The organism is Streptomyces sp. NPDC104309, assembly GCF_055584025.1.
Genome location: NZ_JBVJMV010000028.1, coordinates 57,672 through 107,587 on the forward strand (window position 1 = coordinate 57,672; position 49,916 = coordinate 107,587).

General features: G+C 70.4%; 43 protein-coding genes. 8 read left to right on the forward strand and 35 right to left on the reverse strand.

What is annotated here, in order from left to right; translation table 11 throughout:
- Positions 1 to 38: 38 nt before the first annotated feature.
- The 19 genes from ACZ68L_RS31795 to ACZ68L_RS31885 form a co-directional block, all read right to left on the reverse strand.
- Positions 39 to 2,333 (reverse strand): M20/M25/M40 family metallo-hydrolase, encoded by a 2,295-nt coding sequence (locus ACZ68L_RS31795; RefSeq protein WP_469583764.1) that lies wholly within the window; start codon positions 2,331 to 2,333, stop codon positions 39 to 41.
- Positions 2,330 to 2,497: a hypothetical protein gene (locus ACZ68L_RS31800; protein ID WP_469583768.1), complete on the reverse strand. Its 168-nt coding sequence runs from the start codon at positions 2,495 to 2,497 to the stop codon at positions 2,330 to 2,332. The genes ACZ68L_RS31795 and ACZ68L_RS31800 overlap by 4 nt, the downstream gene beginning before the upstream one ends.
- A gap of 89 nt (positions 2,498 to 2,586) precedes the next feature.
- The gene (locus ACZ68L_RS31805; RefSeq protein WP_469583770.1) at positions 2,587 to 3,813 is read right to left on the reverse strand and encodes an MFS transporter; all 1,227 of its coding nucleotides are present in this window, start codon (positions 3,811 to 3,813) and stop codon (positions 2,587 to 2,589) included.
- Between the two features lie 55 nt (positions 3,814 to 3,868).
- The gene (locus ACZ68L_RS31810; protein WP_469583773.1) at positions 3,869 to 4,336 is read right to left on the reverse strand and encodes a pyridoxal-phosphate dependent enzyme; all 468 of its coding nucleotides are present in this window, start codon (positions 4,334 to 4,336) and stop codon (positions 3,869 to 3,871) included.
- 480 nt (positions 4,337 to 4,816) lie between these two features.
- A complete protein-coding gene (gene hypE / locus ACZ68L_RS31815) occupies positions 4,817 to 5,926 on the reverse strand; it encodes a hydrogenase expression/formation protein HypE (RefSeq protein ID WP_469583879.1) in 1,110 nt (369 codons plus the stop codon).
- Positions 5,927 to 5,930: 4 nt separating this feature from the next.
- Positions 5,931 to 7,058 carry a hydrogenase formation protein HypD gene (gene hypD, locus ACZ68L_RS31820; protein WP_469583777.1) on the reverse strand — a complete coding sequence of 376 codons (1,128 nt, stop codon included), beginning with the start codon at positions 7,056 to 7,058 and terminating at the stop codon, positions 5,931 to 5,933.
- Positions 7,055 to 7,375, reverse strand: a complete 321-nt coding sequence (locus ACZ68L_RS31825; protein ID WP_469583780.1) for a HypC/HybG/HupF family hydrogenase formation chaperone — start codon at positions 7,373 to 7,375, stop codon at positions 7,055 to 7,057. Before ACZ68L_RS31825 ends, hypD begins: the two co-directional genes overlap by 4 nt.
- A 52-nt stretch (positions 7,376 to 7,427) precedes the next feature.
- On the reverse strand, positions 7,428 to 9,866 hold the full coding sequence (gene hypF, locus ACZ68L_RS31830; RefSeq protein WP_469583782.1) for a carbamoyltransferase HypF: 2,439 nt from the start codon (positions 9,864 to 9,866) through the stop codon (positions 7,428 to 7,430).
- Positions 9,863 to 10,696, reverse strand: coding sequence for a hydrogenase nickel incorporation protein HypB (gene hypB / locus ACZ68L_RS31835; protein WP_469583785.1), 834 nt, complete (start codon positions 10,694 to 10,696; stop codon positions 9,863 to 9,865). Before hypB ends, hypF begins: the two co-directional genes overlap by 4 nt.
- A gap of 3 nt (positions 10,697 to 10,699) precedes the next feature.
- A complete protein-coding gene (hypA, locus tag ACZ68L_RS31840; protein ID WP_469583788.1) occupies positions 10,700 to 11,092 on the reverse strand; it encodes a hydrogenase maturation nickel metallochaperone HypA in 393 nt (130 codons plus the stop codon).
- A gap of 123 nt (positions 11,093 to 11,215) precedes the next feature.
- Positions 11,216 to 11,320, reverse strand: coding sequence for a DUF6893 family small protein (locus ACZ68L_RS31845; protein WP_389637029.1), 105 nt, complete (start codon positions 11,318 to 11,320; stop codon positions 11,216 to 11,218).
- Between the two features lie 15 nt (positions 11,321 to 11,335).
- Positions 11,336 to 11,884: a hydrogenase maturation protease gene (locus tag ACZ68L_RS31850; RefSeq protein ID WP_469583792.1), complete on the reverse strand. Its 549-nt coding sequence runs from the start codon at positions 11,882 to 11,884 to the stop codon at positions 11,336 to 11,338.
- Positions 11,881 to 13,329: a hypothetical protein gene (locus ACZ68L_RS31855; RefSeq protein ID WP_469583797.1), complete on the reverse strand. Its 1,449-nt coding sequence runs from the start codon at positions 13,327 to 13,329 to the stop codon at positions 11,881 to 11,883. The genes ACZ68L_RS31850 and ACZ68L_RS31855 overlap by 4 nt, the downstream gene beginning before the upstream one ends.
- Positions 13,326 to 14,024, reverse strand: coding sequence for a DUF6084 family protein (locus ACZ68L_RS31860; RefSeq protein ID WP_469583799.1), 699 nt, complete (start codon positions 14,022 to 14,024; stop codon positions 13,326 to 13,328). The genes ACZ68L_RS31855 and ACZ68L_RS31860 overlap by 4 nt, the downstream gene beginning before the upstream one ends.
- Positions 14,021 to 14,686, reverse strand: coding sequence for a DUF5947 family protein (locus ACZ68L_RS31865; RefSeq protein WP_469583801.1), 666 nt, complete (start codon positions 14,684 to 14,686; stop codon positions 14,021 to 14,023). The genes ACZ68L_RS31860 and ACZ68L_RS31865 overlap by 4 nt, the downstream gene beginning before the upstream one ends.
- Positions 14,683 to 15,258, reverse strand: a complete 576-nt coding sequence (locus tag ACZ68L_RS31870; RefSeq protein ID WP_469583804.1) for a hypothetical protein — start codon at positions 15,256 to 15,258, stop codon at positions 14,683 to 14,685. The genes ACZ68L_RS31865 and ACZ68L_RS31870 overlap by 4 nt, the downstream gene beginning before the upstream one ends.
- Entirely contained in the window at positions 15,255 to 17,039 is a 1,785-nt protein-coding gene (locus ACZ68L_RS31875; RefSeq protein WP_469583807.1) for a nickel-dependent hydrogenase large subunit, read from the reverse strand. The genes ACZ68L_RS31870 and ACZ68L_RS31875 overlap by 4 nt, the downstream gene beginning before the upstream one ends.
- A gap of 85 nt (positions 17,040 to 17,124) precedes the next feature.
- Positions 17,125 to 18,204 (reverse strand): NADH-quinone oxidoreductase subunit B family protein, encoded by a 1,080-nt coding sequence (locus ACZ68L_RS31880; RefSeq protein WP_469583810.1) that lies wholly within the window; start codon positions 18,202 to 18,204, stop codon positions 17,125 to 17,127.
- A gap of 48 nt (positions 18,205 to 18,252) precedes the next feature.
- Complete coding sequence (locus ACZ68L_RS31885) at positions 18,253 to 20,052, reverse strand: hydrogenase maturation protein (protein WP_469583813.1); 1,800 nt, start codon at positions 20,050 to 20,052, stop codon at positions 18,253 to 18,255.
- A gap of 564 nt (positions 20,053 to 20,616) precedes the next feature.
- Here ACZ68L_RS31885 and ACZ68L_RS31890 point away from each other — a divergent pair.
- Positions 20,617 to 22,650 (forward strand): transglycosylase domain-containing protein, encoded by a 2,034-nt coding sequence (locus tag ACZ68L_RS31890; RefSeq protein WP_469583815.1) that lies wholly within the window; start codon positions 20,617 to 20,619, stop codon positions 22,648 to 22,650.
- The gene (locus ACZ68L_RS31895) at positions 22,647 to 23,948 is read left to right on the forward strand and encodes a polysaccharide deacetylase family protein (RefSeq protein WP_469583818.1); all 1,302 of its coding nucleotides are present in this window, start codon (positions 22,647 to 22,649) and stop codon (positions 23,946 to 23,948) included. Before ACZ68L_RS31890 ends, ACZ68L_RS31895 begins: the two co-directional genes overlap by 4 nt.
- Before the next feature lie 107 nt (positions 23,949 to 24,055).
- Here ACZ68L_RS31895 and ACZ68L_RS31900 read toward each other — a convergent pair whose 3' ends face one another.
- Genes ACZ68L_RS31900 through ACZ68L_RS31910 form a run of 3 tightly spaced genes read right to left on the reverse strand, consistent with a single transcriptional unit; the run spans position 24,056 to position 26,814 of the window.
- A complete protein-coding gene (locus tag ACZ68L_RS31900) occupies positions 24,056 to 25,093 on the reverse strand; it encodes an ABC transporter substrate-binding protein (protein WP_469583821.1) in 1,038 nt (345 codons plus the stop codon).
- A gap of 52 nt (positions 25,094 to 25,145) precedes the next feature.
- On the reverse strand, positions 25,146 to 26,009 hold the full coding sequence (locus tag ACZ68L_RS31905; protein ID WP_469583823.1) for an ABC transporter permease: 864 nt from the start codon (positions 26,007 to 26,009) through the stop codon (positions 25,146 to 25,148).
- A complete protein-coding gene (locus ACZ68L_RS31910; RefSeq protein WP_404252757.1) occupies positions 25,999 to 26,814 on the reverse strand; it encodes an ABC transporter ATP-binding protein in 816 nt (271 codons plus the stop codon). The genes ACZ68L_RS31905 and ACZ68L_RS31910 overlap by 11 nt, the downstream gene beginning before the upstream one ends.
- Before the next feature lie 218 nt (positions 26,815 to 27,032).
- On the opposite strand from ACZ68L_RS31910, the gene ACZ68L_RS31915 reads away from it, so the two are divergent.
- The 4 genes from ACZ68L_RS31915 (at position 27,033) to ACZ68L_RS31930 (ending at position 31,367) form a co-directional block, all read left to right on the forward strand.
- Positions 27,033 to 28,631, forward strand: coding sequence for an ATP-binding protein (locus ACZ68L_RS31915; RefSeq protein WP_469583827.1), 1,599 nt, complete (start codon positions 27,033 to 27,035; stop codon positions 28,629 to 28,631).
- The gene (locus ACZ68L_RS31920; RefSeq protein ID WP_469583830.1) at positions 28,628 to 29,326 is read left to right on the forward strand and encodes a response regulator; all 699 of its coding nucleotides are present in this window, start codon (positions 28,628 to 28,630) and stop codon (positions 29,324 to 29,326) included. The genes ACZ68L_RS31915 and ACZ68L_RS31920 overlap by 4 nt, the downstream gene beginning before the upstream one ends.
- 417 nt (positions 29,327 to 29,743) lie before the next feature.
- Entirely contained in the window at positions 29,744 to 30,181 is a 438-nt protein-coding gene (locus tag ACZ68L_RS31925) for a DUF779 domain-containing protein (protein ID WP_469583834.1), read from the forward strand.
- Positions 30,182 to 30,356: 175 nt separating this feature from the next.
- Positions 30,357 to 31,367, forward strand: a complete 1,011-nt coding sequence (locus tag ACZ68L_RS31930; RefSeq protein WP_469583836.1) for an alpha/beta fold hydrolase — start codon at positions 30,357 to 30,359, stop codon at positions 31,365 to 31,367.
- Positions 31,368 to 31,385: 18 nt separating this feature from the next.
- Here the strand turns inward: ACZ68L_RS31930 and ACZ68L_RS31935 are convergent, their stop codons facing one another.
- Positions 31,386 to 32,975 (reverse strand): hypothetical protein, encoded by a 1,590-nt coding sequence (locus ACZ68L_RS31935; RefSeq protein WP_469583838.1) that lies wholly within the window; start codon positions 32,973 to 32,975, stop codon positions 31,386 to 31,388.
- Positions 32,976 to 33,782: 807 nt separating this feature from the next.
- Between ACZ68L_RS31935 and ACZ68L_RS31940 the strand changes: the two genes are divergently transcribed.
- Entirely contained in the window at positions 33,783 to 33,962 is a 180-nt protein-coding gene (locus tag ACZ68L_RS31940; RefSeq protein WP_469583841.1) for a hypothetical protein, read from the forward strand.
- On the opposite strand, the gene ACZ68L_RS31945 is transcribed toward ACZ68L_RS31940, so the two are convergent.
- From ACZ68L_RS31945 to ACZ68L_RS32000, 12 genes are all read right to left on the reverse strand, one after another.
- Positions 33,952 to 34,146 carry a hypothetical protein gene (locus tag ACZ68L_RS31945; protein ID WP_361453495.1) on the reverse strand — a complete coding sequence of 65 codons (195 nt, stop codon included), beginning with the start codon at positions 34,144 to 34,146 and terminating at the stop codon, positions 33,952 to 33,954. The two genes, ACZ68L_RS31940 and ACZ68L_RS31945, sit on opposite strands and share 11 nt — an antisense overlap.
- Before the next feature lie 134 nt (positions 34,147 to 34,280).
- Positions 34,281 to 35,189, reverse strand: a complete 909-nt coding sequence (locus tag ACZ68L_RS31950; protein ID WP_469583844.1) for a phosphatidylinositol-specific phospholipase C/glycerophosphodiester phosphodiesterase family protein — start codon at positions 35,187 to 35,189, stop codon at positions 34,281 to 34,283.
- Positions 35,190 to 35,323: 134 nt separating this feature from the next.
- Positions 35,324 to 36,439, reverse strand: a complete 1,116-nt coding sequence (locus ACZ68L_RS31955; protein ID WP_469583846.1) for a ricin-type beta-trefoil lectin domain protein — start codon at positions 36,437 to 36,439, stop codon at positions 35,324 to 35,326.
- Between the two features lie 91 nt (positions 36,440 to 36,530).
- On the reverse strand, positions 36,531 to 37,223 hold the full coding sequence (locus ACZ68L_RS31960) for an ABC transporter ATP-binding protein (RefSeq protein WP_469583849.1): 693 nt from the start codon (positions 37,221 to 37,223) through the stop codon (positions 36,531 to 36,533).
- Positions 37,216 to 38,133 (reverse strand): ABC transporter ATP-binding protein, encoded by a 918-nt coding sequence (locus ACZ68L_RS31965; RefSeq protein WP_469583883.1) that lies wholly within the window; start codon positions 38,131 to 38,133, stop codon positions 37,216 to 37,218. The genes ACZ68L_RS31960 and ACZ68L_RS31965 overlap by 8 nt, the downstream gene beginning before the upstream one ends.
- A 92-nt stretch (positions 38,134 to 38,225) precedes the next feature.
- Positions 38,226 to 39,083 carry an ABC transporter permease gene (locus tag ACZ68L_RS31970; RefSeq protein ID WP_469583853.1) on the reverse strand — a complete coding sequence of 286 codons (858 nt, stop codon included), beginning with the start codon at positions 39,081 to 39,083 and terminating at the stop codon, positions 38,226 to 38,228.
- Positions 39,076 to 40,041 (reverse strand): ABC transporter permease, encoded by a 966-nt coding sequence (locus ACZ68L_RS31975; protein ID WP_469583886.1) that lies wholly within the window; start codon positions 40,039 to 40,041, stop codon positions 39,076 to 39,078. Before ACZ68L_RS31975 ends, ACZ68L_RS31970 begins: the two co-directional genes overlap by 8 nt.
- Positions 40,042 to 40,064: 23 nt before the next feature.
- Positions 40,065 to 41,669 carry an ABC transporter substrate-binding protein gene (locus ACZ68L_RS31980; RefSeq protein WP_469583855.1) on the reverse strand — a complete coding sequence of 535 codons (1,605 nt, stop codon included), beginning with the start codon at positions 41,667 to 41,669 and terminating at the stop codon, positions 40,065 to 40,067.
- 174 nt (positions 41,670 to 41,843) lie between these two features.
- On the reverse strand, positions 41,844 to 42,974 hold the full coding sequence (locus tag ACZ68L_RS31985; RefSeq protein WP_469583858.1) for an acyl-CoA dehydrogenase family protein: 1,131 nt from the start codon (positions 42,972 to 42,974) through the stop codon (positions 41,844 to 41,846).
- Positions 42,971 to 44,158, reverse strand: coding sequence for an acyl-CoA dehydrogenase family protein (locus tag ACZ68L_RS31990; protein WP_469583861.1), 1,188 nt, complete (start codon positions 44,156 to 44,158; stop codon positions 42,971 to 42,973). Before ACZ68L_RS31990 ends, ACZ68L_RS31985 begins: the two co-directional genes overlap by 4 nt.
- Positions 44,155 to 45,123 carry an NADPH:quinone oxidoreductase family protein gene (locus tag ACZ68L_RS31995; RefSeq protein ID WP_469583863.1) on the reverse strand — a complete coding sequence of 323 codons (969 nt, stop codon included), beginning with the start codon at positions 45,121 to 45,123 and terminating at the stop codon, positions 44,155 to 44,157. Before ACZ68L_RS31995 ends, ACZ68L_RS31990 begins: the two co-directional genes overlap by 4 nt.
- A gap of 231 nt (positions 45,124 to 45,354) precedes the next feature.
- A complete protein-coding gene (locus ACZ68L_RS32000; RefSeq protein WP_469583865.1) occupies positions 45,355 to 48,039 on the reverse strand; it encodes a beta-N-acetylglucosaminidase domain-containing protein in 2,685 nt (894 codons plus the stop codon).
- Positions 48,040 to 48,281: 242 nt separating this feature from the next.
- Between ACZ68L_RS32000 and argG the strand changes: the two genes are divergently transcribed.
- Positions 48,282 to 49,727, forward strand: coding sequence for an argininosuccinate synthase (argG, locus tag ACZ68L_RS32005; RefSeq protein ID WP_469583868.1), 1,446 nt, complete (start codon positions 48,282 to 48,284; stop codon positions 49,725 to 49,727).
- Positions 49,728 to 49,916: the final 189 nt, after the last annotated feature.

Below are 49,916 nucleotides of genomic sequence, written 5' to 3' on the forward strand. Positions count from 1 at the left end.
ACGGGCATGCCCGGAGCGCGCCCGTACGGTCGGGCCGGTCAGGCGCCGGTACGCAGTCCTGCCAGCAGCTGGTAGACGGTTTCGGTGCCCCGGCGCAGGGCTTCGACGCCGATGTGTTCGTCGGTGCCGTGCATGCGCTTGAGCATGTCCCGGTTCACGGTGAACGGGTACATGCCGTAAACGGGTATGTTCTGCTCCCGGAACGGCACCGCGCTGGTGACTGCCTCGAACTGGCAGGCGGTGGCCCGTACTCCGGGATGCGTCCGGCGTACGGCGCCCTGCCAGGCGCGGAAGACGTCCGTGTCGTAGCTGGAGTCGGGCACCGCGAGATAGCCGCGCAGCCGGTCCAGAGCCTGCTGCTCGCTCTCGCCGGGGTTGCCGACCACGGTCAGCGTCGCCCGGTTGCCGATCACCGAACGCAGTTCGGCGACGACCCGGCCGGGGTCGTCGGCCCCGGGCAGGAACGCCGCCCGGAATTCCGCCGTCGCCGTGCCCGGCACGATGCTCGGGTAGTAGCCGGACTGCGCGGAGGTGAAGGCGAGCGTGGTCCGCAGCATGGCGTTGTGCAGTTCCGGGGTCTCGCTCAGCCGAACCACCGCCTCGCCGGCCCGGTCCCGTCGCTGTTCCGTACGGGCGTCGAGCATCTCGCGCACCGCTTCGGCGAGCGGCCGGTCGGTGGTGGCCTCGGCGAGCTCGGCGAAGTACTGCCGGGACAGTGCGTTGGGACGGATGTGGGCGCGCCAGTCCCCGAGCTGCTCCAACACCTCGCCGAGCCGGATCACCGCCTGCCCGGTGAACGGTTTGGACGTGTGGGTGGCGTACGAGGAGGTCTCCAGGCGCAGCGGCAGGGAGCGTTTGTCGTTGCAGGTGAGCGAGGCGATCATGGGGGTCCGGCCGTCGCGTTGGTTGAGCACCCAGCCGCCCTCGGTGACGACCGCGCCCGCCTCGACCTTGCCGGGGTGTTCCGTGAGGAACCAGCGCACCCCGTAGGGTCCCTGTTCCTCGTCGCAGTCGGACCAGAAGACGATGTCGCGGTCGAAGGCCGCGCCCTCGCGGACATGACGCAGCAGAGCGGCGACGAAAGCGGCGTTGACGCCCTTCATGTCGAGGGAGCCGCGTCCGTACAGCTTGCCGTCCTGGATGTCTCCGGCGAAGGGGTCCGTCGTCCACTTGTCGCCGATGGCGGGGACGACGTCGGAGTGACCGAGGAGGACCAGCGGCTTCTTCCGGGCCGGTCCGCCGGCCGGTCCGCCGGCCGGTACGCGGGCGAAGAAGTGGACATTGCCCTCCTTCGGGGTGGGCACGATCTCGGAACCGACCCCGGCCGCACGGAAGATGTCCTGGAGCATCCGGGCGAACGGGAGGGTGAGTGCGCCGTCTCCGGGGTTGCTGGTGTTCTGCCGGATCATGGCCACCGCGAGGCCCACGGCGTCGGTGGGATCCCCGTCGAAGGAGACGCCACCCCCCGCGGCCGGCGCGGCGGCCGATGCCCTGGGCGACCCCGACGCCATCGCGCCGAGCCCCAGCATCGTGCCCGCGACGGCCGTCGCACCGGCGCCGAGCACGGAGCGGCGTGACGGCCGGGTCGCGGGAAGGCCGTCCAGACAGGCGGATATGACCGCCGCCGGGTTCTCCTGGTGGGCGTAGTGACCGCCCTCGACGGACCGCGTGGTGCACTCGGCACGCGTCCAGTCGGCCCAGCGCCGTACGGTGACTTCGGGCACGTGCGGGTCGTCGGTGGCCCACACCGCGCGCAACTCGACGTGCGGTACGGGAGTCCGGCCGCCGTCGTAGCGCGCTGCCAGCCGCAGATCGGCGATGACGGGCGGCAGCAGCACCTCTTCGAAGTCGGGATCGGCCGGCAACCCCGGGTCGGTCAGCCCGGTCCCGGTGACGAAGGCACGGGCGTCATCCACCGTCACGTCGCCGACGTCACCGTGGAAGTCGCCGGGACACTGTCCTGCCACCGCGCACAACCGCGCGACCGGCACTCCGGCGTCGAGCAGCCGGCAGCACGTCTCGTACGCCGGCAGCGCGCCGAGGCTCACACCGATCAGCACCAGCCGCCGCCCGCGACGCGACGCACGTACCTCGGCCGCCACCGCATCCGCGTAGGCGGCCATGTCGGTGACGGGTTCCTCGTCGACCCGGGTGCCGCGGCCCGGCGGTGTGATCAGCGCGAGTGCGGTGTCCTCGGGCAGCCGGCCCCGCCAGCTCGCGAACGTCGAACCGTGGGCGCCGGTGGGCGCGAAGCAGACGACGAGGGTGCCGTCCCGGCCCGACGGGCTCGACGGCGGCTCTTCGACCGGCATGCTCAGCCATGGGACGTTCATGCCTGTTCCTCCTGTTGGATCTCGCGGCACAGTGCGGCGATCGCGGTGACGGTGGGTGCGCCGAGGATGCGGCGCAGGGGGACGCGTCGGCCCGCCGTGCTCGCCGGCCGGTCGTCCGCGGTGAGCCCGAGGTCGTCGGCCTCGGCCCACAGATGGTTGAGCATCCCCTGGTGTTCGAAAGTCGCGGCCTTGGGGCGGCCGGGGCTCCTTGACGAGGGGATCGATGGTGGTGGGGCGGTCCGGGCGGGGTGCTTCAGCCACCGGTGTCACGCGGTCCGCGCAGCATCACGAGGGGGACGAGCGCGCCGAGCAGCAGTACGCAGGCGAGCGCGATCCAGCCGGCCGTGCCGAGGGCGAGCACGACGCCGGTCATCAGCACCGGGCCGGCGACCCGATTGGCGACCGTCCGGCTGGTGTTGAACAGCACCAGGTAGGCGCTGCGCGCCCCCTCAGGTGCCAGGTCGAAGGAGAGCGTCCACGAGGCGCCGACCTGGAGCAGTTCGGCGAACGTCAGGAGGACGACGGCGGCGCCGAGCACCAGCAGCGCCTCCCGCGTCCCGAAGCCCGGCGCGGCGGCGAAGGCCAGGGCACCGAGGGAGAGCAGCAGCGCGGCGGCGGTGTACGAGCACCACGCCCGGCGCGTCGTGCTCCAGCAGCGGTTGAGCGGGTACTGGAAGGCGATGCACAGCACGGTGTTGACGGCGTACAGAATGCCGACGTAACGCTCCGGAACGTCGGTCTCGGTGACGAGCCACAGCGGGAAGGCCACGTTGAGTACCGGCATCCACAGCGACACCAGCGCGTTGTACGCGGTGAAGCCCAGCAGTCGGCGGTCCTTGAGCAGATCCGCGACACGGGCGCTGTCGACGGCGGTCGCGACCTCCTCGCTCCGCGCGGTGGCGTACACCGCGGACACCACCACATAGGCGAGTGCGCCGCCGATCAGCAGCGGCCGGAAGGCTCCGGGCGCTCCGGAACCGAGAGCGACTCCGGCGATCAATCCGCCCAGACTGATGCCGAGGTTGACGACGGTGCGCTGTACGGCCATCACCTTGGCGCGCAGGCTCTCGGGGGCCCGCGCACCGACGTACGACTGCACAAGTGGGGGCGAGGACTGCTCGGTGACGGCGACCACGGCGACCACGAGGAGAAAGCTCCACCAGCCGTCCACCCACAGATAGCCGACGGTGGCCAGCGCGCGGAGCAGCATCACGGCGATCAGCACGGGCTTCGGCCCGAAGCGTCCGGCCAGTCGCGCGATGGGCACGGCTGCGGCGACGGCGACGGCTCCGCCGATCGTCAGGCCGGTTCCGACGGACGAGGTGCTGAGATGAGCGACCTTGACGAAGTAGATGGTCGAGACGGCGAGGAACAGTCCCGTACCGGTCCACTCGATCAGCGTGGCACCCTGGACCAGTGGCAGGAACTGCCGGTAGCCGGTTCCCGTCCGACTCCGGTCGAGGGCGGTGCTCGTGCCCATGCTCAGTGCTCCTGGTGCTCTCGGTCGAAGAAGAGTCCCTCGCTGCGCAGTTGGTTCACGGTGGCGGTGATCTCCTTGCATGCACGACGCGGTCGTAGCTGTGCGGCCCCTGGAGGAAGGCCGACGGCCGGCCGGTCCCTGCGCCCGGTATCAGGCGGCGCCCGGCACTGCCGGCGACGGCGAGCGAGCCGCGTACGTCCACCGCGACCGCGGCGACGTCGGGCCGGTGCTGGCGCAGATGCGCGCTGATGCCGGCCAGGGTGCCGCCGGTGGAGACCGGTACGAGGGCAGTAGCCAGGCCGAGGCTGCCGGAGGTGGATTCCACGGTCCCCGGGGCGAACGGCCGTTCGTCGTGCAGCGCCCGTAACAGCCCCACAGCGCTGCGGTCCTTCACCGATCCGGTGGGGCCGCACTCCTCCAGTTTCAGTCCCAGACGCCGCGTCCGGCCCCGGTGGGCGACGTCCAGGTGAAGTAAAGGGGTCCTGCGCAGGGCCCGTGCGAGAACGGGTTCGACACGCGGCACTGCTTCCCCCTGGGCCGTGCGTCGTTGACCTTTTCCGGCGTTCGACCGGACTGCTCCGCTGCGCGCACTCAGACCTTAGGCATGCACCCCCCGGTGTCACCACGCCCTTGTTCCGGGCCTCTGTCGCGCTTGGCCAGAAGAGCGCTTGACGCCTCCCACGCCGCTTCGCGCCCGCACTGCTCATGCCGGCGCTGAGGGAGGTACGCCTCGGGTCTTTCGTTTGGATCAGGCCGGATCAGCGAGCGGGGTCCGGTGCCGTGGATCGCGAGGCGGAGGAGGGAGTCGTGGCAGCGCCACGGCGACCGACGACAACGCGGCGAGGCGCGGTGCCGGGGCACGCGGGCCCGGCCTGATCCAAACGAGAGGCCCGAGTGGCCGGCCGCGCGCGGGGCGCGACCGGTCACTCGAAATGGCCGGTTCGATTCCGCGGCTGACGGTACGGCGGCAAGGGCGTCGGCCCCGCACGCCGTGACACGGCCGTCAGCAGATCCGCGGCAGCTGCTCCCCGACCGGCAGGTCGACCACTCGGGTGCCGCCCAGCCCGGTGCGGGCCACCACCATGCCGGGGTGGGCCGCCACCGCCTCCCCGATCACGGCCGCGTCGCGTCCCAGCGGGTGCGCGCGCATCGCCTCCAGGACCGCGTCGGCGCTTTCGCGCGGGACGAACGCCACCAGCTTTCCCTCGTTGGCGACGTACATCGGGTCGAGCCCCAGAACGGCGCAGGCATTGGCCACCGGCGGAGGGACGGGGACAGCCCGCTCCTGGATCACGACTCCGGTGCCCGAGGCCGTCGCGATCTCGTTGAGCGAGGCGGCGAGCCCTCCACGCGTGGGGTCGCGCAGTACGTGCAGCTCGGGGGTGACCGCCAGCATGACCTCCACGAGCCCGCCCAGGGCGGCGCAGTCGCTCTCGATCTCGACCTCGAACTCCAGACCCTCGCGCACGCTCATGATGGCCACGCCGTGGACGCCGACCGCCCCGCTGACGATCACGACGTCGCCCGGTTCGACCCGCTGGGGACGCAGATCGACGCCGGGCGGGATGAGGCCGATACCGGCGGTGTTGATGAAGATGCCGTCTCCGTGACCGGCCTCCACCACCTTGGTGTCCCCCGTCGCCACCTCGACACCCGCGTGGCGCGCGGCGGCACCGAAGGCGTCGGCCACGCGCGCCACGACGGAGAGCTCGACGCCCTCCTCCAGGATGTATCCGCAGGACAGATAGGCGGCGCGCGCACCGCTCATGGCCAGGTCGTTGACGGTGCCGTTGACCGCAAGGTCGCCGATGCTGCCGCCGGGGAAGAACAGCGGCCGCACCACGAAGGTGTCGGTGGAGAAGGCCAGGCGGGCGCCGCCCAGCCGCACGGACGCCGCATCGCCCATCTGCGCGAGCGTCTCGCCTCCGAAGGCGGGGGCGAAGATGTGCTGGACGAGTTCTGCGGAGAGGGCGCCGCCACCGCCGTGCCCCATCACGATGCGCGGGTGGTCGCGGAGCGGGGCCGGACACGTCCATGCCGTGGGATCGAGCGGCGGGGCGCCGGAGGCGGATTCCGCCTCAGCGGTCGCGGCGCCGCGCGTGGATGTCTCGATGGTCTCAGGCAACGGGGATCGCCTCCACGGGCACCGTCGTGTCGATGTCCAGTCGCCGGTAGAGGTAGTACGCGGCGCAGGCGCCCTCGCTGGAGACCATGGTGGCCCCGAGTGGGGTGCGAGGGGTGCAGGTGGTGCCGAACGCCTCGCATTCATGGGGCTTCAGCAGGCCCTGCAGCACCTCTCCGCTGCGGCACTGCGCGGGTTCGCGGGTGTTGATGCCGGTCACCGAGAAGCGGTATTCCGCGTCGTAGTCCCGATAGCGCGGGGCGAGCCGCCAGCCGCTGTCGGGGATGACGCCGATGCCGCGCCAGGCCCGGTCCGTGACCTCGAAGACGTCCTCCAGCATGCTCAGTGCGGCCGGGTTGCCCTCGGGGCGCACCGCGCGCGGGTAGGCGTTGTCCACGGTGTGTTCGCCGCGTTCCAGCTGGACCACGGTCCGGCGCACCCCTTCCAGGATGTCCAGGGGTTCGAATCCGGTCACCACGATCGGGACGCGGAAGCGTTCGGCCAGTGCGGGATACTCGCCCACGCCCATGACGCTGCACACGTGCCCCGCGGCCAGAAAGGCCTGCACCCGGCAGTCCGGCGACCTCATGATCGCCTCGATCGCCGGGGGCACCCGGACGTGGGACACCAGCAGGCTGAAGTTGCGAATGCCGAGCCTGCGCGCTTGGTAGACCGTCATCGCGTTGGGAGGGGCGGTGGTTTCGAAGCCGATTCCGAAGAACACGACCTCCCGGTCCGGGTTCTGCTGGGCGATCTTCAGTGCGTCGAGCGGGGAGTAGACGACGCGCACGTCGCCGCCCTCACCGCGGACCCGGAAGAGGTCACGGCCGGTTCCGGGGACGCGGAGCATGTCGCCGAAGGAACAGAAGATGACCTCCGGGCGGGAGGCGATCTCCAGCGCCTTGTCGATCACCTCCAGCGGGGTCACACATACCGGGCAGCCCGGCCCATGGATCAATTCCACCTGATCGGGAAGAAGTTGATCGATGCCGTGCCGGATGATGGTGTGGGTCTGACCGCCGCAGACCTCCATCAGGGCCCACGGCCTGGTCACGGTGGAGCGGATCTCGTCGAGCAGCCGTCGGGCCAGTTCGGGGTTCTGGAATTCGTCGATGTACTTCACTGCCGCGCCTCCTGCGATGCCTCACCGATGCCGGGCATCGGGGCTCCGCCCGCCTCGGCCGCCACTTCCCACGGGTCGCCGAACTCTTCCTGCAGCAATCCGAGTTGCGTGAACAGCTCCAGGGTCTGCCGGGCCGACTCCTCGTCCAGTTTCTGCAGGGCGAACCCCACGTGGACGATGGCGTACTCGCCGACTTCGAGGTCCGGCAGATACTCCAGACACGCTTCCTTGACCACTCCGCCGAAATCGACGGTGGCCATGCGGGTACCGTCCCGTTCCTCGATCTCCAGCACTCTGCCGGGCACCGCCAGGCACATGGCTTCTCCTCGCTGTGGTTGGTCACCTGCCCGGCCCTGCCGGGACACGCCGTCAGTGGGTGGCTTCGGTCTCCCGCGCCGTGGTGGAACGGCCGTCGGGTGTTCGGGTGGCCCGGCTCCGGGCAGCGATCACCGCCTGCCCCAACGCCAGTCCCCCGTCGTTCGGAGGGACCCGGTGGTGGCGCAGAACGGTGAAGCCATGTCCGCGAAGCGTCCGGGCACATTCCGAGGAGAGCAGGGTGTTGGCGAACACTCCGCCGGTGAGGGCCACGGTGTCCAGGCCGTACTGCTCACGCGCGAGGACACAGGTTCTGCGGACGAGTGCGGCGACCGCCATGTGGAAGCGCGCCGCGACGACTCCCGGTTCGATGCCCGCGCGCACGTCGTCGACCACGGCCGACACCACGGGCGCGGGATCGGCGATCAGCGCCTTCCCGCTGCCCGGATCGGGGGCCCGCAGAGCGAAGCCGTATCCCTCGCAGTGGTCCTCGGCCGCCTGGAGCGCGGCCGTTTCGAGTTCGATGGCGGCCTGGGCTTCGTATCCGGCCCGGTGGCAGATACCCGCGAGGGAGGAGACCGCGTCGAACAGCCGGCCCATGCTGGAGGTGGGGACACAGTTGAGATTCCGCTCCAACTGCCGCTCCAGCAGCCCTTGTTCATCGGAGGGGCAAGCCATCGTGCACGGCAGGTCCCGCGCCCACCCGATCCCCGCCGCGTGCAGATGGGCCAGAGCCATGCGATAGGGACGCTGCACGGAGGCGTCACCGCCCGGCAGCGGAACGTACGCGAGATGTCCGAACCGGTGGTATCCGTCGTAGTCCGCCAAGAGGATCTCCCCGCCCCACACGGCTCCGTCGTCGCCGTAGCCGGTGCCGTCGAACGCGACGCCGATCACCCGTCGGCTGCCGTCCAGGCCGTGTTCGGCCATCGTGGAGGCGATGTGCGCGTGGTGGTGCTGCACGCGCACGACCGGCCGTTCTCCGGCCAGGCGCCGGGTCAACTGCCCCGAGCGGTACCGGGGATGCCGGTCCACGGCCAGGATGCCGGGCCGCACCCCGGTGAGGGTCTCCAGTTGTTGCGCCGCGGCCTCGAAGGCGTGTTGTGTGGCGAGGTCGTCCATGTCGCCGATGTGGGCGGACAGCCAGGCTCTGCGTCCCTCGGCCAGACACAGGACGTTCTTGAGATCGCCCCCGGCGGCGAGGACCGCCGGCAGCGGGAAGGGAAGGTCGACGGGTCGGGGGGCGTATCCGCGGGAGCGGCGTACGGTCAGCCGTTCCCCGTCGCAGACACGGACGACGGAGTCGTCGCACGGGACCCGGATCGGGCGGTCGTGGGTCAGCCAGGCGTCGGCCAGGCCGTCGAGCCGCTCCAGTGCTTCGGCGTCGTCGGTGACGATCGGCTCCCCGGCCACGTTGCCGCTGGTCATGACCAGGAGGCGCGGCCCGGCCGGGTCGCCGGGCAGGCCGAGAAGCAGGTGATGCAGAGGGGTGTAGGCGAGCATGACGCCGAGGTCGGGGCTGCCCGGGGCGACATTGTCCGACGGGACCGGGGCGCCCGGCACGGCGGCGGCGCGGCTTCGGCGCCGCAGCAGGACGATCGGCCGGGCGACGTCGGTGAGCAGAGCGCGCTCCTCGGCACTCGCACGGACGATGTGCTCGATGTCGTCGATGCCGCGGGCCATGAGGGCGAACGGTTTGTCGCCACGTGCCTTGCGACGGCGCAGCTCGGCCACAGCCCGGGGGTTGGTCGCGTCACAGGCGAGGTGGTAACCGCCGAGGCCCTTCACGGCGAGAATCGCGCCGCCGGACAGGAGTTGGCGGGCCTCGGCGACCGGGTCCGCGGCGTGGGTGCGTCGCGGAGTCGTGCCCGGATCGGGGTGTGGCACCACCAGGCCGAGCCGGGGTCCGCAGCGGAGGCAGGCGACCGGCTGGGCATGGAAGCGGCGGTCCGCCGGGTCCGCGTACTCACGGGCGCATTCGTCGCACATGGGGAAGCCAGCCATGGTGGTGTGCGCCCGGTCGTACGGCAGCCCCGTGACGATGGTGAACCTCGGACCGCAGTTGGTGCAGGTGATGAAGGGGTGCCGATGGCGCCGGTCCGCGGGGTCGGCCAGTTCGGCGAGGCAGTCGGCGCAGGTGGCCAGGTCCGGCGGGACCAGTGTGCGCGAGGGTCCGCCGGTCCGGGAGGCGACGATGGAGAAGCCGGTACCGCCCGCGGCCGGGACCTCCCGGTGCTCGACGGATTCGAGGACGGCCATGGGCGGCGCGTCCGTCGCGATCCCTTCGCAGAACTGGGCCACGGCAGCGGGCGATCCCTCGACTTCCGCGACGACGCCCTCGGGCGTGTTGGTGACATGTCCGGCCAGGCCCATCGCGAGGGCGCGCGTGTAGACGTAGGGCCGGAAACCGACGCCCTGGACGATGCCTCGCACCGTGACCCGGCGACGTTGCGTCGGCTCGCCCGAGGCCCGGCCGGACCGTGGCGCTGTCACGCGCGGGTCTGCGCCGCGGCGCCGGCCGCGCCCGGTGCGGCGGCCTGCTCGCCCCGACCGGCATGCGTGCGGGGCAGGTCACGTTCGTCCACGCCGTGCTCCGCGTGTGCGTGGGTGTGCGTGTGCGTGTGGGTGGAGCGGTGCTGCCGGGCCATGACGGGCCGGTGGACCGGGGCGCCGTTCGCCGCGGACAGTGCCCGGTCGAGGAGCGCCCCGACGCCGTCGCCGCGCCGGGCGGAGGTGAGGAGCACCTCCACTCCGGGGTTGACCTGCTCGACATGGGCGCGGAACGCGTCCTCGTCGAACTCCACCGCCTCGGCGATGTCCGCCTTGGTGACGAGGACGAGGTGCGCGAGCCCGAAGGCGGTGGGGTACTTCAGCGGCTTGTCCTCGCCCTCGGTGACCGAGGCGAGGACGACCCTCAGCGTTTCGCCGAGGTCGTAGGAGGCCGGGCAGACCAGGTTGCCGACGTTCTCCACGAAGAGGAGCCGGGTGTCCTCGGGCAGCCATCCGTCGAGGTGCCCGCTCAGCATGTGGGCCTCCAGGTGACAGAGCCCGTCGGTGAGCACCTGCTTGACCGGGGCTCCGGAGCGGGCCAGGCGCGTGGCGTCGTTCTCGGTGGCCAGGTCGGCGGTCAGTGCCGCGACGGGGACGCCCGTCTCACGGGCCAGCACCAGTTCGCGTTCGAGCAGTGCCGTCTTCCCGCTCCCCGGGCTGGAGAGCATATTGACCACCGCTGTGCCGCGGCCGGCGAGTTCGGTGCGCAGGTGCTGCGCGGTCGTGTCGTTCTTCGCGAGTACCGCCTGCTGCAGATCGACCACACGGCACATGGTTCAGCGCTCCTCGGAAATCGGTTCACGGTTGTGTCCGTGCGCGGGGCCGTCGTCCAAGTGGACGTCGGCGATCTGGAGTTCGCGGCCCGAGAGCAGCTCCGCGGTCGCTTCCCCGCACACGGGGCAGCACAGCACCGGTGGCATTCCGACCGCCCATTCGTCCGCACAGGGCGCGCAGCGCGCTCTCGCCCGTACGGAGTCGACGATCAGCTCCGCGCCTTCCAGCACGGTCCCGGCACAGGCCAGTTCGAAGCAGAAGGACAGTGCGTCCGGTACCACTCCGGCCAGTTCGCCGACCTGGAGCCGGACGGACGTGACGCCGACGGCGCCTCCGGTCCTGGCTGCTTCTTCCACCTGGCCGACGACGGCCATGGCGATGGACATCTCGTGCATGGGTCTCCGTCCTGCCCGCGTCATTAGACCGGGGGTGGCCGCCGCCGCCGGGTCGGCTCGCCGATGCCGCACGCCAGGTACGTCATTCGGTGCAGCCCGGCTCCTCTCCGGACCCCGGTGCCGTCACATGCACCGCATGCGCACGTAGCGCTTGATGTCGGGCAGTACCTGAGCCAGGAGTGCGGCAAGGGCGGCGGCGACCGCGCCGCCGATGATGATCTTCTTCATGACGTGTTCGTCTCCTCAGTTCACGGCCGTGCCTGTTGCCGGCTGTGGGGTGGGCGTGGCCTGTTCGTCGTCCCGCACCAGACGCAGAACCATGTCCACGGCCTGTGGGACGGCGGCGGCCACGGGGTCGCTCAGACCGATGCCCTCTTCGACGCGGGCGGGTTCGCATCCGACGACCAGCGTGCGTTGCGGGGGCCTGCAGCCCGTCCCTGCGCACAGGGTCTCCAGCAGGGTCAGGACCGCGTCGGGGGACATGCGGTGGCCGTCGAGCAGGGCCTCCTGCGGCTCGATCCGGCCCGGCCGGTCGGCCTCGATCACATACAGCGTTCCCGGCTCACCGCCGCGTTGGGTGGCGTCGATCAGGACGAGCGTGTCGTATCCGTCCAGGAGCTGGTACGCGAGGTGGACTCCGCGCACGCCGATGTCCACGGCTTCGACGTGGCCGGGCAGAGGCTCCGCGGTCAGTCGTCGTACGGTCTCGACACCGAAGCCGTCGTCGCCGAGGAAGATGTTGCCGACGCCCGCGACCAGAGTGGTCGCCCGCTGTGCCGGGGGCGGTGTCATGCGTCCTCCAGTGGTGCGACCTCGTCGGGCTGGAAGTAGAGGAACCGCCCCTGCTCGCGCCGGATGTCCGCGCCCGGATCGCCCTCGACGGTGACGGCGAGGTGGACTCCCCCGTCCACATCGTGGAGTACCGCCTCGACCAGTGCGCTGCGGCCTCGCAGAAAGAGGTCCTGGGCGTCGGTGCGGCGCAGGCCCGGCCGCAGGAGCACACGGCTGCCCGTGCCCACCGAGCGGCCGTCCACCAGGATCCGGTCGCGCGCCGGATCGACCCGGTCGTCGGCGGCCGGGTCCCACCACGGCTGGTCCGGGCGGATCAGGTCGTTGGCGTCGGATTCCTCCGGGGCGCGCGCATGCCCGCTCGGTGCGACGACCGCGGGCGCACCCGGTTCGCTGACCTCTCGCAGGGCCCGTACCGCGCCGTGCAGCCGCTCCAGGACCTCGGGGGGCATCGAGTCGGCCAGGTCGATCACGGCCGCCGCCCGGTCGTCCGTCCCCCTGGCCTCGCGCTTCTCCCGGTCCGTCAGGGCCGCTGTGCGCAAGGCGAGGATCTCGTCGATCTCCGTGGAGTCGTACAGCGCTCCGGGGCTCTCCGGAGCGATGGCCGGATGGTCCTCCAGGATGATCGGGGACGAGAGCATCAGGTCCGCGCGGCCGGGCTCACCGGCCAGTACGGGCCAGGTGTGCAGGTTCCGGCAGGCCGCGACCGCCCCCGCGGCCCACTCGGGCGGGTCGGTCATGGAGAGGAAGGCGCCAGTGTCGAGGCCGAGGAGGAGGTGCGCCGCCACCAGGGAGCTGGGCAGGGCGGCGTCACGGTCGCTGTCATCGGCGTCCGGGGTCCATGTGCTGGTGTTCTCCACGACGGCGGTGAGCCGCATCGCCCGGTAGGGGCCGTCGAGTTCGGCGGCGGAGAGCCGTAGCCTCCCGCTGATCTCCTCGCAGTGGCGCACCAGCCGGCCCACGGTCCGGCCGTCCTCGTCGCGGACGGTCTCGCTCTCCTCGCGCGCCGGGCGGGTGAAGGGGACGACGACGCCGTCGCCGGTGAGCTCGGCCACAGTGACGAGCAGTTCGATCCGTTCCTCCGCACCCTCGTCCCAGGGAACGAGGACCCGGTCGGTGAGGTGGAGTTCGGGAACGGTCTCGAAGGTGCCGTCCTCGCAAAGCCGCTGCACGATGCGTCGTCGGGCGTGCAGAAAGCGCACCTCGGCCGCCAGAGTCGCATCGGCCTTCGGTTCCATCAGACACTCGGTGTGCTGGAAGTCGTGCTCGTCGGCGGCTGCCGTCCAGGCCGGTGGTACGAGCACTCCGAACTGCCAGCGGAGCCGGTTCTTGGCCGCCGACGCACGGTACGGATACAGGACGTAGCCCTCGAAGAGGACGGCGTCGGCCACCCCGCGGGCGGTGGCGAACCGCGATTCCAGCGCAGGGGTGAAAGTGGACGCGGTCATTGCGCCGCCCTTTCGGCGAGCCCGGCGAGTCCGGCGCCGGCGGAGGCCCGGTGCTGCTGGAGGGGTGTGGATCCGGCGGCGTCGAGCAGGGCCCGGACGGTGGACTCCCAGGACGCCAGTGCGTGCCGGGAGCGGAACGCGAGCAGCGCGCTCATGGTGTCGCGAGGGAGACGGATCCAGCCGCATCCGGGAAAGTGCTGCTCGACCATTTCCTGCCACGCCGTGACGGGCATCCGGAAGGGCGCCTCCAGGTCCCAGGGCACCGGCTCGACCCGGAAGCCGCCGGAACCGGTGAACGCGGTACCGGAGAAGAGCATCAGGAGCGGCACCTCACCCCCCGTCAGCGCGTTCAGATACCGTGTCGCGGCGATGTCCAGGTCGTAGGTACAGGGCACGACGACGTCCGTCTCGGTCTCACCGGTGAACGCGGGGACCATGACCGGGACCTGGGCGAACTGCACGGGCTGGAGTGTGCTGCCCCAGCGCGGGCGCTCGCCGAACAGGTCCGCCAGTCCCTCGGCCTCGGCGGATTCGTAGTCGCGCCGGGCCGGCTCGATGCGGATCTGGCAGCGCAACGCCATCGCGTGCACCCGGGCGCCCGGGGAGGCGGTGACGCGCAGCCGGAACACGAGCGTGGGGCCTGCGGCGTACGGGTCGGCGCGTACGCCGGTGCAGGTGAAGGTGAACTCCGTCATCGCCGCTCCCCCGCTGCTGCCCCGGAACGGCGTTCGACGTGTTCGAAGAAGGCCCGGAGATCCGCTCGGGCCTCGGCTCCGCCGTCGAAGCCCTGCCACAACAGGCGCATGCGGCCCACCAGTTCGTAGCAGATGTCGATCGGAACGAGATAGCACTCGACCCGGCCTTCGGAACGCCGCAACAACAGCGCCTCCACATCCGGTTCCAGCAGCTCGGCCAGGCGGCTTCCGCCGAGGACCGTCTGCCAGATCGATGGATCGAGTTCGCTCTCGGTGGCTCCGGCAGGGCTCGGGTACAGCGCCACCAGCCGGTCCAGTGCGGCGTTGCGGAAGAAGAAGGCGACCCCGACCGGGATCTGCAGGAGATCCCACGCGTTGTCGTCGAAGCGGTGGTCGTGGTCGGCCAGGTAGCGGTCCGGGACGCTCAGGAACCGGCCCCGTGCGGCACCGGGCCGTTCGAACAGCAGGGCGCACGGTGTGCAGGCGCACGCCAGCGAGCGCTGTTCGGTGTCCACCACATGCCGGTGGTTCCCCTCGGTGACCCGCACTCCGCAGAGTTCGCACTGCTCCTGCCGGGGTCCGCTCGGGGCCGCGAACCGTCGCAGTGTGTGCAGGCCCGAGGTGGGGGCAGGCCGTCGGGCCTGCGTCGTGGGCGCGCTCATGGTGTGCCGGCCGGGGTCGCCCGGGTGGCCGGCGCGGCCTGCGGCGGACGGGTGCCGATCTGGAGGAGTGCCGGTTCCGGGGTGGCGGGGCCCGGCTCCCGTTCGACCGTGGTCACCTCCGGTGCGAAGCAGGCGAGGACGTTCTCGACCTGCTGCTGTGCCGCCGACGCACCGGCGCGGCCGCAGCCGCCCGTGTCGGTGGTCCGCAGACGCAGGGTGCCCGTGCTCTCGTCGAAGGTCACGACCTCGACGGGGTCACGGACGGCCGCGAGGGCGCGCCCGATCCGTGTTCCGGTGTCCTCTGGGTGCAGGTCGTGCAGGACCAGGAGGCTCGACACGAGCTCGTCGCCCAGGAGTTCGTCCAAGGTGTCGCCGGTTGCGCGGCCCGGTGCGGCCCGTAGCCCGGCGACGATCCGGGCCAGCCCGGCGCCGTAGAAGTCCATCAGGACCCGCACCAGCTCCTCGGCCGCCGCGACGGCCTTCTGGTCACCGGCTGCCGTCACCCGCTCAAGCACCTCGTCGATGCGCCGACCGGCCTGCTCCGCGTCGAGCGCGCTCGCTGCCGCGCTCATCCGCCCAGTCCGCTCAGCCCGGTGGGCACGTGCATCTTCTGCACCGTCTTGCCCCCACCCACATACATGTGTACGCCGCACGGGAGACAGGGGTCGAAGCTGCGCACGGTGCGCATGATGTCGATGCCCTTGAAGTTCTCCGGCGGGTTCTCCTCGAAGATCGGGGTGTTCTGCACGGCGTCCTCGTAAGGCCCGGGAGTTCCGTAGGTGTCCCTGGTGCTGGCGTTCCACGGCGTCGGAGGGTAGGGGTGGTAGTTGGCGATCTTGCCGTCTCTGATCACCATGTGGTGGGACAGCACACCCCGCACGGCCTCGGTGAATCCGACGCCGATGCTCTCGTCGGGGACGTCGAACTTCTCCCAGGTCTGGGTACGTCCGGCGCGGACCTCCTCAAGCCCCTTTTCGGCACAGTGCAGCGCGATCGCGGCCGCGTACGCCTGGAAGTACGTGCGGGCGCGGTTGCGCTCCAGCGCGTTGCTCCACTTCGGGATCTTCCACTCGAAGGTGGTCTCGGGCTTGGTCATCGTGCGCGGCAGGTTGATGACGACGCTGTGGCCGGTGGCCTTGACGTAGCCGACGTCGACGAGCCCGGAGAGCGCGGTGGACCAGAGGCGGGCGATGGGGCCGCCGCCGGTGTCCAGGGCCAGGTGGTCCTTGCCGTCGAACCAGCGCGGCGACATCACCCAGCTGTACTTGTCGTCGAAGTTCCGCTTCTGCGGCGCGGGGATCGTGTGCTGGTTCCACGGGTGGCGGGGGTCGACCGGGTTGCCGAGCGGGTCGTGGGTGACGAACTGTTCCTTGCCCTGCCAGTCGTCGTAGTACGAACTGCCCAGCAGGATCCGGATGCCGAGGTTGATCTCGGTGAGGTCGTTGGTGACCAGCTTGCCGTCCACGATCACGCCGGGGGTGACGAACATCTTCCGCCCCCAGTCGCTCATGTTGGCGTACGTGAAGTCGCAGTGCTCGGGGTCGTTGAGCGCTCCCCAGCAGCCGAGCAGCACCCGCCGGCGGCCGACCTCCTCGTACCCGGGCAGGGCCTCGTAGAAGAAGTCGAACAGGTCGTCGTGCAGGGGCACGACCCGCTTCATGAACTCCACGTACCGCATGAGGCGGCTGAGGTAGTCCGTGAAGAGCTGGACGGAGGCGACCGTGCCGACACCGCCCGGGTAGAGGGTGGAGGGGTGCACGTGACGCCCCTCCATGAGGCAGAACATCTCCCGCGTGTAGCGGCTCACCTGGAGGGCCTCGCGGTAGAACTCGCCCTCGATGGGATTGAGCGACCGCATGATGTCGGCGATCGTGCGGTAGCCGTGTTCCCCGGCGTGCGGGGCCTCGGTGCGCTCGGCGAGGTCCAGGACACCGGGGTTGGTCTCGCGGACCATCTTTTCGCAGTAGTCGACCCCGACCAGATTCTCCTGGAAGATGTTGTGGTCGAACATGTACTCCGCGGACTCGCCGAGGTTGATGATCCACTCACCGAGGTGGGGCGGCTTCACTCCGTACGCCATGTTCTGCGCGTACACGGAGCACGTGGCGTGGTTGTCGCCGCAGATCCCGCAGATCCGGCTGGTGATGAAGTGCGCGTCACGGGGGTCTTTGCCCCGCATGAAGACGCTGTAGCCGCGGAAGACCGACGAGGTGCTGTAGCACTCCGCGACCCGCTTCTGCTTGAAGTCGATCTTCGTGTGGATGCCGAGACTGCCCACGATCCGGGTGATCGGGTCCCAGGCCATCTCCACCAGGCCGCTGCCGTCGCCGGCCGCCTTAGTTGTCGGTGCCATCGTGTGTGCCGTAGCCCTTCTGAGAAGCGTGCGGTGGGGTCGTGTCACCGGAAGGTGCGCGGTGCGGTCGGTGTGTGGGGCGTGGTCACCGCGGGGGCCGGTAGCCGGTGGTCAGCCGGCCCCGCTTGTGCCGCCACTTCGGCTCCTTGTCCACGGTCTTCGCCGTGATCGTCCGAAGCCTGCGGACGACCGCCCCGTACGCGCCACTGGCCGTGCTGGAGAGCTTGGCGCCCGGGGGTTCGTCCATGAACGGCATGAACTTGTCGGGGAAGCCCGGCATGGTGCAGGCGATGCAGATGCCGCCGACGTTCGGGCAGCCTCCGATGCCGTTCATCCAGCCGCGCTTGGGTACGTTGCACTTGACGACGGGGCCCCAGCAGCCGATCTTGACCAGGCACTTGGGCGAGTCGTAGGTCCGGGCGAACTCGCCCTGCTCGTAGTAGCCGGCCCGGTCGCACCCTTCGTGCACGGTGGCGCCGAACAGCCAGGTCGGCCGGAGTTTGTCGTCGAGCGGGATCATCGGAGCGGCTCCCGCCGCCTGGTACAGCAGATAGGTCAGGGTCTCCGAGAAGTTGTCCGGCTGGATCGGGCAGCCGGGCACGCACACGATCGGGATACCGGCCTTCGACTTCCAGTCCCAGCCGAGGTAGTCGGGCAGGCCCATGGCACCCGTCGGGTTGCCGGCCATCGCGTGGATCCCGCCGTACGTGGCGCAGGTGCCGATGGCGACGACGGCCAGGGCGTTGGGCGCCAGCCGGTCGATCCATTCGCTGGTGGTGATCGGCTGGCCGGTCTCCGGATTGTCGCCGAAGCCGCACCAGTACCCCTCGGGCTTGACCGTCTCGTTCGGGATGGACCCCTCGACGACCAGCACGAACGGGTCGATCTCGCCGCGCTCGCCCTTGAAGAACCACTCGATGAACGTGTCAGCACCACCCACCGGCCCGCTTTCGAAGTCGATCAGCGGCCAGTGGACCTCGACCTTGGGCAGGCCGGGCAGCGCACCGGTCACGATCTCCTCGATGCTCGGCTGCATCGCGGCGGTGAGGGCCACCGAGTCGCCGTCGCAGCTCAGCCCCGCGTTGATCCAGAGGATGTGGATCGGGGAGTCCTCCTCGGTGGCCGCGACCGGTGCGTCCACGGTGTTCGACGTTGCTGCATCCATGAGGATGCCTCCCTGGAAAGAGACACACGAAGGCCGGCGGATCGGCCTTCACAGTTCTTCGTAGCAAGCACCCGGTGCGGGTGCGGCATGGTGCGCCGCCAGTGCGGTGACGCCGTCCTTCCGGCGGGACCGTCCCGGCGTCGGGGGGACGAGGTGCGGCGGCTGTCCCGCCGGGGGATCCTTGAGCACGAACGCGTGCCGCAGTGCGTGGTAGGACGACCGCGGGTCGAAGAAGATCCGCCGCATCTCGGCCAGCTCCGCCGCCCGGTGGTCCGCCAGGGGTCTGCGGGCCTCGTCCCGGTCCCGTTCGGTCTTCTTGGCGGCGATGCGCGACAGCGCCGCGGGTGACTCGGCGAGGCGGCTCGCCAGCCGTGCGACCTCGCCCGCGAAGGACTGCGCGTCGCAGTCGACCGTCCGGTCGGCCAGACCGAGCCGCACAGCGGACTCGGCGCTGACCGGCAGCGCCCGCCCGGTGAGGCGCTCGGCGGTAGCCGCCCCCACCCGGCGTGGCAGCGTGTACGTCCAGTACTCGGAGCCGTACAGCCCCATCAGGCGGTAGTGCGGGTTCAGCACCGCTCCCGATCTGCACCAGACCTCGTCCGCCGCGAGCGCGAGCATGACCCCGCCCGCGGCCGCGTTCCCGCCGATCGCGGAGACCACCAGCCGGTCGGTGGTGGTCAGCACGGACTCCACGAGGTCGTCCATGGCGTTGATGTTCGCCCAGGACTCCTCGCCGGGGGCGGCGGCGGCCTCGATGACGTTGAGGTGGATCCCGTTGGAGAAGAAGTCCCGGGCGCCGCCCAGCACCAGTACCGAGGTGGGCCGTCGACAGGCCAGACGGTAGGCGTCGTGCAGGCGCCGGCACTGCGTCGTGCTCATCGCGCCTCCGGGGAACGAGAACCTGAGAAAACCGGCCTGTCCCACCTCCCGGTATCCGATGTCGCTCCAGCCGTGCCCACGCTCCTCGTCGTACAGCGGCGCAGGATGTTCCGGCAGGGCGGGCAAACGCCCGGCGAGAGCCGTCACAGCGGGCAGTTTGAACGTCGCGTCCCCGCCCGGCCTTCGGCGCGGACGCAGCTCGGGGATCCACACGGCGCCGTCGGTCGTCGCACGGCAGACGGCCTCCCCGCGTACGGCCACCAGTTCTCCCGGCCGGCCGCGCAGTTCGTGCTCGGGGTGCCCTCCGTGCAGGAACCACTCGCCCCCGAGCAGTTCGTCGAGCACCCCTGGGCAGGAGTCGGCGGCTCGCAGCTTGCGCAGGACCTCCGCCGTGGAGTCCGACCCCCAGTCGATGCGGCGGTGCTCCTGGCGGAGGAACGGCCGGGTACGGATGGGTAGTTCCGCGTCGCCGCCGGTCTGCGGACGGGGGACGTACGTACCGGACGCGAAGCGCTCGACGGCGCGGTGCACGGCCCGCGACGCGGCGTCGGAGACCTCGTTGCGGTACAGGTCGCTCTTGCCCACCGCAGGCACCGGAAAGGTCTCCGAGGCCCAGATGTCTCCGGCATCCATCTCCTCGCCGGCCTGCAGGACGGTCACGCCCCAGGTGTCCGCTCCCTCGTGGACGGCCCGGTCGAGGGAGGACGGCCCGCGGTCGCCAGGGGGGCCGGGGTGGACGACCAGGCAGGTGTACGCCGCCCATACGTCCCGGGGGATGGCGGTCTTCAGCAGCGGGGCGAGGATGAGGTCGGGCGCGAACTCGCGCACCGCCCGCCGCAGCGACACATCGCGCGCGGTCGCGTCCGGAGTCGCGAGTTCCACCGCGACGGTGTGGCCGCGGTCCCTCAGTTCGGCGTGAACACGCTGAGTGAGGCTGTTGAACGCGCTCGCCACGAGCAGGATGTGCACAACGGCCTCCCAGCGCCCCGATCCGTCCCGGTCCGGTCCGGACGGATTCCGATCATGCGATGGTCGGCCACTGACGGCGCGTCACCACCGGGCAACCGGCCGCGAAGTCACCCGAAAGCGAACACATCGGCGACCACTCAGGGGAATCCGGGGGCGTGCCCCTTGCCCGTTCCGAGCCCAACTGCCCACCCACCGAGGGCCGGTCGGGTCCGGGCGGCGCGACTCGCCCCGGCGGCCTGTTATCTTTACGTGACTTCGCGACGCGACTCTCGGTCACGCTTTGGCCTTGGCTGCGGCGAAGTGGGTGAGGGCGGAGCGCATGGCCACCCTCCGGGCGTTTCGGTCCGATCAGCAGCCGCACGGCCTGAACTGAACCTGAGGTTGCACATGCCATACACCGGCCGGGACGAATGATTCCGCCGCCCGCCGATCGCGGGCAGACATCCGCAGGGCCCCGGGAGGGCCCGCCTGCACGGAGTGCGACGGCGGACGAGCAGTGACCACTACACCTGTACGGGCACGGTCGAAGTCAGCGGCCGGCCCGGCCTGTCATGGCTGGACGGAATGACACAGCACAACATATTCAGCAGAACGGCGCATCGCGCCCGGAACTTATGCGTCCCTGGGGCGGGACGCCGGAAACAGGCGAAGCGGCCACGCCGGCGCCGGCCGCGCAAACCCGATTACCCGCGCGCGGGCCGAAGCGGCTGGCGCCGATGGGTGCCCTCCTGGCGGTTGGTCATGGGCTCGTTCCTGATGTTCACCGCGACGCTCACGACCGTGGTGGGCATCGCCTACGCGCGTACGGACATCCCGGAGGACCTCAACGCCTTCGCCACCCAGCAGGACACCGTCTACTACTGGGCCGATGGTTCTCCCATGGCCCGTACGGGCTGGGTGAGCCGCCAGGAGATGCCTCTGTCGAAGATTCCCGACGATGTCCGATGGGCCGTACTGGCAGCGGAGAACGCCGACTTCTACTCGGATCACGGCATATCGACCCAGGGGATCACCCGCGCGCTGTGGCGCACGGTCGGCGAGGGAGACACCCAGGGCGGCTCGACCATCACCCAGCAGTACGTCAAGAACGTCTACCTCTCGCAGGACCAGTCCTTCTCCCGCAAGTTCACCGAGATGCTGCTCGCGGTCAAACTCGACCGAAGTGTCAGCAAGGACAAGATCCTTGAGGACTATCTGAACACCAGTTGGTTCGGCCGGGGCACCTACGGTCTCCAGCGCGCGGCCCAGGCCTACTACGGCAAGGAGGTCACCCAACTCGGCGCCAGTGAGGGCGCGTTCCTCGCGTCGCTGCTCAAAGGAGCCTCGCTCTACGATCCCGCCGTCAACCCCCGCAACCATGCCCGCGCCGTCAAACGGTGGAAGTGGACACTGGACCGAATGGTGGAGATCGGCAGGCTGAGCCCGGCCGAACGCGCCCGGTACACCACTTTCCCCGAGCCGAAGCCCCCTCACAAACCGAACAGCATGGCCGGGCAGGACGGTTACCTGGTCCAGCTCTCCGAGTCGTACGCCAAACGTGCCGGGCACATCTCCGACGCGCGCTTCGACCTCGGCGGCTACCAGATCTACACGACATTCGAGAAGCCGCGGATGAACGCGCTCACACGGGCCGTCAAGGGCGCGCGCGAGACACTCGATCCCAAGCAGCGCAAGGCCGATCGCCATGCCCGGTTCGGGGCCGCGTCCGTCGCCCCGGACGGCCGGATCCTCGCCGTGTACGGCGGACCGGACTTCGAGCGACAGGCCTTCAACGAGTCCAACGCGGGCACTGTCCCGGCCGGTTCGGCCTTCACGCCCTTCGTCTACGCCGCGGGGCTGGAGCACGGCGTCTCGCGCAGACGCAACGGCCCCCGGACCACGGTCACACCCTCGACCATGTACGACGGTGACGACGACATCCCCGTCATGACTGCCGAGGGACCGTACTGGGACCGCAGCGGCAAGATGGTCAAGGGCCACAACGACGGCAACCGCTCCTACGGCCGCATCAGTCTGCACGACGCCCTGGCGAGGTCCGTGGACTCCCCGTTCCTCCAGCTCGGCATGGATGCGGGACTGAAGCAGGTCCGCCGCACGGCCGAGGCATCCGGGCTGCTCCCGTCGAGCTTCGGTCCGCCCGTCCCTTCGTTCTCGATGGGCAATTCCACGCCGAGCGCCATCCGCATGGCCGACGCGTACGGCATGTTCGCGGCGCACGGCATGCACACCGATCCGTACTCGGTCGGCAGGGTCACGCGCAACGGCGAGCCGGTCCGGCTCGATCTGCCGCGGGCGAAGCGCGCCGTAGGGACCGACGTCGCCGACGAGGTCACCACGTCGCTCGCACGACCCGGCGGGGAGAACGGTGTCGCCTCCGGCTCACCGGTCGCCGCCAAGGCCGGAACCACCGAGGACGACACCGCGCGCTGGTACGTCGGATACGACCGGACCGCGTCCACGGCCGTGGTCATGTACCGCATGGACCTCACGAAGAGTCTCGCGCCACTGCCGCTCAAGGGGCTCGGCGGCACCTCCTCGACCGGCAAGAAGCTCCCGTCCCGGATCTGGAACGCATACACGGAAGCGGTGACGAAGTGACAGAGAGCAGCGCAGAGACCGTCGTCCACCGAATACGGGCCCGGCTGACGCCTCGTATCGTCCTTGGGCTCGCGGCATGCCTGGTGGCCTCGGGTGCCGCGGCGCTCGTCCCGCTGGCGTCCGACGACTCGGACAGCCGCACACCGCGGCAGGGCACCAGCACCGTCGCCGCGCCGACGCCCACCGCACGGGCACACCGCGATGGTGACGGCAGGAAGACGGAGCAGGAGAAGTGGGACGGGAAGGTCAGGATTCTGGGCGACGGCTCCACGTCCTACACCGGGCCGCAGCCGCATCAGTTGAAGGCCGAGCGGCTCAAGCCGGGTGAGAAGCCGCCCCAGTTCGTGGTGTTCTCGTGGGACGGCGCGCTGGAGGGCGACGATCGCATGTTCTCGCGCTTCCGCCGTGCGGCGAAGGAGAGCAACGCGCACATGACGTTCTTCCTCACCGGCATCTACCTGCTTCCGAAGGAGAAGAGGAGCCTCTACGAGCCGCCCCAGCACAAACCCGGCGCGGCTGCGATCTCGTACCCGACGCGCGAGCACATCCGCATGACGCTGGAGCAGCTCGGCGACGCCTGGCGGGAGGGCAACGAGATCGGATCCCACTTCAACGGCCACTTCTGCGACAAGAAGGGCGGTGGGGACTGGACCACGTCCGAGTGGTTCAGCGAGATCAACCAGTTCTATTCCTTCGTTCAGAACTGGAAGACGAACACGGGCTTCACGGACCTCGATCCGCTGCCGTTCGACCCCACCCGCGAGGTCGTCGGTGGGCGGGCTCCCTGTCTCGAAGGACAGAAGACCCTGCTGCCGGCGACCAAGCCCTTCGGCTGGCGTTACGACGCGAGCTCCCCGGGGGAGTTCCAGATCTGGCCGTCCAAGAAGAACGGTATCTGGAACCTTCCGCTGCAGATGCTGCCGTTCCCCGGCAAGGATTTCCAGGTGCTGTCCATGGACTTCAACTTCCTCTACAACCAGTCGGAAGGCAGCACCGAGGGCGACCCCGCGAAGTACCGGACGTGGCGCGAGGAGGCCCGGGACTCCTATCTCGCGGGATTCGAGCGGGTGTTCAACGGCAGCCGCGCACCGCTGTTCATCGGAAATCACTTCGAGGACTGGAACGGCGGGATCTACATGGATGCCGTCGAGGAGACGATGCGAGAGGTCTGCCCGCGCAAGGGGGTGCGCTGCGTGTCCTTCCGCGAACTGACCGACTGGCTCGACGCGCAGGACCCCGAGGTCCTCGCCCAGTGGCGGACGCTCGACCCTGCCCAGCCGCCGAACTGGAAGCAGTAGGCGGACACGGAAAGCGGAGCTCCGGCCGGACGACTCGGATGACGTGACGAGTCGTTCAGTGCCGGGCTCCGCGGTCCGGTGGGTGCGGGCGCCGTCGGCGCCCGCGGTCAGCCCGCCTTCTTGACGAACTCCGTGGTGTACGTCTTGTCGAGGTCCACCTTCGCGTCCTTCAGGTTCGGGTTGAAGGCCTTCAGGACCCGCTCGACGGTGGCGGGGCCGTCCGCCGGCATCACACCGTCCGTGGTGAACATGGGCAGGGTGCTCTTGATCGCCTCCGCGTAGAGGTCCTTGCCGCCGCCCTGGGCGTAGTCGGCGGGCATCTTCGCGGCGATCTCGTCGGCGCTGTGCGTGGACATCCACTTCAGCGTCTTGACGAAGGCGTTGGCCAGCTTCTGGACGGTTTCCTTGTGGCTGTTGACCCACTCGGTCTGCATGTAGAGGCTGGAGGACGGGTAGGGGCCGCCGAGCGCCTGCTGGGAGCCCTCGGGGGTCCGCATGTCGATGAGGACCTTGCCGAGCTTCTTGTCCAGGATGGTGGCGACGGTCGGGTCGGTGGTCATGCCGCCCTGGATGGATCCCTGCTGAAGCGCGGAGATGAACGTCTGTCCCGCTCCGACGGCCACGGGCGTGAATTCGCTGGTCTGCACGTCGTTGCTCACGGCAAGGTACTTCGTCAGGAAGTCGGTCGAGGAGCCGAGACCCGTCACTCCGAGCTTCTTGCCCTTGAAGTCCTTCGCCGACTTGATGTCACCCGCCGCCTGGTTCGAGACGATCTCGACCTCGCCGGGAGCATGGGAGAACTGGACGACCGACTCGACGTGCTTGCCCTTCACCTGAAGGTCGAGGGTGTGGTCGTAGAAGCCCACCGTGCCCTGGACGTCGCCGGAGACCAGGGCCGTCTCCGCCTGGACGCCGGCGGGCTCGGTCAGAAGCTGGACCGAAACCCCTTCCTCCTTGAAGTAGCCGAGCCGTTCGGTCAGCATCGCGGGCAGGTAGATGACCTTGTCCAGGCCCCCGACCATGATCTTGACCTTGTCGTTCTTGCCCCCGGAGGCCGAGGTGGAGTCGCCGCCGCAGGCGGTCAGGCTGGTCAGGGCGAGCGCGCCGGCGACGGCGACGGCCGAGATCCGGATGGATGTGCGCATCTGATTCACGTCCTTGTGAAGAAACGGTCGGGTGTACGGATGACGGTGGGCGTCAGCGGGGGGAGTCGGCGTCGGCCGGCTTCCACCGGAAGAGCCGCTTCTCCAGGAAGGTCAACAGGCCTTCGGCCAGCAGCGCGACGATCGCGAGGATGACCATCGCGGCGTAGACACCGGCCGCGTTGAAGGTGCCCTGGGAAGCAGCGACCAGCAGTCCGAGCCCCTTCGTGGCGCCGATGTACTCGCCGACGATGGCGCCGATGAGCGCGAAGCCGAAGCTCACATGCAGGCTGGTGAAGATCCATGAGGTGGCCGAGGGGATGACCACCTGAAGGGTCACCTGTCGGTTGCTGGCGCCCAGGATGCGGGAGTTGGCGACGAGATTGCGGTCGACCTCCCTGGCGCCCTGGAACGCGTTGAAGAAGACGGGGAAGAACACGAGCACGACCGCGGAGGCGACCTTCGAGGCCGGGCCGAGGCCGAACCAGATGAGGAAGATCGGGGCGAGCACGATGCGCGGCAGGGCGTTGAGCACCTTGATGTACGGGCCGAGGACGTCGGCGGCGAAGCGGACGCGGCCCAGCGCGATTCCGAGCAGCACACCGGCGATCACACCGATGACCCAGCCGAGCAGCGCTTCGTAGAGCGTGTACCAGATCTGCTCCCACAGGGAGCCCTGAGCCGTGCCGTCCACGACCCAGGTGCGGATCTGCTCCCAGATCTTCGACGGCATGGAGAAGTTGAACGGGTCGATGACCGCGGAGCGGGCCAGCCACTCCCACAGCCCGATGACCGCGATGAGCACCGCGACCCGGCTCCCGAGCACAAGGAACTTGCGGTTCCGGGCGGCCCGAGCCCTGGCTTGGGTCCGTTCGGTCTTGGTGACGGGGGCGCTCGCGGTGATGGTTTCAGGCGACATTGAACGCACCCCTCTCGCGGGTGATGCGGACCTCTTCACCGAGCGAGGACCAGATCTCCCGGTAGATCTCGATGAACCGGGGTTCCAGACGTACCTGCTCGACCTTGCGGGGGCGGGGCAGGTCGATCTCGAAGACCTCCTTGATCGTGGCCGGTCCCGCGGTCATGACCACGACCTTGTCGGCCAGCGCGATGGATTCCTCCAGGTCGTGGGTGACGAAGACGACGGAGGCGCCGGTGCCGGCCCACAGTTCCAGGAGTTCGTCCGACATCAGGGCCCTGGTCTGCACGTCGAGGGCGGAGAAGGGTTCGTCCATGAGCAGGATCTCGGGGTCGTTGACGAAAGTCGCCGCGAGGGCGACGCGCTTGCGCTGGCCTCCGGACAGCTGGTGGGGGTAGCGGTCCTCGAAGGAGGACAGCCCGACCCGGGCGAGCCACTCCCGGGCCCGCTCCTTCGCCTCGGGCTTCGGTACGCCGCGGAACCGGGGGCCCGCCATCACATTGGACAGCACGGTCCGCCAGGGGAAGACCGCGTCCTGCTGGAAGACGAAGCCGACCTTGTCTCCGATGCCGCGCACCGGTTCACCGCCCACCAGCACCTCGCCCTCGGTGGGCTCCTCCAGCCCGCTGACGAGCGTCAGGGTGGTCGACTTGCCGCATCCGGTGGGGCCCACGACGGCGACGAACTCGCCGCGCCCGATCGTGAGGTCCAGATCCCGTACGGCGGTGTGGAGCGTCCCCGACGGAGTCCGGAACGCTTTGCTCGCCCCCCGCAGCTCGATGGCGGGGCTCGTTTCGCTGTTCATGGAGCGGGACGCTAGGGGCGGCCCGGGATCGTGGGCACCCTTGCGCTCACAACTCCCGCTTCTGCTCATAACCCGCGGTTCTGCTCGTTTTGCTCGCGCTGCGACAACGAATAAGCCACGAGGACTGGTCAGGGGCGTCGGTGACGTTTACCTTGCGTTCACACGAGGACGAAACGGAGCATCAGGTTCCTGGTTGGCGGAAGGCAGAGGGCGAGCACATGCGGATTCACTGGCCCCGCCGTGTCTTCGCCCAGGTCCTGCTCACCCAGGTGGCCATCACCACGGGCGTGATCATGCTCGTCACCGGGCTCTTCCTCGCGCCCCTGAGTCACCAGCTCGACGACCAGGCGATGCGTCAGGCCCTGTCCATCGCCCAGACCGCCGCCGTCGAACCCGGTCTGGTGCGCAACCTGACGCGTACCGACCCCACCCCCACGGGGCCGGTGCAGGCCGAGGCCGAGCGCATGCGGCACGCCACCGGAGCGCTCTACATCGTGGTCATGGACACCCGGGGGGTGCGCTGGTCGCACACCGAGACCGAGGAGATCGGCAAGCACGTCTCGACCGACCCGAGTACGGCGCTGTCCGGCCAGGAGATCATGCAGATCGACAACGGAACCCTGGGCCGCTCGGCACGCGCGAAGGTCCCGCTGCGGGACAGCCGGCACACCATCGTGGGCGCGGTCTCGGTGGGCATCGCCTACGACAGCGTCCACACGCGGCTGCTCGAAGCCATCCCCGGTCTGCTGCTCTACTCCGGGGCGGCGCTCGCCGCCGGTGTGCTGGCCGCGCTGGCCGTCTCACGGCGGCTGCAGCGCAGCACCCACGGCCTCGCCTTCGCCGACATCTCCGCGTTGCTGGACGAGCGCGAAGCCATGCTGCACAGCATTCGCGAGGCGGTTCTCGCCCTCGACGCCCGGGGCCGGATCCGATTGCTCAACGACGAGGCCCAGCGGTTGCTGGAGCTGGACCAGGAGGCCGTCGGACGCACGCTGGGCGAGGTACTGCCGCCGGGCCGTACGTCGGAGGTGCTGGCGGGACGGGTCGACGGCGCCAACCTGATCACCGTCTGCAACGGTCGCGTGCTGATCGCCAACCGCATGCCCACCGGTGACGGCGGAGCCGTCGTCACCCTTCGCGACCGCACCGAGCTGGAGCTGCTCGGCCGCGAGCTGGACTCCACGCACGGGCTCCTGGACGCGCTGCGCGCCCAGGACCACGAGCACGCGAACCGGCTGCACACCCTGCTCGGACTGCTGGAGCTCGGCAGGCACGAGGCCGCGGTGGAATTCGTCGCGGAGGTGGCCAATGGTCACCGGGCATCGGCGGAGCAGGTCGCGGAACGCGTCAACGATCCGTTGATCTCGGCGTTGCTCGTGGGCAAGTCGGCGATCGCGGCGGAGCGGGGTGCGTCCCTGCTCGTCTCGCCGGCCACCCGGCTCCCGGACGTGGTGGTGGACCCGCGCGATCTGGTGACGATCCTCGGCAACCTCATCGACAACGCCCTCGACGTCGCCTCGCTCATCGAGGTCGAACTGCTCGCCGAGGGCACCACCGCGGTCCTGCGGGTCAGCGACAACGGCCCCGGGGTGCCGCCCGACATGCGCGAGCACATCTTCACCGAGGGCTGGTCCACCAAGGAGTCCCCCGCGCATCGCGGACGCGGGCTCGGTCTGGCGCTGGTGCGCAGACTGGCCGAGCGCTACGGTGGCGCGGCTCGCGTCACGGCCCGGGCCGGTGGCGGCGCCGTCTTCACCGTCGTCCTGCCCGAGGCACTGAGCGTCCGGCCGCTGACCGAAGTGGGAGATATGCGATGATCGATGTCCTGGTGGTGGACGACGACTTCCGTGTCGCCGAGATCAACGCCGCGTATGTGGCGAAGGTTCCCGGATTCCGCGTCATCTCGCGTGCGCACAGCGCCGCGCAGGCGCTGGCCTTCCTGGAGCGCGAACACGTCGATCTCGTTCTGCTCGATCACTATCTTCCGGACGAGACGGGACTGACCCTGGTGCGGCGGCTGCGCCAGCTCGGCCATCCGGCCGATGTGATCATGGTGACCGCCGCCCGTGACGTGTCGACCGTCCGGACCGCGCTGCGGTACGGCGCGCTGCAGTACCTGGTCAAACCGTTCAGCTTCGCCGGTCTGCGGTCCAAGCTGGAGAGTTACGCCACCCTGCGCCGGACCCTCGAAGGCGTGGGGGGCGGTCGCGGCGAGGCGGGCCAGGAGCAGGTCGACCAGATCTTCGGCGCCCTGCGCACGGCGGAGTCCGGCCCCGCGGCGGGTCTGCCCAAGGGCCACTCGGCACCCACGGCCGACGTCATCCGCCATGTCCTGTCGGCCGCCGACGAGCCACTGTCCGCACACGAGGTCGCCGCGCGGGCGGGCCTGAGCCGCTCCACCGCCCAGCGGTACCTCAAGTACCTGGAGAGCGCGGGCCGCATCAGCCTCAGCCTCAAGTACGGTGACACAGGCCGACCCGAACACCGTTACGCCTGGTCGAAGGCGAGCTGAGGAGCGCACGACGACACGCCCGCACCGGCTCTCAGCCGTCCGGCGGCTCCCCCTGTCCCACCTCCACGCTGCGGTGCAGGTCGCGCACATCGGCCGCAACCCCGGCGAGCGAGGTGGCCCTCATACACAGGAGGAGGGCGGCCACGGCGGCCGGTGCCCGACGGCTGTGCGGCCCCGGGGCCCGCAGGAGGGCCGCGACGCGCTGCGGCACCGGTCCGGACGTGGCCGCGGGGGCGAAGGCCGGCCGGTGGGACTGTGCCGCACCGACGGCCGGCGCCGCACGGACGATCGCGCGAGCCGTCGGACGCCGGGACCGCCGCGTTCGCACGCCCCTTGCCGAACGGAACCGGGCTGGTAGCGTTCGCACCGATCGTCCCGGCCGACCGGTGCACCATGCGATGCGACAAAGGCTGATACATGAACCGAGACGAGAGGCAGCATCCGCTCCCGGGCCGCCCGGACGGCGAGGAATCCCCGACGAGCGGGTCCACGACGAGCCCGCCGGAAGCGCCGCCGGTGGAGCTCACCCCCGTGGCCGCGGATCTGGTGCGCCGGTTGCGCGAGGCACACGGTCCGCTGATGTTCCATCAGTCGGGCGGTTGTTGCGACGGCAGCGCGCCCATGTGCTACCAGGACGGCGAGTTCCGCACCGGCGGCTCCGATGTGCTGCTGGCCCCGCTCGACGTCGACGGGGTGGCGGAGCGTGTGCCGTTCTGGATGTCGAGGAGTCAGTTCGAGGCGTGGGCGCACACACGGCTGATCATCGATGTGGTGGAGGGGCGGGGCAGCGGATTCTCCCTGGAGGCCCCGGAAGGCGTGCGGTTCCTGATCCGGTCCCGGCTCGTCGGCTCCTGAGAAGCCGCACACGGACCGTTTGCCGAAGCGGCAAGAATGCTTGTGGGTCCGGTGGCGCCGGCCGAATGATCGTTGCACAGGTTGAACCGATGGGCGAGGCACACCCGGCCGGGTGACCCGCGTCGCTCGGCGGCCCCCGCGCACGGCAGCCGGTCGCACCCACGAGGAGAAGCACATGCCATTCACCGATCCGCACACCGCTTCGCTGCCGGACGCCGTCCACCGACTGGTGGAGGTGCCCGGCGGACGTATCCATCTGGTGGAGCAGGGAACCGGCCCCCTGGTCCTGCTGGTCCACGGCTTCCCCGAGTCGTGGTACTCGTGGCGCCACCAGTTGCCGGCCATCGCCGCGGCGGGCTGTCGCGCGGTCGCCGTCGATGTGCGTGGCTACGGACGCTCGTCGAAGCCCGGTGAGGCGGAGGCGTACCGGATGGCGGACCACGTCGCCGACAACGTCGGTGTCGTCCACGCACTCGGTGAACGGTCCGCGACGATCGTGGGCCACGACTGGGGTTCGACGATCGCGGCGAGCAGCGCGCTGCTCATGCCCGAGGTCTTCACCTCCGTGGCCCTGCTCAGCGTCCCGTACGCACCGCGGAACGGTCACCGGCCGACCGAAGCCTTCAGCCGCATCGGTGGTGACGAGGAGTTCTACGTCAGCTACTTCCAGACCCCGGGACGGGCCGAGGCGGAGATCGAACCCGATGTGCGCGGCTGGCTGGCCGGGTTCTACGCCGGACTCTCCGCCGACACGATGCCGTCGGGCGGTGAGGGCAGTCTCTTCTTCGTCCCGCCGGGGGCACGGCTCCGGGACCGGTTCCCCTCCGGCGCCCGTCCTTCCTGGCTGAGCGGGACCGATCTCGATTTCTACGCGGCGGAGTTCGAGCGGACCGGCCTAACCGGGGCGCTCAACAGGTACCGCAACGTCGACCATGACTGGGAGGACCTCGCGGCCTGGGACGGCGCGCCGATCGGACAGCCCTCGCTGTTCATCGGCGGGGAGCTCGACGCGTCGACCACCTGGATGGCCGACGCCATCGAGAGCTTCCCCGAGACCTTGCCCGGACTGGTCTCCTCCCACATCCTGCGGGGGTGCGGGCACTGGATCCAGCAGGAGCGCGCCGCCGACGTCAACCGACTGCTCACCGCATGGCTGGGATCGCCTCAGGTGCGCGCCGCCGGCTGAGCCCGCGGGCAGCCCCGGTCACTCCGTGTCCCGAACCGCGACGATTCCGTTGAACACGCCCACGTACGCCGTTCCGTCGGGACCGATGGTGATCGGCGCCCAGTTGTTGTCGTACGAGGGGCCGGTGCCGGTGAGTTTCTTCCAACGGCGCTCACCGGTGCGGAAGTCCACCGCGGTGAGGTACCAGGCGTCGATGCCGAGACTGTTGGGATCCTTCTCGTAGAAGTACAACAGACCATTGCCGGTGGAGAGTTTGGGCACGGTAGAGGGTGAACGGACGGCACTCTGCCACACGGTGTCGCAGCCGCTGCCGTCCGCCCGTACGTCGATCCGGGTGACACCGCCCACGACGCTCCTCCCGAGCAGCAGGGACGTCAGGTTCTCGTAGCCGTAGTTGTTCTCCACGACGAGGCTGTTGCCCCAACTGATCATGGAGTTGTCGGTGGTCGAGGCACCGGAGCCGAAGACCGGAACCTTGCAGACGAGCCGCCGGTCCGCGGGCACGTCGATGGCGCGGCGGTAGACCAGGACGTTCATCCGGTCGTCGGCGTTGTCGGTGATCGCGACATAGTCGTCCCCGTCGCCGAAGAGGTCCGGCGTGGTGCCGGAGCCCTGGTTGACCGAGCCGGGTTTGGTGCCGGTTCCCCGGTCGTACGTCTGCCGCCACTGCACCCGCGGTGTTCCGTCCGTCGAGGCCGCGAAGCTGTAGAGGGCATGGTCGGAGACGATCGAGACACCGTCCTCCGCTACGGAGAACGAGTTCTGGATCTCCTCCCCCGTGAGCCGCACCGAGCGGATGACGGACGTTTTGGGGTCGACTGTACCGACCCTGCCGAGCCGGGTCACCCACCAGATGCGACCCTGCCAGTCGGGCATCACGGAGGTGACGGGATCGCAGGTGCCGCTGGGGAAGAGGTTGGCCCAGCTGACGCAGTCGTGCGGCACCTGCCCGGTGAGATCCCAGTCGTTATCGGCTACGAAGCGCCAACTGCCGTCCGCCGTACGCTCGTGGGCGATCCGCAGGATGTGCTGGCGGGAGTCGGCGAGGACCACGCGGTCCTGCTCGTCGAGGTAGAAGTAGGCGCCGCCCGACGTGTCCTTGAAGATCTTCGAGAAGTCGAGGCGGGTGATGGCCTCGACGGTCGAGGAGCGTTGCGGGAGCTTGTACTCGGCCAGGGTGTCGAGGGTGCGCGGATCGAGGAGCTTGAGCAGGAAGCCGGTGAATGTGCCGCACACCGTGATCAGCCGGCCCGCCGAGTCGAACGTGGCGGTGGCACACTCCCCGCCGAGCGGGGCGATCTTCTCGCTGCGGACTGCGGGGCTGCGGCCGAGAGGGCCCGAGTACGGGTGGGTGCCGCTGCCCGCCGCGTCGGCGTGCATGGTGCTGCGTCCGTTGGGGGCGAGGAAGGGGTGCTGCGGTGGTGCCTGCCCGGGTACGGGCGAGGCCGTGGCTGGCGCCCCTTGGTAGTCACCGACCAGACGGTGTCCTGGGGCCTTGGGGATCTCGCCCGCCGAGGCCGCGGTGCCTGGCGCCAGGAGTGCGGTGCCGCAGAGGGCGAGCGCCAGGACCAGCGCGCGGGCACGCGCTCTTCGGGACGAAGGAAACATCGGACTCCTCGTTCGGGTACGGAGGTCGCGCCGCCGCACGACGCTAGAGCCACCGCCTTGAGGTGTCCATGGAAGTGCGCGGTGTTTCATGCCCGCTTCACGGCACCGCAATACGGCGCGTCGCGAGACGACCCGGGTCAGCCGGGCACGGGTCCGGGTTACCGGCCGTGACGTCGTGCACGGTCGCGGTGGTCGAGCATCGCCCGTCGGGTCTCGGGGGCCGTCGCCGTGCGTGGTCCGAGGTGGCGGCTCGTCCGGCCGCTGAAGGAAGGAAGCCATGTCCGGGCCGTCGGCAGTGCGTGCACGCGGTGTCGGTGGTCACGCGGGCGCCGTCCTCGCACTCCGGATGGGAACAGGAACCGGGCCGCAGCAGTCGCTCGGCGATGTCCGTGGCACTCCAGCGATGCCGGCCGTCCTCGCCCTTCTCGTGGAGCGCGTGGGCCCAGCGGAGCTTCCATCGGCATTCGAGCCGGTCCAGCAACTGGTCGGCACTGCGCCTGGTCAGCTCACGAAGGATCAACTCGGGCACGGACGAAGGAAGACGGTGGCCGAGCGCCTGCATCAGGGGGTGGGGAAACGCCTGAAGGACATGGCCGACCGGGTCGTTCCCCGATGACGGCTTCGCGCTGCCGGCTGTTCGGAAGGATCACCTTCTGCTCGTGAAACGGTCCGGATCAGGCCTGTTCCGGAGCGTCTCGGATCGATTCCGACGGGCACGGAGGCCCACACCCGTCGCGCCCCGCTTCGGGGCCCATCCGCCCCGTGGCTCGGCCTCGTCATGGGCGGCGGGGTCGAACGATGACGGGCATGGGCAGCAACTCCACACCGCGGACCCGCCGGACCGTCGACGTCACCGGAGCCGACATCAGCATCGGCATCGGCATCGGCATCGGCCGAGCCACCGCGATCGCCTTCGCCGATGGGGGCGCCCCCGTGTTCGCCCGCCGGGCCCCGGTCACCGGACGGGACGCCGGAGTCAGGGTTTGAGACTGCTGACAACGTCGGCCGTGGCCGTCAGTCCGTTCTGAATGGTCGGCGCCATGCTCGTCCCCGCGAGGAAGAACCCGAGCATGGCGCAGACCACCGCGTGCGAGATCTTCAGCCCCCCGTTGCGGAGGAAGACCACCGCAAGGATCAGCAGAAGCACCACCAGTGAGATCGAAATGGCCATGGCCAACCTCCTTAGCCGCGCCGGAATTGCGGCATTCGGCCGCCAGTGTGGCGCAGCCGGAAGGCCATCCGGCGGACTGGCATGTCCGCCATACGGGTGTTGACTGTCTGTCACATCGGGATCGGTGCGCCCCGTCAGCCGCCGAGGGGCGCGGTGCCGGTCCGGGCGTCCCTGTCATGGGTACGCAGGAAGTGTTCCAGCCCCGCCAGGTCATCGGTGTTGAGGTGGTCGACGTCGGCCGCCAGCAGTTCGGTCCACACGGCGTCGCGCTCCGGCCCCACGTCGTCGGGCGTGGCCCAGAAACGGACACGCCGGCCGCTGCGGTGGGCCGCGGCGACGAGGGAACGCAGTTTCTCGCGTTCGGCCGCGGGGAAGGGGCCCGCTCCGCGCCAGACGAAGCTGTCGCTCCAGCTGCCGCTGATGAGCGGGATGAACGAGGCGGCGGCCGCGGTGCCGAGGTCGTCGGGCCGGCCGTCGTAGAAGGCGTAACGCGTGCGCTGCGCCTCCATGGGGACGCGGGCGGCGCGATCACCGGAGACGACGGCCGTGATCGCGCCGGGCCGGACCCGGCCGTGATGATATGTCGTCAGCATCGCCCGGTAGTGGCGGAGTTGCCGGTCCAGTTCGAGGTAGGCGGCCACCCCGTCGGTCTTGATGTCGATCAGCAGCTGAACGGGTTCGCGGTAGTCGGGGTGGACCGTGCCGTGATGGGCGCGGACCCTGCCCAGCAGCGGGTCGAGATAGAGCGAGGCAAGGGTGCGGGTGGGGTCGAGGTCGGCGACCTCGTGGGCGACCAGCAACTCCCCGTCCACCAGGAAGACGTCGGCCTCGACGCTGGTGAAACCGTGGGCGAGTGCGTCGTGCAGGGGGCGCGTGTGCAGATAGTCGTTGTGCGCGTGGGCCCGGCGCAGCGGGCGCGGGCGGCGCCGGCCCGGGGACGAGGGCGCGGCGGACGCGGCGGCTGTCTGCAGAGTCAGCATCGTGCCTGCGGCCACGGTCGCGAGCGCGGTGCTGACGACGCTTCGACGGGTCGGGAACGCCATGGGTTCTCCCGGGGACGAGGGGTGGGCCGGACGGCCGGACGCGACCGATTATGGAATCAGAAGTCGCTCAACGGGATTGCACCGCACAAGAGTTGACCGGATCGCCGTACCCTCGTCGCCTGCTGTTCCCCGGGTCAGGCCGGGACTGCCCAGCGCTGGTTGGCGCCACCGCCGCAGATATGGAGGATGAGCGGGGTGCCGTTGGCGCTGCCGCCTCCGTAGGCGTCGAGGCACTGTCCGGTGGCGGGATTCACCAGGGCCGTCCCGTTCAGCCGCCACTGCTGGGCGGCCGATGCGTCGCAGGCAGCGGTCCGTACGGCGGTGCCGCTCACGGTCATGCAGGTGAACTGGGCCCGCAGGGTGCCGTCGGCGGCCCGCACCCAGTTCTGATTGTTGCCGCCGTTGCAGCTCCAGAGGTTCAGCTGAGCTCCGACGGTGCCGCCGGGGATGTCGACGCAGACACCTCCTGTGCCGGTGATCGATCCGGACGACGAGTTGCCGATGCCGTCCACGTGCACGCTCCCACCACTTTGGCCGGACACCTTGGCACCGCTGGAGCACGTGCTGCTGACGCTGGTGGAGCCGAGGGCGGCTGTGACGGCACCGCCGCCCGACGTACCGGCGGGGAGGTCGAAGAATGCCTGGGAGTAGGGCGAGTCGGCGCAGGTGGCGGCGTTGTTGTTCCAGTCGAAGTATTCGACCCAGTCGACCATGCCGCCCGGCGCGACCGCCGCACCCGAACCCACCTGAAGGCTGCCGAGGACGAATGACGTACCGGCGGTGACATCACTGATCGTGGCCTTGTACCAGCCGGCCGTCGTATCCGGTGCGACGCGGTACCGGTAGTGGTGCCCTGCGGTGAAGCGTTCGCCCAGCCGGCAGGTGTATCCGGTACCGCCCTCGGCGAAGGTCTGACAGTACGTGCCGGTGCTTCCCGCCCGGCCTCCGGTGGCGTCCCAGAGCGAGAAGAGGAACAGGCCTCCGCCGGAGCGGTTGCGCTGCATGCCGATGTAGCCGCCGACCCCGTTGGTGAAGCCGAACTGGTGGGACCAGAAGACGTTCGCCCGGCCCGGGTCGGACTGGACGGTCACTCCGAAGGTGACCTCGTCGAGGGCCGACGTCCCTGACGGGAACGTGTAGTTGCTGTACGACCCCGGGGTCCGGCCGGACGCGACGGACGGTCCGGCCGACCCCAGACAGGCGGCGACGGCAAGGATCACCATGATGACGACGGCGCGTGCTGTGCGCATGCCCCACTCCTCTTGTCGGACGGGCCGAATGACCGACCGGTCATGAGCTCGTCAAACATGGTGGAGTGGGCACAGCGCGATGGGCATGGACTTATCCGGTCGGACTGATGGACTCCCGCGGTGCTCCCGGTCCGGAGATCTCCTGCCAGCCGACCGTGCGGTCGCACCAGCGTTCCAGCAGCACCCGGTCGTGGCCGACGGCCAGCAGTCCGGCCCCGTGCTCGCGTCGGTACGCCTCGACCACCGCGACCAGCGCGGCGGTCGTCGACGCGTCGAGCATCGCGGTCATCTCGTCGCAGATCAGCCAGCGTGGCCGCAGGACCAACGCCCTCGCCAGGCAGGCGCGCTGCAACTGACCGTCGCTCACCTCGTGCGGGCGCCGGTTCAGCAGTTCGGCCGTGAGTCCGACGGCCGGTGCCAGCTCGGCCACCCGGTCCGGCACCTCCGTGCGCCGCCCGGTCGCCCGCAGCGGTTGGGCGATGAGTTCGCGCAGACTGAGCCGGGGGTCGGCCGAGAGCCGGGGCTGCTGGAAGACGACGCCGACTGCCGTGCGCTGGGCACGCGGGGCGCGGTACCGCCAGCCCCGTACCGGTCGGCCGTCGAGCATGACCGTACCCGCGTCCGGCCGGTGCAGCAGGGCGGCGACCCTGGCCAGGGTGGATTTGCCGCAGCCGCTCGGGCCGAGCAGCCCGACGGACTCTCCGGGGGCGACCGCCAGCGAGGCATCGCGGACGACGGGGTCGCGGGGGTCGTATCCGGCGGTGACGTAACTGAGTTCAAGCATGGGTGGACTCCTCCGCGCCTGCCCGCACACCGTGGTGACAGGCCAGACGGCCGTCGAACGGGGGCGGTACGGAGCACCGGTCGTCGGCGCGACCGCAGCGGGGCGCGAACGCGCAGCCCTCGGGAAGTCCTCCGAGCTCCGGCGGCATTCCGGGAATGGCGGTGAACGCACGCTCGGGCAGGGCGTCGACGAGGCCGCGGGCGTACGGGTGGCGCGGACCCGGCTCGCCGAAGAAACGGTCGGCGTCGTCGAGCTCGATGATGCGGCCCGCGTACATCACGGCGACCCGGTCGGCGATCCGTTCGGCCGCCGCCAGGTCATGGGTGATGATCAGCAGCGCCCGGCCCCCGTCGGTGTGCCGGCGCAGTTCGTCCACGGTCCGCTCGACCAGGTCGCGGTCGAGTCCGGTGGTGGGTTCGTCGGCCAGGAGCACAGGCGCGTCACCGATCAGGGCGAGCGCGGTGGCGGCGCGCTGGGCGAGTCCGCCGGAGAGTTGGTGCGGGTGGTTGTCCAGGTGGTCGACCGGAAACGCGGCCCGCGCGGCGGCCTGCTCAGCCGCGGCGCGCAGCGCAGGCTTCCGGGTGCCGGTCAGTTCGCGGAGGGTCTCCTCCAATTGGGCCCGCACCGTACGGACCGGGGTGAGGTGGGCTGCGGGGCTCTGCGGTACGAGCGCGACGCGGCGGCCCCGTATCGTGCGGGCGAGGGTCCGCTCATCGGCGGTGAGGAGATCGGTGCCGTCACCGAGCACCGCCGAGCCCGCGGTGCGCGCGTTGCCGGGGAGCAGCCCCAGCAGCGCGGAGGCGAGCACGGACTTGCCGCAGCCGCTCTCGCCGACCAGGGCCAGGCACTCCCCTGCGGCAAGGTCGAAGTGCGCGTCGCTGACCGCCGCGATGTGCCGTCCGCCGCGCATCCGGAAGCGGACGGAGAGCCCGCGGACGGAGAGCACCGGGGCCGACGAGTCCGAAGCCCGGGGGTCCGGAGCCTGGGGGTCCGGGGTGGTCTTCACAGCATCAGCTCCGATCGGCGTCGGGGGTTGATCCGTTCCCGCCAGGCGCCGGCGAGACCCGCCAGAGCGAGGGTCGGGATGATCAGGAACAGACCGGGGAAGAGCGTCGGCCACCAGTCCCCGGCGAGCAGCGAACCGCGCGCCTGCTGCACGAGGTTGCCCAGGCTCGCCTGGTGGGTGGGGAGTCCGAGCCCCAGGAAGGAGAGGGCGGACTCGTGCCACATGGCGTGCGGCACCATGAGCACCGCCGCGAGAGCCGCCTGTGGCAGCACCGCGGGCAGCAGATGCCGGACGACGACCCGCCCGCGCGAGGCGCCGCCGGAGATCGCCGCGTCGATGAACGGCCGCGAGCGCAGCGACAGCACTTCGGAGCGGACGATCCGGGCCGTCGAGAGCCAGTGCGTGAGGGCGACGGACACGATCACCGGTCCGACGCCGGGCCGGAACATCGCGATGATGAAGATGCCGAGCAGCAGATGCGGTACGGACGAGAAGGTGTCCACGAGTCGCATGACGATCCGGTCGGTCCACCCCCCGAAGGCGGCGGCGAGCGCGCCGACCGCGGTGCCGATGACGGTGGCGGTGACCCCGGCGACGATGCCGACGAGCAGCGAGACGCGGAGCCCGTAGACACATCGCAGGAGCAGGTCGCGGCCGACGTCGTCGGTGCCGAACGGGTGCTCCCAGGACGGCGGCCGAAGTTTCGCCGCGAGGTCGACGGCCTGCTGGTCGAGCTGGACCAGCGGCGGTACCAGGAGGACCGCGAACACCACCGCGGCGACGATTCCGACGGAACTGAAGACGCGGATGCGGCGGGTGGCGCGGCGGGCGTTCCCGAAGGCGGGTTCAGCCATCGAAGCCCACTCTCGGGTCGGCGATCGCGTACAGCAGATCGGAGAGAAGGTTGCCGAGGACGACCGCCGCGGTGGCGAGCACCGTGAGTGCCGCGAGCAGCGGGAAGTCGACGGAGGTGGCGGCCTGCACGGTGGCGGCGGCGATGCCGGGCCAGCTGAAGACCGTCTCGACGAGCAGGGCACCGGTGATGAGTTCGGGGACGCGGGAGCCGATGAGGGTGAGCATCGGCAGCATCCCGGAACGCAGTGCGTGGCCGAGCAGCACGGTGCGTTCACGCAGTCCGCGGGCACGGGCCCCGCGCACCGGGTCCTCGTCGAGCGCGTCGGCGACGCCCTGGCGTACGTAGAGGAAGAACCAGGGCAGTTGGGAGATCCCGAGCACGGCCGCGGGGAGCACCAGATGGGTGGCGACCTGGCCGGCGGTGACCGTGTCGCTGGCCGGATCGGTGAGGCCGCCGGCCGGGAGCGCATCGAGCTTCAGGGCGAAGAACCAGATGGCGAGCAGTCCGAGCCAGAAGGCCGGGGCGGCTTCGAGTGTGTACGCGGCCGAGCCGGCACACCGGTCGAGGAGGCCGCCGGGCCTGCGCGCGGCCAGCACGCCGAGGCCGGTTCCCAGCACGACGGCGACGAGGAACGCGGTCGCGGCGAGCAGCACGGACCAGCCCAGGCGTTCGCCGATGACATCGGCGACCGGCTGGCGCATCACGCCGGAGTCGCCGAGATCGCCGCTCAGCGCGGAGGTCAGCCAGTTCCACCAGCGGGTCACGAGGGGCTGGTCGACGCCGAGGTTGGCCCGCAGCTGATCGAGGTTCTCCTGCGAGGCCGTGAGGCCCGCGGTGCCCGCGTACGCCTTGACCGGGTCGAAAGGGGAGGCTGCGGCCACGGCGAAAACGCCGAACGTCACGACGGCCAGGACGGGAACGGCGAGCAGTACCCGCCGTCCCGCCATCCTGCCCATCGGCCCCCAGGGGAGGCGATGGCTCACTTCTTCGGCGTCCAGTCCTCGACGTTCCACCACGGGCCGGAAGCCAGGCCGTGGTCGTGCGGTTCGACCTGGGTGGTGAGGGTGCCGAAACGGTCCTTCACGACGTAGAGGTGGTCGATGTGGGTGAGGAAGGTGTAGCCGGGGTTCTTCACCAGTTCGCGCTGGACGGTGTCGTAGGCGGCCTTGCGTGCGGCCTTGTCACCGCTTCTGCGGCCCGCTTCGAGGGCCTGGTCGACGGCCTTGTTGTCGTACCACGCCATGTTGTTGAAGCCGTCGCCCGCGAGCGAGGACTTCAGCAGGGTGTACTGGTCGAAGTCGGGGTCTGCGGGCGATCCGCCTCCGGCGAGGACCGCGTCCTGCTTCATCCGGGGCTCGATGACCTCCCAGGTCCCGGCCTCGGTGGTGATGGCGATGCCGGCCTTCTTGGCGTCGGAGGCATAGGCGAGCGCGTGGTCCTGACGGAGCTTGTCGCCGGTGAGGTACCAGAGCGGGAACGCCGCGCGTACGCCGTCCTTGGTGCGGATGCCGTCCTTGCCGGGCTTCCACCCGGCCTTGTCGAGGATCTTCTTCGCGGCGGCCAGGTCGTGGGTGCGTTCGGTGCCCTTGGTGAACCACTCGCTGTCGGTGGGGACGGGACCGTAGGCCGGCCTGCCCTCGCCGTTGAGGATGGAGTCGACCATGGCCCGGCGGTCGACGGCGACGTCGAGGGCGCGGCGGATCGCGGTGTCGCCCGCGACCTTGTTGTGGGTGGGCAGGGTCACCGTGCGGTAGTCGTACGTCGTGGCGGCGTACGTCCGCATACCGCTGCCGCGGGCGAAGCCCTCGGCCAGGTTGGGCGGCAGGATCGCGCCGTCGAGCTCGCCGGAGCGCAGCCGGGTGGCGCGTACGTCGTCGTCCTTGATGATCGCCATGGTGAACTTCTTCACCTTCGGCGCGCCGCCCCAGTAGTCGGGGTTGGCCCTGAAGCTCAGCTTCTCGCCCTTGGACCACTTGGTGAGGAGGTACGGTCCCGTGCCGATGGGGTGGGTGGTGAAGGCGCCGGTGTTGACATCCTGCTTGCCCGCGACGTGTTCGGGGGCGATGGGCAGGACCGTGCGCTGCGCGAAGGGTGCGTAGGGGTACTTGAGCGTGAAGACCACGGTGTCGTCGCCGGACGCCTCGACGCTCTTCACCGCGTCCAGTTCGGTCCGGGACGCGTTGTTGGTCTTCTCGTCGAGGATGGTGCGGTAGGTGAAGACGACGTCCTTGGCACCGAACGGCTTCCCGTCGCTGAACTTCACGCCGCTGCGGAGCTTGTACGTGTACGTCAGTCCGTCGTCGCCCACCTCGGGCAGGGCCGCGGCGAGCGCGGGCCGCAGCTTCATGTTCCCGTCGAGGGCGAGCAGCCCGTCGAATATTTTGGAGTTGCCGTCCTTGCCGTAGCCCAGGAGCGGGCTGAGGCTGTCGGGCTCGTAGGCGATACCGACCACCGCCGAGTCCCCCGCGCCCGAGCCGGAGCCGCCGCCGTCCGCGCCACCCGGTTGTGAACAGGCCGCCGCGGTCAACGACAGCACGGTCGCCAGCGTCACGGCGGCCGCTCCCCGTATCGATCGGGCCGTCATACTCTGCACATCCCTTATTGAAGATCGACTGTTATTGCGAGTCAGTCGCAATTAAACAACAGGTAAAGGGATGCCCGGTACCCCGCCGCAGGGGAGCACGACGGAGCGGAGGTGGGTGTGCCCACACCTCCGCTCCCAAGTCCCCCTGTGTCGCGGGCCGTTCCCCGCGTCCGGCTACGGCGCGGGCAGTTCCACGAGTTCGGCGACGGTCCCGCGATGGTGCCCGGCCGTGCCGTACGCGATCGAGTCGGCCTTGGCGCGCTTGAGATAGAGATGCGCCGGGTGCTCCCAGGTCATGCCGATGCCGCCGTGCAGCTGGATGCACTCCTCCGCCGCGTGCACCGCGACCTGCGAGCAGTAGGCCTGTGCGACGGCCACCGCCAACGGCGTGTCGGGGCTGCCGGTCGCGAGGGCGTCCGCGGCGTTCCGCGCGGCGGCGCGGGCCGAGACGACCTCCAGCCAGAGCTGTGCCATGCGGTGTTTAAGGGCCTGGAAGGAGCCGATCGGCCGGTTGAACTGGTGCCGTTCGCGGGTGTGGCGGACCATCTCGGTCAGGCACCATTCGGCCAGTCCGAGCTGTTCGGAGGCGAGCAGACCCGCGCCGGCCAACAGCCCCCGGCGTACCGCGGCGACCGCGGACGCGCCGTCGGCCAGACGCGTTCCGGCGGCTCCGGCGAGCGTGACGGTGGCGAGTGGGCGGGTCAGGTCGAGGGGGACGACGGGTTCGACGGTGACGCCTTCGGCTGCGGTCTCCACCGCGTACAGGCCGTCGGTCGTGGGCACCAGCAGCACATCGGCCGCGGACGCGTCGGCGACGCCGGTCATCCTCCCCTCCACCGCGCCGGCGACGACACCGGCCGGTTGCGCGGCTCCGGGCTCCGGGGCGGAGAACGGCACGGCGAGGACCGCGACCTTGCGCCCTGTGGCGAGGGCGCCGAGGAGTCCTTCGACCGGCCCGTCCTGCGTCGGCAGCGCGAGAAGCGTCTCGGTGGCGACGACCGCGCTCGTCAGATAGGGGGCGGGGGCGACGCTGCGGCCCAGCTCCTCCAGCACCACCGCGGCCTCGCGATGGCCCGCGCCCTGTCCGCCCAGCCGCTCCGGCACCAGCAGCCCGGCGGCGCCGATGTCGGCGGCGAGGGCCTTCCAGAGCCGCGGGTCGTAGGGCGTGTCGGACTCGACGCGGGCGAGCACCGTCCGCGCGTCGCACCGGTCGGTGAGCAGTGAACGCACCGCTGCCCGCACATCGTCCTCGGCCTCGGAGTACAGCAGATCGGGCGCCTGGGTCTCTTCGGTCGGTGCGGTCATCGGGCCAGGTCCTTCCAGGCGACGTCCTTGTCGTTGCGCGGTTCGACGGGCAGGCCCAGTACGCGCTCCGCGACGATGTTGAGCAGTACCTCGCTGGTGCCGCCCTCGATGGAGTTGCCCTTGGAGCGGAGGTAGCGGTAGCCGGCGTCACGTCCGGTGAAGTCGACGAGCTCCGGACGACGCATGGCCCAATCGCTGTACAACAGGCCCTCCTCGCCGAGGAGTTCGACTTCCAGGCCGCTGATCTCCTGGTTCAGCCGGGCGAAGGCCAGCTTCATTCCGGAACCTTCGGGGCCAGGCTGTCCGGCGACGAGCTGCTGGCGCAGCCGGGCGCCGGTGAGCCTGGCGACCTCGGCCTCGACCCAGAGGGTCAGCAGGCGCTGATGAAGGTCGTGGGTGCGCAGTTCGGGCCGTTCTCGCCAGGTGCGGGCGACCGGGCCGATCATGCCGCCCTCGCGCGGGATGCGCGCCCCGCCGATGGAGACCCGCTCGTTCATCAGGGTGGTCCGGGCGACCTTCCAGCCTTCGCCGACCGGGCCGAGGCGCCTGCTGTCCGGGATACGTACACCGGTGAGGAACACCTCGTTGAACTCGGCCTCGCCGGTGATCTGGCGCAACGGCCTGACCTCGACGCCGGGGTCGGTCATGTCGCAGATGAAGTAGCTGATGCCGAGGTGCTTGGGCTGGTCCGGATCACTGCGGGCGATGAGGATCGCCCAGCGGGCCAGATGGGCGCTGGACGTCCAGACCTTCTGCCCGTCGACCACCCAGTCCTCGCCGTCGCGGACCGCGCGGGTGCCGAGCGCGGCAAGGTCGGAGCCCGCGCCCGGTTCGCTGAAGAGCTGGCACCAGATCTCCTCGCCGACCCACAACGGCCGCAGGAAGCGCTGCTTCTGCTCGTCGGTGCCGTAGCCGAGGATGGTGGGGGCGGCCATGCCGAGACCGATGCCGATCCGGCGCGGGTCGTTGTCGGGGGCGCCCGCGGCAGCGAGTTCGGCGTCCACGACGGGCTGCAGGGATCGCGGCGCGTCGAGACCGCCGAGGCCGGCCGGGTAGTGCACCCAGGCGAGCCCGGCGTCGAAGCGCGCCTTGAGGAAGTCGGTGCGGTCGGTGGTGGCAGGGGGGTGTGCGGCCAGCAGGTCCTGGGTGCGGCGGCGGAGTTCGGCGGCGTCGGGGGCCTTCATCGGGCGGCTCCCGACGGGAGGACGACGATCCGGCCGGTGCTGGTGCCGTCGGCGACCCGCTGTACGGCGGCCGCGGCCCCGGCGAGCTCGACCCGCTCGCTGATGAGCGGCTTGATGGCCCCCTGAGCCGCCAGACGGGTCAGCTCGTCGTGGCAGGCGCGGACCGCGGCGGGGTCCTTGGTGTTGTACAGGCCCCAGTGGAGCCCGACGATCGAGTAGTTCTTGACCAGGGCGTGGTTCAGCGCCGGGGCGGGGATGGCGCCGCTCGCGAAACCCACGACGACCACCCGGCCCTCGAAGGCGATGCACTTCACGGACTTGGCGTACGCGTCGCCGCCGACCGGGTCGTACACCACGTCGACGCCGCGTCCGTCGGTGGCTTCCTTGACCGCGGCGACGATGTCCTCACCTCGGCGGTCGATGACCAGGTCGCAGCCGAGCGCCGTGGCTGTCTCGGCCTTCTCGGGGCCTCCGACGACACCGATGACGGTGGCTCCGGCCGCCTTGCCGAGCTGGACGGCCGCGCTGCCGACGCCACCGGCCGCCGCATGGACCAGGAGGGTCTCGCCCGCCCGGAGGTGTGCCCTGCGGTGGAGGCCGAACCAGCCGGTCTGGTAGCCGATGTGCAGGGCGGCGGCCTCGGCGTCGTCCAGGGTCTCCGGGGCGGGCAGGAGCGCCGCCTCGTCCGCGACGACGTACTCGGCGAATCCACCGTTCGGCAGAGCCGGGGTGGCGAGCACCCGCCGCCCGTCCGCCGTCCTGCCGCAGATCTCCACGCCGGGGGTGAAGGGCAGGGGCGGGCGCACCTGGTACTGGCCGCGGCAGAGCAGCGCGTCGGGGAAGTTGACGTTCGCCGCGAGCACCTCGACGAGCACCTGCCCGTCACCTGGCGTGGGCCGGTCGGTCTCTTCGAGCCGCATCACCTCGCTCGGCTCGCCGTTCCGGTGCACTCGCCATGCCTGCATGAGGGGCCTCCACAACACTGTCGGCATTACCACTGCTCCGGCGCATACTAAGCGGTCGCTTGCCTTTCTGGGAACAACCTGCCCATGCCGGTTTCGGCCGGAGACGCACAGGGCTGTGCCCGGTCCCGCCCGAAACTCTTCGGGCGGGACCGGGCGTGGGACGGTTGCGTGAGCCTTCCGTGAGCCGGGGTGGCGGACGGAGGGATCTCGCCCCCGTCCGCCCGTCGGGCCTCAGTCCTGCCCGGTCACCACCACCTCGGCGATCTGCGGCGCCGCCGAACCCGTACGCCAGACGAGACGTACCGAGTCGGCCGTACGGGCCGCCGTGCTCACCCGGCTGTACGGGCCGTCGAGCGCGCCGATGGTCAGCCAGGATCCGTCGGCGCCCCGCAGCTGGATGTCGGCGCGACCGGCCGATCCGGCCGGCTGCAGGACGGTGACGGACCGTACGGAACGAGCGGTGCCGAGTGTCAACTCCAGCGCCTCCCCCGCCTCAGGGGCGCGGGCCGCCCGGTAGACGGTGCCGGGGTCGCCGTCGGAGGCCGCCCGCAGCGAGGATCCGGCCGCAGCGGGCGGTCCGCCGGTCACGGCTCCCTCCGCGGTCGCCACGCCGAACTCCCGCACGACGAGCCAGTTCTCCTGGCCGGCGGTCGCCCGCGCCCGCACATAGCGCGCCTTGGTTCCGGCCGGCACGGTCGCGGTGACGTCCGGCTTTCCGGAGAAGGCGGTGAGCTGCTGCCACTGCTGTCCGTCGGCCGAGTACTCAAGAACGCCTTCGTGGAGGTAGTCGTCGGCGCTGCCGGGTTTGGCCATGGCGAGAGTGATGTCGCCGATGTCCCGTACCCGGCCCAGGTCCACGGTGATCCCGTCACCGGCGGCGGGCGCCCCGTCGCTCCAGAAGTAGGTGGAGTCGTCACCGTCGAGCATCCGCGCCGGCGTGTTGCTCTGATACGTACCCAGGCTGGTCGTCACCGAGGGCCGCCCGCTCACCCCGAGTATCCGGTCGTACTCGGCGTTCGCCGCGTCGATGAAGCGGTCCAGCACCCCGTCACCGACGAGGACCGGCACCTTGCGACCGTCGAGGCCGGTGTAGGTGAAGGACTTCGCCGCGGTGACCTCTGCGACCAGCCGCTGCCGGAGCTCCCAGGCCTGCGCGCCCTTCCCGGTGCGGGCGGCCTCGACCATGCTCAGAGCCGTACGGGCGGCGACGGCCCAGGACTTGGTCGCGTCCAGCCACGGGGCGGAGTCGGCCAGGAAGCCCCGGTCCGGGAGATTGCTGCGCAACCGGTCGGGGGCGGAGCCGAGCACGCCGAGCACCGAGGCGAGGTGGGCGGCGTCGCCGGACTTCCAGTAGTCGGCGAACTCCGCGGCCAGTTCGGGAGCCTGGTCCTTGTTGAGCGCCGAGCTGTAGTTGACGTCGGCGAAGGCCCGCAGCGCCTTCTCGGTACGCGGGTCGCCGCCCGCGTACTCCTTGAGCCCCTCGCCCCATGAGGCACGGGCGTCGTACGCGGCGTCGTTCCACGCGTAGTCGGCGACGGTGTACAGGGCGATCTTCGAGGCGTACGGCTGGATCATCGGGTTGGCGGTGATCCCGGCCAGCTTGCCGGGCAGCCCCTTCTCCCGTCCGCTGAACGGGCCGAGCAGCAGCCGGTCGGTCGCGTAGTCATTGACCGGGTAGTTGTCCCACGTCAGGATCGGGTGGCCGAAGACCGTGCGGGCGGCCTCGGCCTGGGCGACGGTCATGGTCGGGGCGACGACTCCCACGCCGGTCCATTCGACGAGGACATCGGGGTCGAGTTGCTCGGACAGCGCCTTCTTGTACGGCGACGCGGAGACGTTGTAGTACTCGGTGGGGACCATCTGGAGTGGCTGGGCGCCCGGGTGCGTGGAGATGAACTCCTTGTTGACCCGGTTGAGCAGATAGGCCTGCGCCGCGCCCGCCGCGCCACCACCGGTCCCCCATTTCGCCTTGTCCTCGGCGCAGTTCCAGTCGGTGTAGCTGATGTCGTCGAGCGGCACGGCGAAGGTCCGCACGCCGATGTCCCAGATCGTCTGGAACTTGTCGACCAGCGCCTCGGCGTCGGCATCGGAGCTGTAGCAGACCGAGAGGCCGGGCGAGAGCGCGTAGGTGAACTCCACATGCCGCTCGACGGCCCGGCCGGCGAGGTCCTCGATCTGGGCCAGCCGGTCGGCCGGGTAGGGGTCGCGCCACTTCGCGCGGAGGTACGTGTCGTCCTTCGGCGAGTAGACGTAGATGTTCATCTTGTGCTCGCCGTAGTAGTCGAGCTGGTCGAGCCGGGCCTCATGCGACCACGGGGTGCCGTAGAAGCCCTCGATGACCCCGCGCAGCGCGGTGCCGGGCCAGTCGCGCACGGCGAGCCCGGCGACCTTGGCACCCGGATGTGTCTCCTGCGGCAAAACCTGGCGCAGGCTCTGTGCGGCGTAGTACGTGCCCGTGGTGTCCTTGCCCGCGAGGACGACGCGGCCGGCGCCGATGCCGAGGACGTAGCCGTCGGCGGGCAGTGCCGACGGGCCGTCGAGACGCAGGGCGGCGAGCGCGGCGGCATCGCCGACATGGACGGTGAGCCCGCTCCTGCCGGGCTTGTCCCCGCGTACGACGCGCCGCGCTCCGGCCCGGCGCAGCGCGCTCTCCACCACACGCAGGGAGGGCTCGTCGGAGGTCGCGCCCGCCACCAGGGTGACGGTGGGGCTGATGGTGATCCGGTCGGATCGGTTCTTCACGGACTGCGGGGTCGGCGTGATGACCGGAGTGCCCCGGCCGTCGTCGGCCTGCGCCTGACGGGTGGTCCGGGTGCTGTCGGCTGCCTGGGCGGGCGGCACTGCGGTCAGCAGGCCGCCCGCGAGCAGGGTCGCCGCCGCGCCGAGCGCGGTGAGACGGGATGGGCGAGGCGTCACTGGTCCTCCATTGATCACTCAAGTCACCGGAGTCGCGCAACACAACAACACCGAATTCAACATCACGACGCTTACATGTCAATGGTCTGGACAACATCAACTCGCTGACCTGCGATTTTGTACTCAGAATCCCCATTCGCGACGCATGACAGTGGGCGTGGCCAGCAGGTGACGACTCAGGCCCGGGAAAGACGATCGCGGCGGACTTTGCATGATCATGCGAGATTATGCATACTCTTCCTATGTCTAAGGTCCTCACCTCTCTCCCCGCCGGCGAGCGCGTCGGCATCGCCTTCTCGGGCGGTCTCGACACCTCGGTCGCGGTCGCGTGGATGCGCGACAAGGGCGCCGTCCCGTGCACCTACACCGCCGACATCGGCCAGTACGACGAGCCCGACATCGCCTCGGTGCCCGGCCGCGCCAAGACCTACGGTGCCGAGATCGCGCGCCTGGTCGACTGCCGCGCGGCACTGGTCGAGGAGGGCCTGGCCGCGCTCACGTGCGGGGCGTTCCACATCCGCTCGGGCGGGCGCGCCTACTTCAACACCACGCCGCTCGGCCGCGCCGTCACGGGCACCCTGCTGGTCCGGGCGATGCTTGAGGACGACGTACAGATCTGGGGCGACGGCTCGACCTTCAAGGGCAACGACATCGAGCGGTTCTACCGGTACGGTCTGCTCGCCAACCCGCACCTGCGGATCTACAAGCCCTGGCTGGACGCGGACTTCGTGACCGAACTCGGCGGCCGCAAGGAAATGTCGGAGTGGCTCGTCGCCCACGACCTGCCCTACCGCGACAGCACGGAGAAGGCGTACTCCACGGACGCCAACATCTGGGGCGCCACTCACGAGGCCAAGACCCTGGAGCACCTGGACACCGGCGTGGAGACGGTGGAGCCGATCATGGGCGTGCGGTTCTGGGACCCCTCGATCGAGATCGCCACCGAGGACGTGACCATCGGCTTCGACCAGGGCCGCCCGGTGACGATCAACGGCAAGGAGTTCCCCTCCCCCGTCGACCTGGTGATGGAGGCGAACGCCATCGGCGGCCGGCACGGCATGGGCATGTCGGACCAGATCGAGAACCGGATCATCGAGGCCAAGAGCCGCGGCATCTACGAGGCGCCCGGCATGGCCCTGCTGCACGCGGCGTACGAGCGCCTGGTCAACGCGATCCACAACGAGGACACCCTTGCCCAGTACCACAACGAGGGACGGCGCCTCGGCCGGCTGATGTACGAGGGCCGCTGGCTGGACCCGCAGGCCCTGATGGTGCGGGAGTCGCTCCAGCGCTGGGTCGGCGCGGCCGTCACCGGTGAGGTGACGCTGCGGCTGCGGCGCGGCGAGGACTACTCGATCCTCGACACCACGGGCCCGGCCTTCAGCTACCACCCGGACAAGCTGTCCATGGAGCGCACCGAGGACTCGGCGTTCGGCCCGGTCGACCGCATCGGCCAGCTCACCATGCGCAACCTCGACATCGCCGACTCGCGAGCCAAGCTGGAGCAGTACGCCGGGATCGGCCTGATCGGCACCGCCAATCCCGCCATCGGCGCTGCCCAGGCGGCCGCGACCGGGCTGATCGGCACCATGCCGGAGGGCGGCGCCGAGGCCATCGCCTCACGCGGCGAGGTCTCCGGCGACGACGAGATGCTGGACCGCGCCGCTATGGAGTTCGGCACGGACTGATCAGGCCCGTCGGGCGGAAGGCTCGACACCCCCGAGGGGCACACCTCAACGGAGAAGGGGGGGGGGGGGGGGGGGGGGGGCGCGGCCCCCCCCGGCCGCGGGGGGGGGGGGGGGGGGGGGGGGGGGGGGCCCGGGCCCCCCGGGGCCGGCGGGGAAGGACATCCCCGGTGATCTCGTACCCTCGCGCCT

Coding starts and splice junctions, on each gene's coding strand:
- ACZ68L_RS31945 (WP_361453495.1), bottom strand. CDS start 34,146: ATGGCCATTTCGATCTCACTGGTGGTGCTTCTGCTGATCCTTGCGGTG.
- ACZ68L_RS31825 (WP_469583780.1), bottom strand. CDS start 7,375: ATGTGCCTGGCGGTGCCCGGCAGAGTGCTGGAGATCGAGGAACGGGAC.
- ACZ68L_RS31990 (WP_469583861.1), bottom strand. CDS start 44,158: ATGAAGGCCCCCGACGCCGCCGAACTCCGCCGCCGCACCCAGGACCTG.
- hypA (WP_469583788.1), bottom strand. CDS start 11,092: ATGCACGAGATGTCCATCGCCATGGCCGTCGTCGGCCAGGTGGAAGAA.
- hypB (WP_469583785.1), bottom strand. CDS start 10,696: ATGTGCCGTGTGGTCGATCTGCAGCAGGCGGTACTCGCGAAGAACGAC.
- ACZ68L_RS31880 (WP_469583810.1), bottom strand. CDS start 18,204: ATGGATGCAGCAACGTCGAACACCGTGGACGCACCGGTCGCGGCCACC.
- ACZ68L_RS31805 (WP_469583770.1), bottom strand. CDS start 3,813: ATGGGCACGAGCACCGCCCTCGACCGGAGTCGGACGGGAACCGGCTAC.
- ACZ68L_RS31975 (WP_469583886.1), bottom strand. CDS start 40,041: ATGGGCAGGATGGCGGGACGGCGGGTACTGCTCGCCGTTCCCGTCCTG.
- ACZ68L_RS31940 (WP_469583841.1), top strand. CDS start 33,783: ATGGGCAGCAACTCCACACCGCGGACCCGCCGGACCGTCGACGTCACC.
- ACZ68L_RS31935 (WP_469583838.1), bottom strand. CDS start 32,975: ATGTTTCCTTCGTCCCGAAGAGCGCGTGCCCGCGCGCTGGTCCTGGCG.
- ACZ68L_RS31925 (WP_469583834.1), top strand. CDS start 29,744: ATGAACCGAGACGAGAGGCAGCATCCGCTCCCGGGCCGCCCGGACGGC.
- ACZ68L_RS31855 (WP_469583797.1), bottom strand. CDS start 13,329: ATGACCGCGTCCACTTTCACCCCTGCGCTGGAATCGCGGTTCGCCACC.
- ACZ68L_RS31890 (WP_469583815.1), top strand. CDS start 20,617: ATGACACAGCACAACATATTCAGCAGAACGGCGCATCGCGCCCGGAAC.
- ACZ68L_RS31965 (WP_469583883.1), bottom strand. CDS start 38,133: ATGCGCGGCGGACGGCACATCGCGGCGGTCAGCGACGCGCACTTCGAC.
- ACZ68L_RS31850 (WP_469583792.1), bottom strand. CDS start 11,884: ATGACACCGCCCCCGGCACAGCGGGCGACCACTCTGGTCGCGGGCGTC.
- ACZ68L_RS31980 (WP_469583855.1), bottom strand. CDS start 41,669: ATGACGGCCCGATCGATACGGGGAGCGGCCGCCGTGACGCTGGCGACC.
- ACZ68L_RS31970 (WP_469583853.1), bottom strand. CDS start 39,083: ATGGCTGAACCCGCCTTCGGGAACGCCCGCCGCGCCACCCGCCGCATC.
- ACZ68L_RS31795 (WP_469583764.1), bottom strand. CDS start 2,333: ATGAACGTCCCATGGCTGAGCATGCCGGTCGAAGAGCCGCCGTCGAGC.
- ACZ68L_RS31910 (WP_404252757.1), bottom strand. CDS start 26,814: ATGAACAGCGAAACGAGCCCCGCCATCGAGCTGCGGGGGGCGAGCAAA.
- ACZ68L_RS31900 (WP_469583821.1), bottom strand. CDS start 25,093: ATGCGCACATCCATCCGGATCTCGGCCGTCGCCGTCGCCGGCGCGCTC.
- ACZ68L_RS31875 (WP_469583807.1), bottom strand. CDS start 17,039: ATGGCACCGACAACTAAGGCGGCCGGCGACGGCAGCGGCCTGGTGGAG.
- ACZ68L_RS31950 (WP_469583844.1), bottom strand. CDS start 35,189: ATGGCGTTCCCGACCCGTCGAAGCGTCGTCAGCACCGCGCTCGCGACC.
- ACZ68L_RS31860 (WP_469583799.1), bottom strand. CDS start 14,024: ATGACGGAGTTCACCTTCACCTGCACCGGCGTACGCGCCGACCCGTAC.
- argG (WP_469583868.1), top strand. CDS start 48,282: ATGTCTAAGGTCCTCACCTCTCTCCCCGCCGGCGAGCGCGTCGGCATC.
- ACZ68L_RS31865 (WP_469583801.1), bottom strand. CDS start 14,686: ATGAGCGCGCCCACGACGCAGGCCCGACGGCCTGCCCCCACCTCGGGC.
- ACZ68L_RS31915 (WP_469583827.1), top strand. CDS start 27,033: ATGCGGATTCACTGGCCCCGCCGTGTCTTCGCCCAGGTCCTGCTCACC.
- ACZ68L_RS31930 (WP_469583836.1), top strand. CDS start 30,357: ATGCCATTCACCGATCCGCACACCGCTTCGCTGCCGGACGCCGTCCAC.
- ACZ68L_RS31870 (WP_469583804.1), bottom strand. CDS start 15,258: ATGAGCGCGGCAGCGAGCGCGCTCGACGCGGAGCAGGCCGGTCGGCGC.
- ACZ68L_RS31955 (WP_469583846.1), bottom strand. CDS start 36,439: ATGCGCACAGCACGCGCCGTCGTCATCATGGTGATCCTTGCCGTCGCC.
- ACZ68L_RS31800 (WP_469583768.1), bottom strand. CDS start 2,497: ATGCTCAACCATCTGTGGGCCGAGGCCGACGACCTCGGGCTCACCGCG.
- ACZ68L_RS31995 (WP_469583863.1), bottom strand. CDS start 45,123: ATGCAGGCATGGCGAGTGCACCGGAACGGCGAGCCGAGCGAGGTGATG.
- ACZ68L_RS31960 (WP_469583849.1), bottom strand. CDS start 37,223: ATGCTTGAACTCAGTTACGTCACCGCCGGATACGACCCCCGCGACCCC.
- ACZ68L_RS31905 (WP_469583823.1), bottom strand. CDS start 26,009: ATGTCGCCTGAAACCATCACCGCGAGCGCCCCCGTCACCAAGACCGAA.
- ACZ68L_RS31845 (WP_389637029.1), bottom strand. CDS start 11,320: ATGAAGAAGATCATCATCGGCGGCGCGGTCGCCGCCGCCCTTGCCGCA.
- ACZ68L_RS31985 (WP_469583858.1), bottom strand. CDS start 42,974: ATGACCGCACCGACCGAAGAGACCCAGGCGCCCGATCTGCTGTACTCC.
- ACZ68L_RS31920 (WP_469583830.1), top strand. CDS start 28,628: ATGATCGATGTCCTGGTGGTGGACGACGACTTCCGTGTCGCCGAGATC.